We start from the raw sequence: 56,976 nt of genomic DNA on the forward strand, positions 1-56,976 counted from the left end.
ATGCGCTGGGCCATGCCGTCGACGTCGATGTTCTTGCCCTGGACGCTGAGGGCGTTGCGGGCGGCGGCGGGGCCGCAGTAGTAGAAGTTGGGCTGTGCCTCGTAGCGCACGCCGAGTTCCCGCTCGCCACCCTTGCGGTCCTGGGCGACGGTGGTGGGCTTGGCCTCGGCGGGGGCGGCGAAGGCGGCGGTGACGGGGCCGGCGACGGCGCCGCCGGTGAAGGCGAGCCCGGCAGCGGTCAGAGCGGTCTTACGCAGGATGTCGGTACGCATGATGGCAGCACCTTTCGATCGGGGGTGCGCGACACACACCGTGGGGACGGGTGCCGTCGCGGGCTGAGGGAAAGGTCGAACCAGGTACGCCCTCGACGAGGGGTGGGGCGCGTCCGGGGGATGTAACGACGCGGGCTCGACTGGCATTCCGGCCGGTCGCCCCGGCCGTCGGGGCCTCGGGGGGTCACGCGCTCACGGTTGGTTACAACGACCCGGGCCCCCGACCCATGCCCACGACTCCGGTGACGCCCGCCACCCCAAACCACCCCAAACCCGACATCGCCCCCGCCCCGCCCCGCCGCGCCGCCCGCCCGCCCCGCCTCCGCGATCTTGCACTTCCTGCCCTCGCAAATCCGACATATGACGCAGATCGTGGGCACAAAGTGCAAGATCGCGGAGGCGGGGCGGCGCGGGCTGGGGCGGGGGCGGGGGCGGTAGGGCTGAGAGCATCACCGCATGGAGATCTGGAACAACCCGTCCTGTTCGAAGTGCGCCGCCGCCCGGTCCGCGCTCGACGAGGCTGGGGTCGGCTACGCGGTGCGCCCGTACCTGGACCGGCCGCCGAGCGTGGCCGAGCTGGCCGAGGTGCTGCGCCGGCTCGGTGCGCGTCCCTGGGACGTCTGCCGGACGGGGGAGCCCGCCGCGGTGGCCCGCGGCATGGCCGAGTGGCCGCGGGACGAGGCGGCCGAGCCGCGCTGGATCGAGGCGATGGTGGCCGCCCCCGAGCTGATCCAGCGGCCCCTGCTGCTGCTCGACGACGGCAGCGCGCTCGTGGGCCGTACCGCCGGGGCGCTGGCGGAGGCGTTGCGCCGCACCGGCGTGACGCCCGGCACCGGCGCGGAGCCCGGCCCTGCGGCGACCGCGCCGCCGCACCCGGCCGGGTAGCGCGTTTCCGGACACCGACGGCGGGAATGCGCCGGCCCGGAGACGAACCGACCGGATGCCGGAAGAGGAGGGTCGGATGTCGCACCAGGGCCTGTCCACCGCGGTCCCGCAGCGGCTCACGCCGGTCGCCGGGGCGCCCCTGTGGTGTGACGCGCGGGAGTTCGGGCTGCGCGGCGACGGCGTGACGAACGACCAGCCGGCGCTGTCGGCGCTGGTGGACCGCCTCGGTGAGGGCTACGCCGCCGACGGCCGGGCCCGGGTCATCTACTGCCCGCCGGGGATCTACTCGATCCGGGACGCCGGCACGGTGTGGCGCAGCGGCGTGTCGCTGATCGGCGCGGGCCCCGGGGCGACCCGGTTCCTGCTCAGCAACGAGGGGAACCGGGCCGACCCGACGCCGCTGGCCTTCTGGACCACCGTGCAGCACGGCGCGGACCGGGACCGGCACATCGCCGACTGCACCTTCGCGGACTTCGAGATCGACGGCTCCGGGGTGGCGATGGTCGAGTACAACTACCTCGCCAAGGGCCTGGGGCTCCAGTACGTCGTGCGTGGCGTTTTCCGCAACCTCTACATCCACCACACCGGGGCGACCGGCCTCGGTTGCGACTTCCTCCAGGACAGCCTGATCGACGGGGTGGTGGTGGTCGGCTGCGGCCGGCTGGACAACGGCGAGGAGATGGGTGGCGCCGGCATCGGTGTCGGTATCGGCGGGTGGGGTGAGGTGGAACGCCTCACCATCGCCAACTGCACGACCGTCGGCAACGGCACCAACGGGATCTTCCTCGAACTGCAGAAGGACTACTGGACGCCCCCGCGCGGCTACCGCATCATCGGCTGCCACAGCCAGGCCAACCGGTTCGGCATCTCCGACTGGGGCGCGGACGGCCTGATCGTCTCCGCCTGCACCCTGACCGGCAACCTGGAGGCCGGCTTCGACGTCTCGGCCAACGGCACGGCGGGCGTCGCCGGCCGGGGCGGGATCGTCACCGACTGCGTCATCGACCGCAACGTCCGCGACGGGATCAGCATGGGCAACACGCCGGGCCCGTACCTGGTCCGCGGGAACCGGATCAGCGCCAACGGGGCCCACGGCTACCACGAGCACGACCTGGGGCACGGCTACCAGGGCCCGGCGGCGGACGTGGTCATCGACAGCAACGACTTCTGGGACAACGGCCTTGACGCGATCCGGATCGACCGGCCGATGACCGACGCGGCGGTGGTGAACAACAGGATCCGCAACAACGGCCGGCGGTGCGCCCCGGCCGCCTCCGGCGGAGGCGAGTCGGTGCGTTACCACCACCGGTCCGTCACCGACCAGTCGGCGCACTGGCCCCACGACGGGCACCGGGGGAAGCTGGTGCGGGTCGGGTCACGCACTGCGGTGGTGGTGTCCAACACCGACACCGCGCTCACCCTCGCCGAGGTGCGGGCGGACTCGCCCACGGGGTGGAACGCGGACACCCCGCCACCCGGCGCGTCGTACGAGTTGCCGGCGGCGCCACCGGTGCGGGCCGGCATCACCGTCAACGCGCCGTTCGACTCGGCGACCGTGCGGGGCAACCGGATCTGGGACCACCGCGACGAGCAGACCCAGACGTACGGGTTCTGGATCACCCGCCAGGGCAGTTGCGTGTCCTGTCGGATCGAGGACAACGACTTCGCCGGCAACGCCACCGGGCCGGTGCGGTTCGACACCCCGCCGGTCGGCGGGCGCTGGGACCGCAACCACCACGACGAGGACTGACGCCGGGGGGAGGTCAGCGCGCGTCGTCGGCGGGTGCCGTGGCCTCCGCGTGCCGGTCGCGCAGCCGGGCCCGGATCTCCTCCGGGGTGTACGCCCGGCGCCGCCGTTCCGCCCGGGCGATGACCACGCCCGACGCCGCGACGCCGGCGAGACCGGCCAGCCCGAGGACCTTCCACCACCGCATCCGTTGCCGCATCGGCCTAGGGTAGACCGTCATGAGCATCAGCCTGGACGAGGCCGTGGAGCTGACCCGTACCGGCGACGTGTGGGTGTTCCGGGGGCGCAGCGTGCCGGACCGCGCCATCCAGTTCACCACCAACAGCCCGGTCAACCACGTCGGCATGGCGGTCGTGCTGGACGACATGCCGCCCCTGATGTGGCACGCCGAGCTGGGCAGGTCGCTGCCGGACATGTGGACGGGCACCCACCAGCGTGGCGTGCAACTGCACGACCTGCGGGACGCGGTCTGCGTCTGGGCGAACCGGTATGGTCAGCGGGGCTGGCTGCGCCAGCTCGACCCGCCGGCCGACGCGGAGATGGAGAAGGCGGTGCTGCGCACCGTGGCCCGCCTCGACGGCACCCCGTTCCCCTCCACCGCCCAACTCGCCTGGCGCTGGCTGCGCGGGCGGGTCCCCGCGGTCCGGGTGCCGACCCTGGGCGGCCGGGACCGGGACCACGCGGGCCCGCCGGAGCGCGACCGCTCCGGCGCGGCCGGGCGCGACCGTGCCCTGGAGACGGCGTACTGCGCGGAGGTGGTCGCGGTGACCTACGAGGCGATGGGGCTGCTGCCGGCCGGGCGGCGTCCGAACTGGTACGACCCGGGCCGGTTCTGGAGCGGCGACGATCTGGGCCTGGCCGGGGGCGCCCGGCTCGGCGCCGAGATCGAGGTGCGTGTCCCGCCGCGCTGAGGACTGGCCGGCCGGCCCGCCGGCCCGCCCGTCCGGCGGTCGCACCATGTCGCCGCCGACCGTTACTCTGCCTCGGACGACCGCAGGAGGAGGGGCATGTCCGGCACGCGCCGAACGTCGAGCAGGTCCTACGGCACGACGGCCATCGCGTCCTCGCCGTGGATCGTGGTGTCCGTCGGGGTTCTCGTGATGGTGGTCCTGCTCGCCGTCGCCCTTGGCGCCTACCGGGGGCGTGGTCCCGCGTTCGACGCGCAGCCCGCCCCGCCGCCGACCGTCGCCCTGCCCGAGCCGCCGCCGTCGGCGACGAGCCCGGCCGCGGTGGCGCGGTCGCCGAGAGCGACGCCCACGCCGTCCGGCCGCGTCACCGGCTCGCCCGCGCCGCAGCGGCCCACGCCGAGCCGTGGCGGCCCCACGCCGACGCCGGCCCCGAGCGGGGACGACGACGCGGTGCTCGTCGCGCCGCCGCCGTCGCCCGCGTCGCCGGTGAGCGGGCGGTTCCGGGTGGTGGAGTCGTACGCCGAGGGGTTCGTCGGGGAGGTGGTGGTCAGCAACGCGTCGACCGCCGGCCGCGAGTGGACGGCACGGCTGACCTTTCCGGACGGGCGACTGGGCAGCGCCTGGATCGAGGGCGCGCCACAGGGGACGGCGCGGCGGATCGACGACGGCTTCACCTACCGCCACGACCTGGCCGGGGGCGCGTCGGTCACGCTGCGGTTCTACTTCGACGGCGCGCAGAGCCGCCCGACGAGCTGCACGGTCGACGGCGGAACCTGCCACGGGCTGTAGCGGTACCGGATCTCCTTCGCAGGGGCTCGGCGCGAGACGCGCCGAGCCCCTGCTTTGCAAGCAGGCTGCCGTGTTACGACTTGGTTTGCAAGGTATTGCAGAATGTTTCGGCAAGGGCTAGCGTGCGGGCCAATCAGCGACCAGAGGAAGGCCGTCGATGAAGCCCCCGCCGATACCGCGCAAGGCGCTGCTCGCCCTCGTCTCCCTGCTCACCCTCACCCTCGTCGGCGTCCCCGTCGCCGTGCGCCAGCTCGGCGCCGACACCCCCGACGGCACCGGGCCGCTCGCCGCCGCCGGCGCCGTCCAGTGGCGTGCCGAACCGTCGGCGGAGGCGCTGCTCGCCGCCGGCAGCAGCCAGGCCCGCGCCGAACAGTTCTACTTCGTCCTGCCGGACCGGTTCGCCAACGGCGACCGCCGCAACGACACCGGCGGCCTCACCGGCGACCGGCTCACCACCGGCCTCGACCCCAGGGACAAGGGCTTCTACCACGGTGGCGACCTCAAGGGAGTCATGGACCGGCTCGACTACATCGAGGGCCTCGGCACCACGGCCATCTGGCTAGCCCCCGTCTTCAAGAACCGCCCGGTGCAGGGCAGCGGGGCCGACGTCTCCGCCGGCTACCACGGCTACTGGATCACCGACTTCACCCAGGTCGACCCGCACTTCGGCAGCAACGAGGACCTGAAGCGGCTGGTCAAGCTCGCCCACCGGCGGGGGATCAAGGTCTACCTCGACGTCATCGTCAACCACACCGCCGACGTCATCAAGTACGCCGAGAACAAGTACGGCTACGTCGACAAGGCGACGTCGCCGTACACCGACGCGCAGGGGCGCCCCTTCGAGGACCGCAACCACGCCGACGGCACCCGCAGCTTCCCCGAGGTGGACACGACGTCCTTCCCGTACACCCCGACGTTCGAGACCCCGGCCGACGCGAAGGTCAAGGTCCCGGCGTGGCTGAACGACCCGACCATGTACCACAACCGGGGCGACTCCACCTTCGCCGGGGAGAACAGCGAGTACGGCGACTTCTTCGGCCTCGACGACCTGTGGACCGAGCGCCCCGAGGTGGTGCGCGGCCTGACCAAGGTCTACTCCGACTGGGTGGCGTCCACCGGCGTCGACGGTTTCCGGCTGGACACCGTCAAGCACGCCAACCTCGACTTCTGGCCGCAGTTCAGCCAGGGCGTCGAGCGCGCCGCCGACCGCGCCGGGAAGAAGGACTTCTTCATGTTCGGCGAGGTCTACAGCGCCGACCCGGAGATCACCTCGACGTACGTGCGGCGCGGCGGGCTGCCGGCCACCCTCGACTTCGCCTTCCAGGAGGCCGCCCGCGGCTACACCGCCGGCGACGGCTCCGCGAAGGCGCTCGCCGACGTGTACGCCCGCGACGACCTCTACCGGGCCCGGGACACCGACGCGGGCCGGCTGACCACCTTCCTCGGCAACCACGACATGGGCCGGATCGGCTCGTTCATCGCCGGCGGCGGCACCGACCCGGCCACCCACCTGCGCCGCGACCAGCTCGCCCACGAGCTGATGTTCCTCACCCGCGGCCAGCCGGTGGTCTACTCCGGCGACGAGCAGGGCTTCACCGGCCCCGGCGGCGACAAGGACGCCCGGCAGGACATGTTCGCCTCGAAGACCCCCGACTACCTCGACGACGACCTGCTCGGCACCGACCGTACGCACGCCAGCGACCAGTTCGACCCCGCGCACCCGCTCTACCGGGCCATCGCCGAGCTGGGCGCGTTGCGCCAGGCGCACCCGGCCCTGCGCGACGGTGTGCAGGTCACCCGGCACGCCGCCGACGGCCCCGGCGTGTTCGCGTTCTCCCGGGTCGACCCGAAGCAGCGCACCGAGTACGTCGTCGCGGTGAACAACGCCGCGACCGCGCAGACTGTCACCGTGGACACCTGGTCGGCCGGCAGCACGTTCACCGGCGTCTACGGCGCGACGGCCGCCCCGGTCGCCGGCGCGGACGGCAAGCTCACCCTGACCGTGCCGCCGCTGTCGGCCGTGGTGCACCGCGCCGGCACGCCGATCGCGCTGCCCGACGCCGCGCCACGGATCACGATCACCGCCCCGGCGCCCGGCGAGCCAGTCGCCACGCGGGCCGCCGTCACCGCCCAGGTCACCGGCGACCCGCTGGCCACCGTCACCGTTGCCGCCCGGGTCGACGGTGGCAGGTGGACGCTGCTCGGCAGCGCCGACCAGGCCCCCCACACCGTGCACCACGACCTGACCGGGCTGGCCGGCGGTACGAAGATCGAATACAAGGCAGTCGTCCGCGACGGGAAGGGCCGCACCGCGAGCACCCGGTCCACCGCGACCGTGGGCACCCCGGCGCAGTCCGCCTCGCGCGACTGGGCGGTGGTGCACTACCAGCGCCCGGCGGGCGGCTACGACGACTGGGGGCTGTACGCCTGGGGCGACATCGACCCCGCGTACGCCACCGAATGGCCCAAAGGGCAACCGTTCGCGGGCGAGGACTCCTACGGCCGGTTCGCCTGGGTGAAGCTCAAGCCGGGCGCCAAGTCGGTCGGTTTCCTGGTGGTCGACAGGGCCGGGAACAAGGACGTCGGGCAGGACCGGACGATCGACGTGACGCAGACCGGCGAGATCTGGGTCAAGCAGGGCGACCCGGCGGTCTACCCGACCCGGCAGGCCGCCACGGGCGAGCCCGACCCGCCTGTCGAAGACGGCACCGCCGTCGTCCACTACCGCCGGGCCGACGGCAACTACGACGGCTGGGGCCTGCACCTGTGGGACGGCGCCGCCAACCCGACGGACTGGGCCACGCCGCTGCCCCCGGCCCGCGTCGACGCCTTCGGCGCGGTGTTCCGGGTGCCGCTCGCGGCCGGGGCCACCGGGCTGAGCTACATCATCCACTCCGGAGACGAGAAGGACCTGCCGACCGACCAGCGGCTCGACTTCGCCGACGCCGGCCGCGAGGTGTGGCTGCTCGCCGCCACCCCCGGGCGGCTGCGGCCGTCCACGGCGTCCAGCACCGCCGGGAACGTCGACATCATGAAGCAGCAGGCGCACTGGATCGACCGCTCGACCGTCGCCTGGCAGGCCGGGCCCACCGACGGCAGGACGTACGCCCTGGTCGCCGCCCCAACCGGCGGGGTGACAGTCGCCGACGGGGAACTGGTCGGGACGTACACCGAACTGCCCTTGACCGCGCAGCGCAACGGGCTCACCGAGGCCCAGCGCGCGGCGTTCCCGCACCTGTGGGCTTACCACGGGTTCACGCTCGACCGGCGGGACCTGGCGAAGGTCCCGGCGGCGCTGCGCGGGCAGCTCCTGGTGACCGAGCGGGACGCCGAGGGCCCCCTGCTCGCCGCGACCGGCGTGCAGATCCCCGGCGTGCTCGACGACGTCTACGCGCCGGCCACCGACGCGCGGCTCGGGCCGACCTTCGCCGGCGGGGTGCCGACGCTGGCGGTCTGGGCGCCCACCGCCCGCACGGTCTCGCTCCAGCTCTTCGACTCGCCGACGGCGTCGCCGAGGACGGTGGCGATGCGCCGGGACGACCGCACCGGCGTCTGGTCCGTGCGCGGCGCCCGCGACTGGACCGGCCGGTACTACCGCTACCAGGTCCAGGCCTGGCAGCCGGCGGCGCAGCGTGTGGTCACGGCGGCGGTGACCGACCCGTACTCGCTGGCCCTCGCGCCGGACTCCACGCACAGCCAGATCGTGGACCTCGCCGACCCGGCGCTCGCACCGGCGGGCTGGGCGACGCTGCGCAAGCCGGCGGCGGTGCCGCCGACCAAGGTGCAGATCTCCGAACTGTCCGTGCGGGACTTCTCCGTCGCCGACAGCACCGTGCCGGCCGAGCGGCGGGGCACCTTCCTCGCCTTCACCGACCCGGGCACCGCCGGGATGAAGCACCTCAAGGCGCTCGGCGACGCCGGGGTCACCCACCTGCACCTGCTGCCCGCGTTCGACTTCGCCACGATCCCCGAGCGGCGGGCCGACCAGCGGCAGCCGGCCTGCGACCTGGCCGCGCTGCCGCCGGACTCCGCGGAACAGCAGAAGTGCGTCGCGGCCGTCGCGGACACCGACGGCTACAACTGGGGGTACGACCCGCTGCACTACACGGTGCCGGAGGGCGGTTACGCCGTCGACCCGGCCGGTGCGCGGCGCACCACGGAGTTCCGGCAGATGGTGGCCGGGGTCAACGGCGCCGGGCTGCGCGTGGTGATGGACGTCGTCTACAACCACACCTCGGCGGCGGGCACCGACCCGAAGTCGGTGCTCGACCAGGTGGTGCCCGGCTACTACCACCGGCTGCTGCCCGACGGCGCCGTGGCCAACTCCACCTGCTGCGCCAACACCGCCCCCGAGCACGCCATGATGGGCAAGCTGGTGGTGGACTCGCTGGTCACCTGGGCCAGGGCGTACAAGGTGGACGGGTTCCGGTTCGACCTGATGGGCCACCACCCGAAGGCGAACATCCTGGCCGTACGCGAGGCGCTGGACAGGCTGACGGTCGCCCGCGACGGCGTGGACGGGAAGAAGATCCTGCTCTACGGCGAGGGCTGGAACTTCGGCGAGGTCGCGGACGGCGCCCGGTTCGTGCAGGCCACCCAGGCCAACATGGCCGGCACGGGGATCGGCACGTTCAACGACCGGCTCCGCGACGCGGTCCGGGGCGGTGGGCCGTTCGACGCCAACCCCCGGGTGCAGGGCTTCGCCTCCGGCCTGTTCACCGACCCCAACGGCGACGACGTGAACGGTTCGGCGGCCGAGCAGCGGGCCCGGCTGCTGCACCAGCACGACCTGATCAAGGTGGGTCTCACCGGCAACCTGCGCGGGTACCGGTTCACCGACTCGTCGGGCCGGCAGGTCACCGGCGCGCAGGTCGACTACAACGGCTCGCCCGCCGGCTACACCGCCGCGCCGGGGGAGGCGGTCACCTACGTCGACGCGCACGACAACGAGATCCTGTACGACGCGCTGGCGTACAAGCTGCCGCAGGACACCCCGGCGGCGGACCGCGCCCGGATGCAGGTGCTCGCGCTGGGCACGGTGCTGATGGGACAGGGGACCGGGTTCGTCACCACCGGCACGGAGCGGCTGCGCTCGAAGTCGCTGGACCGCAACTCGTACAACTCCGGGGACTGGTTCAACCAGATCCGGTGGAACTGCGCCCAGGGCAACGGGTTCGGCACCGGCCTGCCGCCCGCGCAGGACAACCAGGACAAGTGGCCGTACGCCAAGCCGCTGCTGGCCGACCCGGCGCTGGTGCCGGACTGCGCCGCGATCACCATGACCGACGCCCGGTACGCCGAGCTGCTGAAGATCCGGGCCTCCTCGCCGGTCTTCGGGCTGACCACCGCCGAGCAGGTGCAGAGGCGGGTGGCGTTCCCGCTCTCCGGCACCGCCGAGACCCCCGGCGTGCTCACCATGACGCTGGACGGCCGGGGCCTCGACGGGCGGTGGAAGTCGGTGACGGTGGTCTTCAACGCCACCCCGGAACCGGCGACGCAGCGGCTGACCGGGCTGCGTGGGGCGGACGTCGCGCTGCACCCGGTGCTGCGGACCTCGGCGGACGAGACGCTGCGGGCGGCGTCCTTCGACCGGGCGAGCGGCACGTTCAGCGTGCCGGCGCGCAGCGTGGCGGTCTTCGTGCAGAGCTGACCGCGGTCGACGCGCGACGCGAACCGGCCCCCTCCCGCGTGGTGCGGGAGGGGGCCGGTTCCTGTCCGGTCGTCGTCCGGCCGGCGTCGGCCGTCCGTCGCCCGAGAGCGATCAGCCGAAGCAGTTGGGCACGTTCGACGGGCTGCCCTTGCAGTTCGTCGGGTCGTTGCCCTTGATCGCGGACTTGTCGTCGACCTCGACCTTGCCGCCGAAGTTGAACACCCCGCCCGGCTTGTGGGTGGAGGAGTTGCCGGCGACCTTCGTGTCGTGCAGGCTGACCTTGCCGAACACGTTGAAGATGCCGCCGCCGATGCCGATCAATCCGGGGGCCTGGTTCCCGACGATGTCGCTGTCGCGGAACGTGACCCGGCTGAACAGGTTGAACACGCCGCCACCGAAGAACCCGGCGACGTTCTCCTTGATCTCGCTCTTCTCGACCGTGGCGTTGGCCTGGAAGGCCAGCGCCAGGCCGCCGCCGACACCCCCGGTGACGTTCTTCGCGATGAGGACGTGCTTCAGGTAGAGCTGGCTGTCGTCCGCCGCCGCGATGCCGCCACCGGCGATCAGCGCCGTGTTGTCGGTGATCTTCGAGTGCTGGATGGTGGTGTTGCCCTCGATGTCGAGCAGACCGCCGCCGAACCCGTAGGTGTTGTTCCCGCTGATCTCGGTCTTCTCGATCGACACCGTGCCGCCGTCGACGTCGTCGCGGAAGATGCCCGGGGCGCCGTTGGAGATGCCGGCGCCGCCGATCCCGGCGTTGTTGTGCGTGACGTTCGACTCCTCGACCCGGAGCACCCCGGCGTTCAGGATGCCGCCGCCGAAGAAGAAGGCGGTGTTCTCGGCGACCGTGGTGTGGCGCAGGCTGGTCTTGCCGAAGTTGGCGATCCCGCCGCCGTTGCCGCCGGCCTGGTTCCGCACGATGTGGCTCTTCTCGATGTCGGCCGTGCCGCCGGGCTGCACCAGGATGCCGGCGCCGTCGTTGGCCTCCGGCTCCTCCAGCACGCCCGCGTCGGCCTTGGCCGCGGCCTGCGCCGCCGCCGCGCCCTTCGGCGCGGCCTGGAGCAGCGGCAGGTACGGCTTGCCGGCCTTGGCCGCCGCCGTCGCCTCGACGGAGTTGGCGTACCGGGACCACACCGCCTCCGGGGTCACCAGGGGGTCCTTCTTCCGCTCCAGGGTCTTCCCGTTCTTGATGGTCAGGCCCTTGAGCGTCAGGTGCCCGCCGCTGCCCACGTTCAGGATCCGGAAGTGGTCGGCCGTGGCGTCCCGCTCGATCTTCGTGTCGTGGCCCTTGAGCGTGATCTTCTCCTTGATCACGGGCAGGCCGTTGCCGTAGTTGTCGGACCGGGTCAGCGTGTAGGTGCAGTCCTTCGCCAGATCCAGCTCGCCACCGTGGTTGTTGTTGGCGAAGATGATCGCCTGGATCAGCTTGTCGGAGTCGCAGGGCACCTCCCTCCCGCGGTCCTTGTGGTCCCGGTTCTTGTCGTGCCGGTCCCGGCCCTCTTCGCCCTCGCGGCCCTCTTCGCCCTCGCGGCCCTCCTCGCCCTCGCGGCCCTTCTCCTCGCGGTCGGCGCCCTGCTCGCCGTCCTTGCTGACCTGCTGGGCGGTGGACCACTTCAGGCCGTCCGTGCCGACGGCACCGGCGCCGGTGGCGACACCCACGGCGGCGAGACTGACCACGCCGGTCAACCCGGCCACACCGCTGGCGAGCCAGAGCTTGCGGCGGCGTTTGGCCGCCACCGCCCGCTCGGAGTCGTTGTTCGTTAGGTAGTTGGACATCGGAGCTCTCTGCCCTCTCCTCGTACCAGACAGGGTCGCGGCGCCACAGGCGAGCGTCCCCTGCTACAAATCGGTTGTAGCTCCCGAACCAGACAGTATGAGAATGTTCCTCGCTTCGCGGTCATATCTGAAAAAGGCCCACATTCGGTGCGAGGGCCCCTCGTGCGGTGCGGACGGGCCGAGCCGGTCGATCGGCCGCAGGAGCGCCGGTAGGTGAGGCGAGCGGCTAGGCCACGTGGCCGATCCCAGGTGGCCACGATCGGCGCGGAACGGCCAGCGGGCGGGTAGGCGGTCACGGGACCATCGGCGGCCATGGGGGCGTTGGCGGCCGCGAATGGGCCGACGGCTGCGAGCGGGTCGGCGGCCGCAGGAACGGCGGACGCGAGGGCCCCTCCGGGCCGCCTGGCGGTGGCGCGGAGGAGCCCTCTTCTATGTGGTGGTGCCGTCCGGCGTTCAGCCGAAGCAGCGGTCGGGAATGACCGGGCTGCCCTCGCAGTTCGTGGGTCGGTTGTCGGTGACGGCGGACTTCCGGTCGATGAAGACCCGGTCGTTGTTGGTCCAGATGCCGCCCGGCGGCTCGGTGGCGAGGTTGTGGGCCACCTTCGTGCTGATCAGCCTGATCGTGCCGAAGTCGTTCACGAGGCCGCCGCCCACCCCGTACGGGCCGATCGCCTGGTTCGCCAGGACCTCGCTGTCCCGCAGGACGACGCTGCCCTCGTCGTTGAACAGGCCTCCGCCGGAGTCGCCCCTGGCGACGTTCTCCCTGATCACGCTGTTCTCGATCACGGCGTTGCTGCCTCCGCCGACGCCGATGCCGCCAGCCTCGTCGTCGGCGTAGTTCCTGGCGACCAGGACGTGCTCGAGGGAGAGCCTGCTGTCGCTGAAGCCGACCAGCCCGCCGACGTCCGCGCCAGCCGTGTTGTCCGTGATCTCGCTCTGGGTGATCGTGGTCTCACCCTCGTTGTCGAAGATGCCACCGCCGATGACGGAAGTCCGGTTGTGGCTGATCTTGCTCTTCCAGATCCAGACGGTGCCGCCGCCGAGCGTCGGGCCGGTCAGGGCCGCGCCGTTGGCGATGCCGCCGCCGCCCGCCCCGGCGGCGTTCTGTGCCACCTTGGACTCCTCGACCCGCAGCACCCCGGTGTTGAAGACGCCGCCGCCGAACCCGTTGGCGCTGTTCTCCTCGACCGCGGTGTGGCGCAGGCTGGTGGTGCCGAAGTTGGCGATGCCACCGCCGTTCCCGCCGGCGTTGTTCTGCACGATCTTGCTGTACTCGATGTCGGCGCGGCCGCCTTGCTGGACCAGGATGCCCGCCCCGTCGGCGCCTGCAAGCGTGGGCCCGGTCGTCGCGGCGTCATCGGGCTCGACAACCGGAGTGGCGGACGGGCCTGACGTAGCGGACGACGGCGTGGGCGCCGCCATGGCGGGCTTGCGGGCAGGAGTCTCCGCGACCTTCGTCGGGTCGGAGCGCCCGAACAGCGGGGTCGGGGGCGGGGCCATCTTCCGGGGGGCGGTCTGCCCGCCCTTGATGGTCACGTCCTTCAGCGTCAGGTGGCCGCTGCTTCCGACGTTCAGGATCCGGAACCGCTCGGTCGCTGCCGCCCTGACGATCTTGGTGTCCTCGCCCTTGAGGACGATCGACTCCTTGATCACGGGCAGGCCGTTGCCGTGCTCGCTGCGCGTCAGCTCGTAGGTGCAGTGCTTGGCGAGTTCCAGCGTCGCGCCGTCGTTCTTGTTGGCGTGTGTGATCGCCTGGATGAGCTTGTCGGTGTCGCAGGGCACCTTCTTGGTCCGGCCGTCGTGCTTCCGGTCGGCGGAGCCGCCGCTGCGGTCGCCACCGGACCACTCGCCCTCGCCCTTACCGGCCTCGTTGCCCGTACCGGTCTCCTTGCCCTTGCCAGCCTCGTCGTCGGCCGTGCCGGCGTCGCTCTTGCCGGCCTCGCTCTTGCCGGCCTCGTCGTCGGCCGCGCCGGCGTCGCTGACGTTCTGCCTAGGGGCCGACGCCTGGGCGTCGGAGAGTCGGTCGGTGTCGCCAGGCTTGTCGCGGGCGGTCAGGCCGCCCAGCGCCGCCAGGCCGACGACGCCGGTCAGCCCGGCCACGCCGGCGGCCAGCCAGAGCTTGCGCCGCCCTCGCATCGGTGTGCCCGCGGGCGGGCCACCGTCAGGTCTCGTTACGTCATCGGACATCGGAGCCTTCCGCCCTTTCGTGCTCTCAAAGGGACCGCACCAGGCAATACAGTGCGACCAGCCACAAATCGGTTGCAGCCTCCGTTGACCACGGTATGAGAAGGTTCTTCGCGATGAGGACTTATCTGAAAAAAGCCCATATTCGTCTCAGTGTGGCCGTCCGTCGGCAGCCGATCCAGCCTGAGGCGGGGTTCGTGGTGCCCACGCCATCCCGCTCCGGTCCAAGATCGCGCTGTTTCGCGGAAGTAGTGGCCTCGCCAGCTAGGGAGGCCACTACTTCCGCAAAACAGCGCGATCTTGGGAGTCGGATCCTGGGTATGCGGCTCTGTGGCGTCGGCCTGGGGCATCGGTTCTGGGGGCGGGCCTTGGATGAGGTGGCGTCCGGCATGAAGGCAACGCGAGCAGTGCACACGTCGTCGGCTGCCGAGGTGGAGCGGCCCCGCTCAGGTGCCCCGCCTGGGTCGACTCCGAATCGGAGAAGCCATCAGGCGACGACCAGCCGTCCCGGCTGCCTGGGCATTGGTGGTGTCCCACGTTCGTGGTGCCCGCGATCTTGCACTCATGGCCCACGGGACGCTGGCTTTGTGCGTTTTGTCCGGGCACAAAGTGCAAGATCGCGAAGTTTCGGGCGACATCCGGACGGGGTACCTGGCTCGGGCCGGCGACAGCGGCGCCGGGCCCGGGTCTGGACGGCGAACAGCCCGGCCGCGACGTGGGTCGCGACCGGGCCGGGGGCAGGAGGGTGGGTGGCTCAGCCGGGCAGGCGGGGGCCGGCCTCGCGCTGCTCGGCCAGCCAGGTCTCCACCTCGTCGGCGCCGCGCGGCAGCCCGGCACTGAGGTTCACCGCGCCGGTCGCGGTGACGAGGATGTCGTCCTCGATCCGGATGCCGACGCCACGCAGCTCCTCGGGGACCAGCTCGTCCTCCGGCTGGAAGTAGAGGCCGGGCTCGACGGTGAGCACGTGGCCCTCGCCCAGCGTGCCGTCCCGGTACTTCTCCTTGCGGGCGTTCGCGCAGTCGTGCACGTCGATGCCGAGCATGTGGCTGGTGCCGTGCAGCGTCCAGCGCCGGTAGACCGTCGACCGCCCGTCCATCGCCTCGTCGACGCTCACCGGCAGCAGACCCAGGTCGGACAGCGCCTGGGCGAGGACCCGCATGGCGGCCAGGTGGATCTCCCGGAACGGCACGCCGGGCCGGATGGCGTCGATGCCGGCCTGCTGCGCGGCGTGCACGGCCTCGTAGACCTGGCGCTGCAACGGGGTGAACCGGCCGTCGACCGGCAGCACCCGGGTGACGTCGGCGGTGTACAGGTTGCGGTTCTCCACGCCCATGTCCATCAGCAGCAGCTCGCCGGGCCGGGTGGCGCCGTGGTTGTGCACCCAGTGCAGGATCGTGGCGTGCTCGCCCGCGCCGACGATCGAGCCGTACCCGACGTCGTTGCCGTCGTGCCGGGCGCGCAGCGCGAAGATCCCCTCCAGCAGGCGCTCGGAGACGGCGCGGTCCGCCGGCAGCGCCCGGGCCACGTCCTCGAACCCCCGGACGGTCGCGTCGACCGCCTCCTGGAGCTGGGCGATCTCCCACTCGTCCTTGACCAGCTTCAGCTCCGAGACGGCGACTGCCAGCTCCCGGTCGCGCCCCGGCCGCCCCTCGGCGCGGCGGTCGTCGTACGGGCGCACGGCCGCGTCCACCCGTGCGTCGAAGCCGCGCAGCACCCGGGTACGACCGGGTGCCAGGTCGGCCAGCGCCGCGTCCAGCTCGGTCAGGTCCGCGGTGGGCAGCCCCAGCTCGGTCGACTTCTCGGCCAGCGTGTGCCGGCGGCCGACCCACAGCTCGCCGTTGCGGCTGCGGAAGAACTCGTCGGTCTGCCGCGACGAACGGGGCCGCATGTACAGCGTGGCGTCGTGCCCCGAGCCGTTCGGCCGGAGCACGAGCACGCCGTCCGGGTCGTGGTCCCCGGTCAGGTAGGCGAAGTCGCTGCCCGGGCGGAAGGGGTGGTTGGTGTCGTTGGCGCGTACCTTCTCGCCACCGGTCGGGATCACCAGGGTCTCGCCCGGGAACGCCGCCGAGAGCGCGGCGCGGCGCTTGGCGTGGTTCGGCATCTCCGGCCGGGGGGCGACCGGCAGCGTCGTGTCCCGCCACCCCTGCCGCATGAACGCCAGGAACGCCTCCGGGAAGTCCGGATCGTGCGACTCGGTGCCGTCCGCCGGTCTGCTGTCGGTGCGTTCCTCGGTCATGCTCCGCTCCTCCGCGTCGTTGCAGGTCAGACCGTACCGCGCGGGGCGGCGGGCGGGTCGCGCCGGGACGGGCGGTCAGCACACCGGGTGGCGGAGAATCGGTCGCTCGACGCCGCCCGCACGGGCATCCGGTCGGCGGCGACCCGGAACGCGCGGGCCGGGCAGCGTCGCGGCGCGGAGCCCAGCGGTGCCGCGACGCCCGCGCGGGCCGCGTGGAAAGATGTCCACCATGTGCGGACTCCTGGCCTTCTTCAGCGCGCGCGGCGATGCCGCCGCCCACCGCGACAACATCGCCGGGGCGTTGGAATGCCTGCACCACCGCGGCCCGGACGAGACCGGTGTCGAGGTGGTCGGCGACGCCTCCGGCCGGTACGCGGACGGGGTGTTCGCGCACAAGCGGCTCGCGATCATCGACGTGGCCTCCAGCCAAGAGCCCCTGTCCTACGCGAACGGGCGCTACCTGCTCACCTTCAACGGCGAGATCTACAACTACATCGAGCTGCGCGAGGAACTGATCCGGGACTTCGGCGCGCAGTTCGCCACCGCCGGGGACGGCGAGGTGATCGTCGCCGGCTTCCACTACTGGGGTGAGCAGGTGCTCACCCGGCTGCGCGGCATGTTCGCCTTCGTCATCTGGGACCGGCAGGCGCGCCGCGCGTTCGGTGGGCGGGACTACTTCGGCATCAAGCCGCTGCACTACCTGGAGACGGCCGACGGCCTCTACCTGGCCTCGGAGAAGAAGGCGCTGCTGCCCTTCGCGCACTCCAACTACCAGGGCGACGCCGGCATCGACACGGCCAACCTCAGCCACTACCTGACCCTCCAGTACGTGCCCGAGCCCGGCACCCTGCACAAGGGGATCAGCCGGATCGGCTCCGGGGAGTACCTCACCTGGACCCCGGGCGGGCGGATCGACGTGCGCCGGTGGTACCGGCCGGTGTTCCGGCCCACCCCGGTCGCCGACGAGCAGCGGCTCTACCACGAGATCCGGGAGACGCTGCGGGAGAGCGTCCGGATGCACATGCGCTCGGACGTGCCGGTGGGCTCGTTCCTCTCCAGCGGGATCGACTCGACCGCGGTGGTCGCGTTGGCGCGGGAGTTCAACCCGAACATCCTCACCTTCACCGTCGGCTACGACGTCCCGGGCTACTCGGAGATCGACGTCGCCCAGGACTCGGCCCGGCACCTCGACGTGACCACCATCCCGACCAAGATCGGGCCGTACGACATGATCGAGGCGCTGCCGAAGATCGTGTGGCACCTGGACGACCCGGTGGCCGACCCGGCGCTGGTGCCGTTGTACTTCGTGGCGAAGAAGGCCGCCGAGCACGTCACCGTGGTCCTCTCCGGCGAGGGCGCCGACGAGTTCTTCGGCGGCTACACCATCTACCGCGAGCCGCTGTCGCTCGGCACGGTGAACGGGCTGCCCGGCGGCGTGCAGAAGGGGCTGCGCGCGGTCTCCAAGGCGATCCCGCAGGGGGTCAAGGGCAAGAGCTTCCTGGAGCGCGGCACCACCCCGATCGAGCAGCGCTACTACGGCAACGCCCGGATGTTCACCGAGGAGGAGAAGCAGCACCTGCTGCGCCGCTACGACCCCTCCGTCCGCTACACCGACGTCACCGCGCCGATCTACGCCGAGTGCACCGAGCTCGACGACGTCACCAAGATGCAGTACGTCGACCTCTACACCTGGCTGCGCGGCGACATCCTGGTCAAGGCCGACCGGATCTCGATGGCGCACTCGCTGGAGGTGCGGGTGCCCTTCCTGGACCGGGCGGTCTTCGACGTGGCGTCGCGGATCCCGGTGGACCTCAAACTCCCGCCCCGCTCCGACGCCACCAAGTACGCGATGCGCCAGGCCCTCCAGGGCGTCGTGCCGCCGGCCATCGTCAACCGCAAGAAGCTCGGCTTCCCGACCCCCACCCGGGTCTGGCTGCGCGGCGAGATGTACGAGTGGGCCCGGCACGTGCTGTCCACCTCGGGCGCCGGTGACCTGCTCGACCTGTCGTACGCGATGCGGCTGCTGGAGGAGCACAAGCGGGAGGAGGCCGACCACTCCCGCAAGGTGTGGACGGTGCTGATCTTCTGCATCTGGCACGCCATCTTCGTCGCCAAGACCCTCGACCCGGGCATCCAGCGCAACCAGTCCGCCCTGCTCACCAAGCCGGTGGTCGGCTCCATGGTCCGCTGACCTCCGCCCCGCCGCGTCGCCCCCGCCCCCCGCCTGGCCGGCGGCCACGCCGCCGATCAAGAGGTTTGCGTCCCCGGAATCGTTCCCGGAGGACGCAAACCTCTTGATCACTTCAGGGGCCGGGCCCGGGCCCGGGGTTGGGCCCGGGTCGGGGTCTCAGCGGCCGGAGCAGGTGACCGTCGGCAGGGTGTTGGTGCCGTTGGTGGTGGCGACGAAGCCGAAGGTCGTGGTGCCCTCCGGGGCTATCGTGCCGTTGTACGGCGCGTTGGTCACGGTGACCGAGGAGCCGGATGTGCTCAGCGTGCCGCTCCACAGGCTGTTGATGGTCTGCCCGCTGGGCCACGTCCAGTTGGCCGTCCACCCCGACCAGGTCGACGAGCTGTGGTTCATGATCGTGACCTCGCCCTGGAAGCCGCCGTTCCAGGTGCCGACCACCTTGAAGACCGGCATGCAGTCCCCGCCGTGCGGCGGCGGCGTGGTCGGGTTGGGCGGGGGAGTGGTCGGGTTGGGCGGCGGGGTCGTCGGGTTGGGCGGGGGAGTGGTCGGGTTGGGCGGCGGCGTACCGCCCGGGCCGACCCCGGTGACCTCGCCGTTGCCGCCGTCGAAGGTGACGTCCGAGCAGCCGAAGAAGTTCTCCTGGCTGTCGGAGCGGACCCACCGGGAGTAGATGAGGTGCCGGCCGCTCTTGTTGGTGGGCAGGTTGCCACTGAAGTAGTAGTGCCCGTCGTTGGTGCCGCTGGAGCCGCGCTGCGGCGGGTTGGTCACCGTCAGGAACGGCTCCTCCAGGTCGCTCCACGCCAGCGGCCGGTTCGGGCTCCAGCTGTCCTTCGTGACGTAGAAGTAGAACGTGCCCGGGTGGTGGGCCCAGTTGCTGTAGCGGTACTCCATGTGGGCCCCGGCGGTCAGGTGCGTCAGCGGCCAGTCGTTGCGGGCCAGGTCGTAGCCGGCGAAGCCCGGGTTGCCGCCGCTGCACAGCTTGCCGTCGGGGATGAAGCCGACGGTCCGGCCGGCGGCGTCGGAGCGCAGCACGCTGAACCAGTTGTAGAGCGAGTTGGCCCCGCTCTGGGCCACGGCGGCGGAACAGGCGGGATTGTTGGGCTTGATCTCGCCGGTGCTGCTGAGGCCGTCCTTCCAGCAGAGGAAGGTCCGGCTGCCGGGGGCCATCGGGGTGCCGTGCGCGGCGGCGGGGTCGGGCCCCGCCGTCACGGCGATGGCGCCCATGAGAAGGGTCGCGGCCGCGGTGAGCAACGCGGCGGTGCGGGATCGATGGGACACGGGTTCTCCTCACTCGCGGGACGCGGGCGCCCCGCGGGCAACGCGTGGGGTGGCAGCGCCGGCCGCCCCGCTGCGACGTGGTCACGACGGTCGCGGCGGACGTGCCCGGCGCGGATGGCCGGCGGAACGTGCGCCGCCGGCCGGCCCGACTCGCGGGCCGGTGCCCTCGCGTGGATGTCAACCCGGCGCCGGTGGTGCGGCAGCCCCCGCACCTGCCCGGCAAGCGCCATCCCACCACGGGGACGGGACGACGCGCAATAGTTGTAGCTCGATGTGTCAATAGCGCTCGACGAGGTGTTCCCGGCCGGGCGGCGGCTCGTAGGGCTCCGGCCAGAACTCGGTGACGGCGCGGATGAGGCCGGCGTCGTCCAGGTCGAAGAAGCTCGTCGCGTCGAGCTGCGCGTCGTGGTGGACGCAGCTGATCCAGGTGGCGGCGTGCCGGCCCGAGCCCACCGCCCGGGTCACCGTCAGGTGCCAGCCGTCGGGGTACTCCTGGTTGAACCGCAGGAACCTGGCGCGGCCGGTGATCCGCTCCCTGGTCTGCGGCAGGTGGTAGACCACGTCGTCGGCGAGCAGCCGGCCGAACGCCGCCCAGTCTCTCGCCTCGCACGCCTCCCAGTAGGCCGATACGACGGCTTCAGCGTTCGTCATGGCGCCTAATGTGCCAGCCTGGTGCGACATGATTCGGTCGGCGCGGGCGTGGACGGAGGGCCGGAATGGGTTACGCGGTGGTGCTCGGCGAGGCGCTGGTCGACCTGCTGGACACCGAGTGCGGCGGTGCGCCGGTCTACCGGCAGGCCATCGGCGGCGGGCCGCTGAACGTCGCGGTCGCCGTCGCCCGGCTCGGCGGGGCGGTGCAGTTCGTCGGGTCGCTCGGCGACGACGTGCCGGCCGGCCGGATCCGCGACTTCCTGGCCGGGGCGGGCGTCGGCCTGGCCGGTGCCGTCACCGTGCCCGCCCCGACCGCCCTGGCGGTGGCCACCTTCGCCGGCCCCGAGCCCGACTTCCGGTTCTACGGCGAGCCGCCCTCCTACGGCCTGCTCGGCCCCGACGACCTGGACACCGACCTGGTCGGGGGAGCCGACGTCCTCTACTGCGGGTCGATCGTGCTGCTCCAGCCGCCGGTGCTGGCCGCCGCGCGCCGGGCCTGGGGGCTGGCGTCGGGGCTGCGGGTCTTCGATCCCAATGTCCGTCCCCGGCTGCTCGACGGGCCGGCCGCGCTGGCCGGGCTGCGCGAGGTGGTGGCCGAGTTCGCCGCCGGCGCCCACCTGGTCAAGCTGAGCGCCGCCGACGCGAAGCTGCTCTACCCCGGCGAACCCGAGGAGGGCGTGGCGGCGTACCTGCGGGAACTCGGCGCCGGCACCGTCGTGGTCACCCTGGGCGCGGCCGGCGCGGTGGTCGCCGCGGCCGGCGCCGATCCGGTACGCGTACCCGCGCCGAAGGTCGACGCGGTGGACGCCACCGGCGCGGGCGACTCGGTGATGGGCGCGCTCGTCGCGGAACTGCTCTCCGGTGGTGAACCCGCCGACCCGGCGGGCTGGCACGAGCGGGTGGCGTTCGCGCTGCGGGTCGCCGGCCTGGTCTGCGAGTCCCCCGGCGGCGCCACCGCCATGCCCACCCGCGCCGAGGTGCACACCCGCTTCCCCCGCTGACCCGCCCACCCCACCCCCGCCCGGGCTCTCCCCGCCCGGGCTCTCCCCGCCCGCGCCCCGCGCCCCGCGATCTTGCACTTTCTGCCCTCAATATGAGAGACATGCCCTTTATGTCGGGGCAGTAACTGCAAGATCGCGGGGCGCGGGGCGCGGGGCGCGGGGCGCGGGGCGCGGGGTGCGGGGTGCGGGGTGCGGGGTGCGGGGCGTGGGGTGCGGGGTGCGGGGCGTGGGGTGCGGGGTGCGGGGTGGGGTTAGGCGGTGCCGTCTAGTTCGGCGTAGCCGCGGCGGGCGGCGTGGAGGGCGGGACGGGCGCCGAAGGGGGCCTCGGCGGCGACCCGCTCGGGCGGGGCACCGCCGGTGTGTCCGGCGCGGATGAGCCAGGCCAGCTCGACGAGCTGGGCGTGCTGCGCGCGGACGAACGCGGCGTCGACCGGCTCGCCGTGCCCCGGCACGACCAGCGTGGCCGGTGTGGTCATCCGCAGCAGCTCGGCCACGGTGTCCGGCCACTGCAACGGGTACGACTCCTCGAAGGCCGGCGGGCCGCTCTGCTCCACCAGGTCACCGGCGACGAGCACGTCGGCGTCGGGCACGTGCACCACCAGGTCACCTGCGGTGTGCCCGCGACCCGGGTGGCGCAGCACCACCCGCCTGCCGCCCACGTCGAGCACGGTCTCGCCGTGCACCGTGTGCGTCGGCGCCAGCAGCTCCGTCCCGGCCACCTCCCCGGCCAGCGTCGGGTGCGTGTCGCGCAGTTCCGCGTACGCCTCCCGGCGCAGCCGGTCCGGCTCGCGCATCGCCGCGGCGGCCAGTTCGTGCGCGTACACGGGGCGGGGCGGGTCGGCGGCCAGGGTCGCGTTGCCGAAGCAGTGGTCGAAGTGGTGGTGGGTGTTCACCAGCGTCCACGGATCGGGGGTGACCGCCCGGGCGGCGGCGGCCAGCTCGGCGGCCTGCCCGGCGGTGGAGAGCGTGTCGACCAGCAGCGCGGCCCCGTCGCCGACGACGAGGGTGACGTTGACGTGCAGCAGCGGCTCGCGCAGCACGTGCACCCCGTCGGCGACCCGCGTGAAGCGGGCGGTCACGACGACCGCGCGGCGCGTTCCACGAAGCGTTGCCGGTCGACCAGCACCCGCTCCACCCGGCCCTCGGCGACCGTCTCGTCGCCGTCGCTGACGCTGACCGCGAAGTGCAGCCGCCGCCCCTCCACCGCGGTCAGCCGGGCCTGCGCCACCACCGTGCGCCCCACCGGGGTGGCCGCCCGGTGATCGAGCTCGACCCGGGTGCCGACGGTGGTCGACCCGCCGGGCATCCGGTCGGCGGTGGCCGCCACCGTGGCGGCCTCGGCGAGGGCGAGCACCCGGGGCGTACCCAGGACGGGCACGTCCCCGGAGCCGACCGCCTGGGCGGTGTCGGTGTCGGTGACGGTCAGCTCCACCCGGGCGGTGAGTCCCGGGGTCAGCCCGGGCTCCGGCTGCTCCTGCATGGCCAAAGCCTAGACGAGGCGGCGGCGGGCGGCGGCGCCTGCGCGTGGGTCGCCCCACGGCGCACCCGGAGGGCGTGGCGGGTGGTCGGCGTCGGTCGATGCCGTACGCGCCGTTAACCTTGACCGCGATGTCTGTCGCGACCGACCCCCAGCCCCCCGCCCGGACCGAGCCGCCCGCCTCGCCCGACGGCGGTCGTCGTCGCGTGGTCGCGATGACGGTCTGGGGGATCGCCTTCGTCGCCGGCTGGCTCGGCATCGGGCTGCCGACCGACCCGGCGTACGCGTTCGTGTGGATCTGGGCGGCGACGATCGCCTGGAACAGCAGCCGGCCGTGGCGCAGTCACCTGCGCTTCGCCCGGGACTGGGTGCCGGTGGTGCTGCTGCTCGCCGTCTACAACCTCTCCCGGGGCTTCGCCGACAACGGCGCGACCCCGCACGCGTACGAGCTGATCGTCGCCGACCGGGTGATGTTCGGCTGGCTGACGGGCGGCGAGGTGCCCACGGTCTGGCTCCAGGAGCACCTCTACCGGCCCGAGGTGCACTGGTGGGACGTCGCGGTCAGCTGGGTCTACTTCTCGCACTTCGTGGTGGCCCTGGCCGCCGCGGCGGTGCTCTGGCTGCGGGACCGGGGGCGCTGGGCGGCCTTCATGCGCCGCTGGGGCTTCCTGTGCGCCACCGGCCTGGTCACCTACTTCCTCTACCCGGCCGCTCCGCCCTGGTGGGCGGCGCAGAACGGCCTGCTGGAGGAGGTCGCGCGGATCTCCACGCGCGGCTGGAAGGCGTTCGGCATGCACGGCGCCGGCAACCTGCTCAACGCCGGGCAGATCGCCTCCAACCCGGTGGCCGCGATGCCGTCGCTGCACACCGCGTTCGCGCTGTTCGTGGTGCTGTTCTTCCTGCGGCAGACCCGCCGCCGCTGGTGGCCGCTGCTGCTGGCGTACCCGCTGGCGATGACGTTCACCCTGGTCTACAGCGGCGAGCACTACGTCATCGACGTCCTGGTCGGCTGGGCGTACGTCGGGATGGCCTTCCTGGTGGTCGGCCTGGCGGAGCGCTGGTGGGCGGCCCGCAAGGCCCGGCGGGCCCCGGCGGAGCCCGACGGCGAGGCCGAGCCGACCGACCCGCCGGCCGGCGCCGAGCCGCCGTCGATACCGGCGGCCCGCTGACCGGACCGCTGTCGCGGCGGGTGCCCGCCCGGCTGGGGACGGCGTCGACCGCCGCGGCTGGGGTACGGGTCAGCCGGCCCGGCGGGCGTGGTGCGCGCGGGCCGTCAGCTCCGCCGCCAGCGCCCACGCCTCGGCGAGGTCCCGGTCCCGCGCGGCCGCGCCGGCCCCGCCGGCCGTGTCGGCGTGCACCGTCGCCAGCCGCAGCCGCCGCTGCGCCGGCCCCTGCACGATCCGCACGCTCTGGATCCGGGCGTACGGCACGAGCGCGAGCTGCCGGGTGAGCAGGCCGGACCGGACGGCGAAGACCCGGGTGTCGAGCCCGGCGCCCAGCCTGCTCCGGCTGAGCGGATTGAGCCAGCGGGCCCGGGCCGGCGGCGGGGTCAACGGCAGCGTGGCCAGCCGCACCCCGGGCAGCACCTCGGCCACGATCGCCTCGCCGGTCGGCAGGTCGCCCACGGGGAGCAGCCGGTCCGGCCGGTTGCGGTCGTCGGCCTCGCCGGCGGAGTAGCCGGCCACCTCCAGCCGCAGCCGCAGCCAGCCCTTGACCCGCCACAGCAGCGGCCAGGTCACGCCGACGGTCTGCACCCGGTCCAGCGGCACGGTCTGCGCGCGGGTCTCCAGCAGCCCGTTGCGGATCCGCAACGTGCCCTCGTCCCGGGCGAGCCGGAAGTTCCAGTCGTCGAGCACCCGGCGCACCGGTTGCAGCAGCACGCCCGCCATCGCGGTGAGGGTGCTCGCCACCGCGATGAACGACCAGGAGTCCTCGGAGAGGAACTGCGCCACCACGAACGCGACGCCGAACGGGATCATGAACGCCTGCGGGGTCAGCAGCTGGCTCACCAACAGGTCGTTGTTCCGTACGGCGTGCAGCGGCCGGCCGGGCGGCGGTGCCGGTGCCCCCGCCGGACCGGTGGGAACCTCGACCGGCGACGGCGTGCCCGTCTCGGCCGCCGCCCGCCCGGCGATGGCGAGCAGCCGCTGGCGCAGCGCGGCCGCGTCGGCGACGCTCAGGTAGGCCAGCGGCGCCTCCGTCTTCCCCCCGCCCACCACCTCCAGTCGCAGCTCGGCGAGGCCGGTGAGCTGGGCGAGGAGCGGGCGGACCACCTCGACGGCCTGGAGTCGTTCCAGCGGGATCGCGCGGGTACGCCGCCAGATGAGCCCCTCGTGCACCCGCAGTTCGCGGCCGACCACGTGGTAGCCGGTGTAGTACCAGCTCACCACGGCCAGCACGGTGGCGCCCAGGGCCAGCACCGCCGCCATCAGGGCGAACCAGCCGAAGCCGACCCGCGACAGCGTCGACCAGGACAGGCCGGCGATCACCACGACCAGGGACTTGGCGCCGTGCAGGGCGGGGCTGAGCGGATGCAGCCGCTGCCGTGGCTCGGCGCCCGCCGGTGCCGTCGCCGTCGGTGCCATCCACTCGCCCGGTGTCCGCTCGGTCGGTGTTTCCCCGACCGGTGTCCGCTCGCCCGGCGTGTCGGCGGCGGGTGCTTCCTCCGGCGGAGGGCCGTCGGGTCGGGCCGTGGGCGCGGCCGGGGGCGGCGCGGGGCCGTCCGTGCCCCGGCCGGCCGGGTCGCTCACAGGCCCTCCGCCCGGTCCTCGCCCAGCGCGGTGAGCCGGTCGCGCAGCCGGGACGCCTCCGCCGGGCGCAGCCCGGGCACCCGCGCGTCGCTCGCCGCCGCAGCCGTGTGCAACTGCACGGTGGCCAGCTTGAACGCGCGCTCCAGCGGCCCGGCGCTGACGTCCACGAACTGCATCCGCGAGTACGGCACGATGGACAGCCGCCGCACCAGCAACCCGTGCCGGACCAGCAGGTCGTCCTCCCGCTCGGCGTAGCCCCAGGCGCGTACGGCGCGGGCGATCGTCACGCCGCGCAGGACGCCCAGCAGCAGCACCAGGCCGAGCGCCGAGCCGAACACCCAGCTTCCGCTGAACGCCCAGGTGATCCCCAGCCCGAGGGAGAGGACGCCCAGCAGCATCGCCAGGCGGATCAGCTCCACCCAGATCAGGTCGGACGAGATCGACTGCCAGCGGACGGTGTCCGGCCACGGTTCCAGGGGACCCGCCGTCGGTTGGGGCGCCGGCGGCGGGCCGGCGGACCCGTCACCGCTCACCGGGGAGATCCGTTGTGCGCGCTCACCCTTCGAGGGTAGGCGATCCGGGTGCCGGTACGACCTCCCGCAGGAAGCCGCGGGCGTCGAGAATATCCCCCAGGGTGGCCCGGTGCTCGGCGCACGCGAGCCAGGTCTTGCGCCGGTCGGCGTCGTGCAGCCGGGGATTGTTCCACCGCAGCGCCCACCGGGCAGGGGCACGGCAGCCACGGGACGAGCAGATCGGCGGCGCGTCGGCGGGAAGGTGGACGCTCATCGGGCCCAGTCTAGGGCGGACGCGCCGGAAGATTGAGCGCCGGGCGGCCACGGGGGGAGCCGCCCGGCGACGGGGTGAATGGTACACACGCGGGACCCATCCCTGTCCACCCACGATCGGCGATTCCACGACGTGGCACCGGCGTGGCGGGGCCGACGATCCGGCCCCGGGGGACGGCGTGGCGAAAATCGGCTTCTCCCCACCTCGGCACTCAGCCGGGCATGCGAGTCTTGATACGCACCACGCCGCGCGACAACCGATCATTGCTGTGGAGGACCGGTGGCCCAGCCGACCACGCCCGACGCCCCGACGCCGAACGGGACGGGCCCGGAGACACCCGTGCCGGTGAGCACGCCGGCCGAGGACGCGAGCCTGCTGGAGCGGGCGCTGTTCGAGATCAAACGGGTGATCGTCGGGCAGGACCGGATGGTGGAGCGGATGTTCGTCGCGCTGCTCGCCCGGGGCCACTGCCTACTGGAGGGCGTCCCCGGGGTGGCGAAGACCCTCGCGGTGGAGACCCTCGCGAAGGTGGTCGGCGGTTCGTTCGCCCGGGTGCAGTTCACCCCCGACCTGGTGCCCGCCGACATCATGGGCACCCGCATCTACCGGCAGTCGAGCGAGAAGTTCGACGTCGAGCTGGGCCCCGTGTTCGTCAACTTCCTGCTCGCCGACGAGATCAACCGCGCGCCGGCCAAGGTGCAGTCGGCGCTGCTCGAGGTGATGAGCGAGCGGCAGGTCTCCATCGGCGGCGAGAGCCACCGGGTGCCCGACCCGTTCCTGGTGATGGCGACGCAGAACCCGATCGAGCAGGAGGGCGTCTATCCGCTGCCCGAGGCCCAGCGGGACCGCTTCCTCATGAAGATCGTCGTCGGCTATCCGACCGACGCCGAGGAGCGGGAGATCGTCTATCGGATGGGGGTCGCCCCGCCGGAGCCGGCACCGGTCTTCAGCACCCCCGACCTGATCGCCCTCCAGCGCAAGGCCGACCAGGTCTTCGTGCACAACGCCCTGGTCGACTACGCGGTCCGGTTGGTGCTGGCCACCCGCGCCCCGGCGGAGCACGGCATGCCGGACGTCGCCCAGCTCATCCAGTACGGCGCCAGCCCGCGCGCCTCGCTCGGCCTGGTCCGCGCCACCCGCGCGCTCGCGCTGCTGCGCGGCCGGGACTACGCCCTGCCGCAGGACGTGCAGGACATCGCGCCGGACATCCTGCGCCACCGGCTGGTGCTCAGCTACGACGCGCTCGCCGACGACGTGCCCGCCGACCACGTCGTGCACCGGGTGATGTCGACCATTCCGCTGCCCTCGGTCGCGCCCCGGCAGCAGGCCACACCGGCTCCCATGCCGACCTCCGCGCCGCCGGGTGCCGGTTGGCCCGGGCAGCGCCCGTGACCTCACCCGCCCGTCGGCCCGCCGACGTCCCCTCCGACCGTACCGAGGCCGCCCTGTCGCGGCTGCAACTGATGGTCACCCGCAAACTCGACGGCCTGCTGCAGGGCGACTACGCCGGGCTGCTGCCCGGGCCGGGCAGCGAGGCGGGCGAGTCCCGGGAGTACCGCCCCGGCGACGACGTACGCCGGATGGACTGGCCGGTCACCGCCCGCACGACGATGCCGCACGTCCGGCGTACGGTGGCCGACCGCGAACTGGAGACGTGGCTGGCGGTGGACCTCTCGGCCAGCCTGGACTTCGGCACCGGCCGGTGGCTCAAGCGCGACGTCGTGGTGGCCGCCGCGGCCGCGCTGACCCACCTGACGGTCCGGGGCGGCAACCGGATCGGCGCGGTGATCGGCAGCGGCGGCGGCACCGTCGCGCCGTCCCGCCGGTGGCGTGCGGCGGCCCCGGTCGCCGGCCCGGACGTGTTCACCCGGCTGCCCGCGCGCTCCGGCCGCAAGGAGGCCCAGGGGCTGCTGCGGGCGATCGCCGGTACCGAGATCCGCCCCGGGCGCAGCGACCTGGGCACGCTTGTCGACATGCTCAACCGGCCGCCGCGGCGGCGCGGCGTGGCGGTGGTGATCTCCGACTTCCTCGCCCCGACCGCCGGGTGGGCCCGGCCGCTGCGTAAGCTGCGCGTCCGGCACGACGTGCTGGCGATCGAGGTGGTCGATCCCCGGGAGCTGGAGCTGCCCGACGTCGGGGTGCTGCCGGTGGTCGACCCGGAGACGGGGGAGCTGCACGAGGTGCAGACCGCCGACCCGCGGCTGCGCCACCGCTACGCCGAGGCGGCGGCCGCCCAGCGGGCGGCCATCTCCGCCGCGCTGCGTGGCGCGGGCGCGGCCCACCTGCGGCTGCGTACGGACCGAGACTGGCTGCTCGACATGGTGCGTTTCGTGGCCGCCCAGCGGCACGCCCGCACCAGGGGGACGACACGATGATCCGTTTTCTGCAACCGTGGTGGCTGCTGGCCGTGCTGCCGGTGCTCGCCCTCGCCGCGCTCTACGTCTGGCGGCAGTTGCACCGCCGGGCGTACGCGATGCGGTTCACCAACGTGGACCTGCTGCGCACCCTGGCGCCGAAGGGCCTGGGCTGGCGGCGGCACGTGCCGGCGACGGCGTTCCTGCTCTGCCTGCTGGTGCTGGCGACCGCGTTGGCCCGGCCGGCGGTCGACACCCGGGAACCGCTGGAGCGGGCCACCGTCATGCTCGCCATCGACGTGTCGCTGTCCATGCAGGCCGACGACGTGGCGCCGAACCGCCTGGAGGCGGCGCAGGAGGCGGCCAAGCAGTTCGTCGGCGAGTTGCCGGAGAGCTACAACCTGGGGCTGGTCTCGTTCGCCAAGTCGGCGAACGTGCTGGTGCCGCCGGGCAAGGACCGGGACGCGGTGACCGCCGCGATCGACGGGCTGGTGCTGGCCGAGGCCACGGCGACCGGGGAGGCGGTCTTCACCTGCCTGGAGGCGATCCGGTCGGTGCCGGCCGACGGCGCGGCGGGCATCCCGCCGGCCCGCATCGTGCTGCTCTCCGACGGGTACCGCACCTCGGGGCGCTCGGTGGAGGAGGCGGCCGCGGCGGCCCAGGCGGCGAACGTGCCGGTCTCCACCATCGCGTTCGGCACCGACTCCGGGCAGGTGGACATCGGCGGCCAGTTGCAACGGGTGCCGGTGGACCGGCTGGCCCTGGCCGACCTGGCCGAGGCCACCGAGGGCTACTTCTACGAGGCGGCCTCGGTGAGCGAGCTGAAGCAGGTCTACCAGGACATGGGCAGCTCGATCGGGTTCCGCACGGAGCCCCGCGAGATCACCCAGTGGTACGCGGGGGTGGCCCTGCTGCTGGCGCTCTGCGCCGGCGCGCTCAACCTGCTGTGGTCCTCGCGGATGCTCTGACGCGGGGGCGGCCGGCGGCGGTCAGTGGGCGCCGCCGCCGGCGAGGACGAAGACGACGACCACCCAGACGGCGGCGAGGGTGAAGCCCAGCGGGGCGACGAAGCGGCTCATGGACGGCTCCGGGTGGCGACTGGACGGTCCGCGCGGGGCGGACCGCAGGGGATGGATCAGGACGCGCACACGAAGTCGTGACCGGACGGCTCCCGGCGGCGCCGCCGGGTCGACGGGCGGCGCGGCGCGGTCACCGGGCGTGGGCCGGGTGACCGGGCGGCTGCGGGGAGCGGAGCTGGGTCAGCTCACCTGCTGAGTCGTGGCTCAGCGGGGCTGACGTTCGGCCCGGCCACGACTGGGAGGATCGCTATCTCGCACAGCGATCACCTCCTGCGGTCGGCGGGGCCCGGAACGCGGACCGGCCGGCCCGCAAACGGGGATCAGCGTACACCTGGATGATCGCGCGGCGCCGACCGGTCCGGCGGGCCCGCTGGTTGTTCGCAGGCCGTGTCCGTCGGGGTGCCGGGGGCCGCCGGCACGGGCTGATCCGGGCGTCGTACCAGGATGTGACCCGTTGCGCGTTAGCGCTTACCTGTCGGTAACGCCTAGGCTCCGACCGACTGGAGATCACTGAACAGAGGGGGAACCGTGGCCCGTACCGTCCTGGTGACCGGCGGCAACCGGGGAATCGGCCTGGCCATCGCGCAGGCCTTCGCCGCGCAGGGCGACCGGGTGGCGGTGACCTACCGCAGCGGCGAGGCCCCCGAGGGGCTGTTCGGGGTGCGCTGCGACGTGACCGACTCCGCGTCGGTCGACGCGGCGTTCACCGCGATCGAGGCCGACCTGGGGCCGGTGGAGGTGCTGGTCGCCAACGCCGGGATCACCGACGACACGCTGCTGCTGCGGATGACCGAGGACCAGTTCACCCGGGTGCTCGACACCAACCTGACCGGTGCGTTCCGGTGCGCCAAGCGGGCCTCGGGCAAGATGCTCCGCGCGAAGTGGGGCCGGATGATCTTCATCTCCTCGGTGATCGGCCTCTACGGCGGCCCCGGCCAGGTCAACTACGCGGCGAGCAAGGCCGGCCTCGTGGGCGTGGCCCGCTCGATCACCCGCGAGTTGGGCAGCCGGAACATCACGGCCAACGTGGTGGCGCCCGGCTACGTCGAGACCGACATGACCGCCGGCCTGCCCGAGGACCGCAAGACCGAGTACCGCAAGGTCATCCCCGCCGGCCGGTTCGCCCAGCCCGCCGAGATCGCGGCCGCGGTCACCTGGCTGGCCGGGGACACCGCCGGCTACATCTCCGGCGCCGTCATCCCGGTCGACGGCGGCCTCGGCATGGGTCACTGACAAGCGGTCACACAACGAGTACGGAGGAAACCCTGCATGTCCGGACTGCTCGCCGGTAAGCGGCTGCTGGTCACCGGCGTCATCACCGACGCCTCGATCGCCTTCTCCGTGGCGAAGCTCGCCCAGGAGAACGGGGCGCAGGTCGTGCTCACCGGCTACGGCCGGCTCTCCCTCGTGGAGCGGATCGCCAGGCGGCTGCCCGAGCCCGCCCCGGTGATCGAGCTGGACGTCGCCAACGCCGAACACCTCGCCGGGCTGGGCGACCGCGTGCGCGAGCACGTCGACGGCCTGGACGGCGTCGTCCACTCGATCGGCTTCGCCCCGCAGAGCTGCCTCGGCGGCGGCTTCCTCGACGCCCCCTGGGAGGACGTGGCGACGGCGCTGCACGTCTCCACGTACTCCTACAAGTCCCTCGCGATGGCGGCGCTGCCGCTGATGTCCGCCGGTGGCGCCGTGGTCGGCCTGACCTTCGACGCCACCCGGGCCTGGCCGGTCTACGACTGGATGGGCGTGGCCAAGGCCGGGCTGGAGTCCGCCTCCCGCTACCTGGCGCTGCACCTGGGCAAGCAGGGCATCCGCAGCAACCTGGTCGCCGCCGGGCCGTTGCGCACCATCGCCGCCAAGTCGATCCCCGGCTTCGAGCAGTTCGAGGAGGCCTGGGCCGAGCGCGCGCCGCTGGGCTGGAGCCTCACCGACCAGGAGCCGGCCGCGCGGGCCTGCCTGGCGCTGCTGTCCGACTGGTTCCCGGCCACCACCGGCGAGATCGTGCACGTCGACGGCGGCTACCACGCCATCGGCGCCTGAGGTGTAAGGAAGGGCACCTTGCTAACGCTATGCGTTAGCAAGGTGCCCTTCCTTACACCCGGACCGAGGGGGCCTTGCCCGGCGGGGCGGGCCGACGGGGGAGAATGAGGCCATGGCGTACGACGCGGTGGTCCTGGTGGCCTTCGGCGGGCCCGAGCGGCCCGAGGACGTGATGCCGTTCCTGCAGAACGTGACCCGGGGGCGGGGCGTGCCGCCGGAGCGGCTGGCGGAGGTCGCCGAGCACTACCTGCACTTCGGCGGCGTCTCCCCGATCAACCAGCAGTGCCGGGAGTTGCTCGCGGCGATCCGGGAGGACTTCGCCGCCAACGGGGTCGACCTGCCGGTCTACTGGGGCAACCGGAACTGGGACCCGATGCTCGCCGACACGGTGGCACGGATGCGCGACGACGGTGTCACCCACGCGCTGGCCTTCGTGACCAGCGCCTTCGGCGGCTACTCCTCCTGCCGGCAGTACCAGGAGGACATCGCCGCCGCCCGCGCGGCCGTCGGCCCGGACGCCCCGCAGATCGACAAGCTTCGCCAGTTCTGGGACCACCCCGGTTTCATCGAGCCGCACGTGGACGCGGTGCGGGCGGCGGTGGGCGCGCTCGACCCGGCGCGGCGGAACAGCACCCGGCTGGTCTTCACCGCGCACTCGATCCCGAACTCGATGGCCGCGAACGCGGGCCCGCACGGCGGCCGCTACGAGGCGCAGCTCGCCGAGGTCGCCCGGCTGGTGCACGCGGCGGCCGCCCCGGACCTGCCCTGGGACCTGGTCTGGCAGAGCCGCTCCGGCCCGCCGCACGTGCCGTGGCTGGAGCCGGACGTCAACGAGCACCTGCGCACCCTGGCGGAGGCGGGCACCACCTCGGTGGTGGTCAGCCCGATCGGGTTCGTCTCCGACCACCTGGAGGTGGTCTGGGACCTGGACACCGAGGCGCGGGAGACGGCCCGGCGGCTCGGCCTGGACTTCGTGCGCGCCGCCACCCCCGGCACCGACCCCCGGTTCGTGGCGATGGTCCGGGAGCTGGTCCGGGAGCGGACCGACCCGGACGGGGTCGACCTGCGCCGCCGCCTCGGCGAGCTGCCGATGTGGGACACCTGCCCCACGGCGTGCTGCGTCCCCGCCCGCCGACCCACCACCGCCCCGCCCGCCGCCTCCTGACCGGCGATTCGACACCGACACCCCTGGAACGAGTGAACATGCAGGACCGCAAGCCGGTGGAGAGCTGGCTGACCGACATGGACGGCGTGCTGGTGCACGAGGGCCAACCCGTGCCCGGCGCGCCGGAGTTCGTCTCCCGGCTACGCGCCTCCGGCAAGCCGTTCCTGGTGCTCACGAACAACTCGATCTACACGCCCCGGGACCTCACGGCGCGGCTGAGCCGGATGGGCCTCGACGTGCCGGAGCAGTCGATCTGGTCGTCCGCGCTGGCCACCGCCCAGTTCCTGGCCGACCAGCGGCCGGGTGGCACCGCGTACGTGATCGGGGAGGCCGGGCTGACCACGGCGCTGCACGCGGTCGGCTACGTGCTGACCGACTTCGCCCCGGACTACGTGGTGCTGGGGGAGACCCGCACCTACAGCTTCGAGGCGATCACCAAGGCGGTCCGGCTGATCAACGACGGGGCCAGGTTCATCTGCACCAACCCGGACGTGACCGGCCCGTCGGTGGAGGGCGCGTTGCCGGCCGCCGGCTCGGTCGCCGCGATGATCTCCAAGGCGACGGGGGTCGAGCCGTACTTCGTCGGCAAGCCCAACCCGATGATGATGCGCTCGGCGCTGAACACGATCAACGCGCACTCCGAGACGACCGCGATGATCGGCGACCGGATGGACACCGACATCCTCTGCGGGCTGGAGGCCGGCCTGGAGACGATCCTGGTGCTGACCGGAATCAGCAGCCGCGCCGAGGCGGAACGCTACCCGTACCGCCCGTCGCGGATCGTCAACTCCGTCGCCGACCTGGTCGACGAGATCTGATCCTGCTCGCCGCCTGCCGGTGCGGCAACCGGGAGACGGTACGCGTCGGACAGGCGTTCTGGCGACGGGCGCACTCCGACTATCGTTCCGGACGTGGTGGAGGAGCGGCGTACCCTGGCGGCCGGTCGATACGTCCTGCGGCCCGAGCCGGTAGGCAGCGGCGGCATGGGGGTGGTGTGGCGGGCTGAGGACACCCTGCTGGACCGCGAGGTGGCCGTGAAGGAGTTGCGGCTGCCCGATGGCCTGAGCGAAGCCGAACACCTGGCGCTTCGGGAGCGCGCGATCGTCGAGGCGCGGGCGGCCGGGCGGTTGAACCATCCCGGCATCGTGACCATCCACGATGTCCTTCTGGAGGATGGCCGCCCCTGGATCGTGATGGGCCTGGTCGATGGCGCATCACTGGACGCCGTGGTGGGCGAGGACGGGCCACTGGGTCCGCAGCGGACCGCGGAGATCGGCGCGGACCTGCTCGCGGCCCTGAAGGTCGCTCATGCTGCCGGCGTCCTGCATCGCGACATCAAGCCGCAGAACGTCCTGTTGGGCCGGGATGGTCGCGCCGTACTGACGGACTTCGGGATCGCTGCGCTCGTCGGTGCCACCCGGGGTCTCACCGGGACCGGATCGGTGCTGGGCACGCTGGGTTACGTGCCACCGGAGCGGCTGACCGGGCGGGGTGCCGAGCCGGCGTCGGATCTGTGGTCGCTCGGCGCGACGCTGTACTTCGCTGTCGAGGGCCGCCCCGCGTACGACACGGACGATCCGGCGGAACTGATCACCGCGGTGCTGAGCCGTGACCCCGAACCGGCTGACCGCGCCGGTGCGCTGAATCCGACGCTGCTCGGCCTGATGGCGCGCCGCCCGGACGAGCGTCCGTCCGCAGAGGTGGCCGCGGAGCGCCTGCGGGCGGTCGCCGCCGGCGACACGGCCGACGAACGGCCGACGGTTCGCCTGATCCCGCAGACCACGAGGCTGAGCGAGCCGTTGCCCATTGGGCGGGGCGGCCCGCGTCCTCGGCGGGTTTCGCGTGCGCAGGTCGCCGCACTGAGTGTCATCGCCGTGGTCCTGTCGGCCGGACTGGTGGCTACCGGCTACCTGCTCGCGCCGGACCGGGCAGGAGATGGTCAGGTCGCCGGGGGCGGCCGGCCGTCCGGCAGTTCGTCGGCAACGGTTCCCGTGTCGTCGCCCCCGTCACCGTCGGCCAGACAGTTCACGACGTCACCCAACGTGTGCCTGTATCTGGTCGAGCATCCCCAGGTCGTAGCGCGGCTGGTGCCCAAGGCCAAGCTGTCAAGTATGGACAAGTCTCGGGGTAGCTGTCGGTGGGAACCCAGCCAGGATCCCGAAGGTGAGATCACCGAGCTCAGTGTGGGGGAGGACCCGTCGGCCTGCCGCGGCGGGAGCGAACGGCTTCCGGGCATCGGCGACGGAGCCCGCATCTCTGAGGAGGCAGAACTTGACGGACTCGGCTGGTATGACCGCGAGGTGTTCGCCAGTTTCCTCGTCAGCAATCTCGATGTCTGCGTGGAGTACCGGAGGTCCTCCCGGCGGTCGATGCCGCCCTCCGCCAAGGCCGAGGTGACCACGTTCGTGGGCACTCTGGCCCTGTGGGCGGAGCAGACCCTCGACAGTCGCGAAAACTGAGTGGCCTACCTGTCAGGGCCGCAGCGGGGCGTTGCAGGCGGCCACCAGGGCCTGCCGGCAGGCGGTGGTCAGGGGGCGTAGCGCGGCGTCCCGCTGCTGGGCCTCGTAGTTGTTGACGGCGCCGCCGGGTGCGGCGTGCCCGGCCAGCGCGAGCACCCGGTCGAGCACGGCGGCCCGGGCGAACAGCCGCCGGGCCCGCGGGTCGAACCCGGGCGGCAGGTCGGTGGCGCCGTCGGGCCGGCGCAGCGCCTCCAACGCCCCGGCCAGCTCGGGCCGCCACTGCGCGACGTCGAGCCGGGTCAGCGCGGCGGTGGTGTCGTGCAGGGCGGCGGCCAGCTCCGCCTCGGCCTCGGCCGCGCCGGGCAGCGCGAGCGAGGCGGCCGGGGCGTCGGCCGGCAGCGGGTAGACCCGCCAGAGCACCGTCTCGAAGGTGTCGCCGGAGCCGGAGGTGTGCGTCCGCACGTGCGGGATCAGGCCGAGGCTCCCGGCGACGACCGCCTCACCGGCGACCAGCGCCGCGCCGGCGAAGTCGCCCGGCCCGGGCAGCCCGCGCGGGTCGCCGGGCGCGGGGAGCACCAGCCGGATCTCGTCGGGCGAGAGCTTCGCGAGGGTGGGCAGCGCCTGGGGCAGCGGGACGTCGGTCCAGGTGCCGGGCGCGTCGGCGACCAGGTGCTCCTCGTCGCCCGCGATGGCGTCGGCGAGCTCGTCGAAGGGCACGAGCCCGGCGCGCCACGCGCGCACCCAGGCCACGAACCGGCTGGACCGGCGCGGTGTGAGAGTGGCCGCGCCCGCTGCGGGGGTGGACATGCCGAAAGGGTACGTGGTCATCACCGTCCCTGTCTCGACTGCCGCTCCGACCGGCTCGCCGCCCGTCGATCATGCGGTTTCCGCTGGGATCGATCAACGAATCCTGCCGCATCGGCGATGTGCGCCGATCGCTCGATGGCCGTCGCGCGGCGGTCGGCGTGTCGGGTGCGGGGGTGCGGACGGAGGGCTAGCTTGATCGGCATGGGGCGGCGCTATGCGGACGACGTGCTGGCGGGGGACTGGCGGCGGCGAAAGGTCACACCCGAGGTGGACGCCGAGCCGGATCTCGTGGTCGAGGACGCCGACTCCGGTTTCTGCGGGGCCGTGGTCGGCTTCGAGGCCGGCGCGGTGGTGCTGGAGGACCGGCACGGCCGGCGGCGCAACTTCCCGCTGCTGCCGGCGGCGTTCCTGCTCGACGGGCAGCCGGTGACGCTGCGCCGGCCCACCCGCGGCCCGGTGCCGGCGGCCCGCAGGCGCACCGCCTCCGGCTCGATCGCCGTCGACGGGGTACGTGCCCAGGTCGCCAAGGCCAGCCGGATCTGGGTGGAGGGCATCCACGACGCCGCCCTGGTCGAGCGGATCTGGGGTGACGACCTGCGCGTCGAGGGCGTCGTGGTGGAGCCGCTGGACGGCATCGACGCCCTCGACGCCGAGGTGCGCGACTTCGCCCCCGGGCCCGGGCGCCGCCTCGGCGTGCTCGTCGACCACCTGGTCGCCGGGTCCAAGGAAAGCCGCATCGTGGCGAAGGTGACCAACCCGCACGTGCTGGTCACCGGCCACCCGTACGTCGACGTGTGGCAGGCGGTGAAGCCGGCGGCGCTGGGCATCCGGGCGTGGCCGGTGGTGCCGCCGGGACAGCCGTGGAAGGAGGGGGTCTGCGCCGCCCTCGGCGTCGCCGAGCCGGCGGAGATGTGGCGGCACATCCTGTCCCGGGTCGACAGCTTCGCCGACGTGGAGACCCCGTTGATCAACGCGATGGAACGCCTGATCGACTTCGTCACCGAACCGACCTGACCCCGCACCCCGCACCCCGCACCCCCTCTCCGCTCCCGCGATCTTGCACTTTGTGCCCCCGTATTGCGGCGAATGACCGCTTTGCCCGGGCAGGAAGTGCAAGATCGCGGGAGCGGTGGTGGGCGTGGCGCGGGAGTGGGCGTGGCGCGGGAGTGGGCGTGGGCGGTCAGGGCTCCTGGTCGGGGCTGCGGGTGAAGACGAACGTGGCGATGTCGAGAGCCGTCACCCGCCCCGCCTCGTCGCGCAGCACCGTGAGGATCTCGCCGTTCTCGGAGCCGGAGCAGCCCCGCCAGCGGTCCGGCCCGTCCGGGGCGAACCGGCTCACCCGCACGCCCCGCACGTGGGCCACCAGCTCACCCGCGACCGCGTCCCAGGTCAGGTCGAGCGGCGCGCCCATCCACCACCAACGGCCGGCCACGTCGGTGACGTCGGCGGTGGGGGCGGCGGCGGCCGGGCGCCAGGGCTGCGGGAAGGCCGGCTCGGCGTCCAGCACGGTGGTGAGGATCTGTAGCGCGAGACCGCCGATCCCGCCGGTGCGGAAGCCGTACGAGTTGGCGAAGCCGACCACGCCGGTGCGGGAGGGGCGGTGCACGGCCAGGGCGGCCACGTAGCCGGGCATCGAGCCGCCGTGCCCGACGTACACCCGCTCGCCCTGCCGGTAGAGCTCCAGCCCCAGGCCGTGCCCGCCGGTCCACGAGTCGACGTCGCTGATCGCCACCGGGGTGCACATCTCGGTCAGCGTGCCCGGGGCCAGCACCTCCGGCGTCGGGTCGGCCAGGAACGCCGCCCACCGGGCCAGATCCTCGGCGGTCGACCAGAGCTGCCCGGCCGGGGCCATCGCCCCGGTGTCGGTACGCGGCTCCTCCCGCAGGGTGTCGTGGAAGGGGTGCACCACGTAGCCGCGGGCGAACGGCTCGGTGGCCGCGTACGTCGTGCGGCCCATCCCGAGCGGCTCCAGCACGCGCTGGCGCAGCAGCTCCGCCCACGGGGTGCCGGTGATCCGCTCCAGCACCCCGCCGAGCAGCCCGTACGCCAGGTTGGAGTAGTGGTAGGACCGGTGCGGGGGATAGGCGATCTTCTCGGCGCTCACCCCGGCCAGCACCGTGGCCAGGTCCCCGACCTCGGCGCGCTCCCACCACTGCCCGTCCGGCTCGCGGCGCAGGCCGCTGGCGTGGCCGAGCAGTTGCCGCAGGGTGAGCGCGCCCACACCGGTGCCGGGCAGGTGCCGCTCCAGCGGGTCGTCCAGGCTCAGCCGGCCGGCGTCGCGCTCCTGCATGACGAGGGTCGCGGTCATCGTCTTGCTGATCGAGCCGAGGCGGTACTGGAGGTCGGCGTCGGGGCGCGGGTGCTCGCCGGCGGTGGCGAGGTGCGTCAGCGCGCCGTCCCGCACCACGCCGATCAACAACGACGGCGTGCGGCCGGCGGACTGCGCCCCGGCGACGAGGACATCGACATGGCGGGCGGTCTCGGGCAGCAGGGACACGCGCTCTCCTCGATGGATTCCGGTGCCGTCGGGGTGGGCCGCCGGCGTGCCGCCGAGCTTACTGATCTTCGCCGGTGGGCTCCACGTGCTTTGACGTGTCACGATCGGGGGGTGGACGCCGTGTTCTGGATCGTGCTGGGTGTCGTGCTGGCGGTCGCCGAGATCTTCACCACGACACTGTTCCTGGTCATGTTCGCGGTCGGGGCCCTCGCCGCAGCCGGGGCCGCGGCGCTCGGCGCGCCCGTCGGCGTGCAGGCGATCGTCTTCGCCGGTGTGTCGGCGCTGACGGTGCTGGGCGTGCGGCCCACGCTGCGCAGGCACCGCCGTTCCGCGCTGGAGAGCGGCGAGCAGCCGTTCGGTGTGGAGGCGATCGAGGGCAGCACGGCGTTGGTGCTGGAGCGGGTCGACGCCGGGCAGGGCATGGTGAAGATCGACGGTGAGTTGTGGCAGGCCCGCTCCTACGACGCGAGCCAGCACTTCGCCCCCGGCGACCGGGTACAGGTGATCCAGGTGCGGGGTGCCACCGCTCTGGTCTGGCGGGACGACGTTTCCCCTTCCGGCGAGCTACCCGAAGCGAAAAGGTGAGTACATGGAACTTGTGATCCCGGTCCTACTGATCGCCATCGCGTTGATCGGGGTGATCACCCTGGCCAAGGCGGTGCGGATCGTGCCGCAGCAGCGTCAGGACGTGGTCGAGCGGCTCGGCAAGTACAAGCGCACCCTCAACCCGGGGCTGAACATCCTGGTCCCGTTCGTCGACGCGGTGCGCACCAAGGTCGACCTGCGCGAGCAGGTGGTCAGCTTCCCGCCGCAGCCGGTGATCACCTCCGACAACCTGGTCGTCTCGATCGACACCGTGCTCTACTTCAAGGTCGTCGACTCGGTGCGGGCCACGTACGAGATCTCGAACTTCCTCCAGGCCATCGAGCAGCTCACCGTCACGACGCTGCGGAACGTGATCGGCTCGCTCGACCTGGAGCGGGCGCTGACCAGCCGCGACCAGATCAACCGGCACCTGTCCGGCGTGCTGGACGAGACCACCGGGCGGTGGGGCATCAAGGTCACCCGGGTGGAGCTCAAGGCGATCGAGCCGCCGGCGAGCATCCGCGACTCGATGGAGAAGCAGATGCGCGCCGAGCGGGACCGCCGGGCGGCGATCCTGAACGCCGAGGGGCACAAGCAGTCGCAGATCCTCACGGCCGAGGGTGAGAAGCAGTCCGCGGTGCTGCGTGCCGACGGTGACCGGCAGGCCCGGATCCTCCAGGCCGAGGGTCAGGCGAAGGCGATCAAGACGGTGTTCGACGCGATCCACCAGGCGAACCCGAGCCAGAAGGTGCTCGCCTACCAATACCTCCAGGCCCTGCCGCAGATCGCCAACGGCACCGCGAACAAGGTCTGGATCGTGCCGGCCGAGCTGACCAAGGCGCTGGAGGGCATGGGCGGCGCGCTCGGCGGGCTGAGCCGGATGGTCGGCGACGAGCCGGCGCCGGAGGCGGCCGGCAGCGCGGGCGAGGTGGAGCGCGAGGCGGCCGAGGCCGCGCAGGCTGCGGCGGCCGCCGCCCAGCAGATCCACGACGAGGTACGCGTCGCCGAGGCGCAGGCCTCCGGCGGCAAGCCGCAGGGGCTGCCGGCGCCCGAGCCGGTCTCCCCGGCGAGCCTGCTCAACGACCCGGCCGACCAGCGCGAGCGGGGCTGACCGGCCCCCGGGCAAAGATCGCCCGGGAATGCGAGAAAGACTCATGGGGCGCTCCGGCGCCTGCCACCATCGGTCCTAGGACGGGCGGTGAGCAGGCATCGGGGCGCCCCGGCGCGTCTCGCACCGCTCGTGGACGAGCGAGGTGACGCATGAAGGATCCGGCGAAGCGGGTGTGGTCCTCGACCCCCGTCCCGGGCGCCCACGACCCCACCGGACCGCTCGGGAGCCGGCGCACCGGCGGCGGGTTCGGGGTGCTGCCGTTCGTCGAGCCGACCCCGATGGGGCCGGCCACCAACGCGAGCTGGGCCTGGTCGCTGCGCCGGCTCGCCCGGGGCGCGGTGTGGCTGCTCCCCGCGTACGCCATCCTCTACGCCGCCGTGGCGATGGGCAGCGACGGCGGGGTGGGCAACGACCCGTATCCGGCCGACGGGCGTCCGCTCTACCTGGTGGGCTGGGTGGCGGCGGTGTGGCTCGGCCTGCTCGCCCTGCTGGCGCTGACCGGGTTGCTGGCGGCGGCCCGCAGCCGCCGGTCGGCCGTCGCCGGCCTGCTCGTGTCCATCGCCGGCACGGTGCTCATGCTGCCCTTCGCGGGGCTGGCGGAGCAGACCCTGGTCTTCGGCACCACGGCCCGGACGCTCGTGCTCGTCGGCGCCACCTGCTACAGCCTGGGCTGGCTGCTGACGGGCTGGTCGGTGGCCCGGTCCGGGACGTTCAGCATCGGCGACGGCGTGATGCTGATGATCGCCGCCCCGCTGCTGGGCGTCGGCGGCGCGCTGATCGGCTCGTTGCAGACCTTCGGCGCGATCTTCGTGCTGGTCGCCGGCATCGGCATCGGCTACCGCTCCGGTCGCCTGGTGCCCCGCGACATCGCCCGCGACGCCGCGAGTGCGAGCCTCGCCGCCGCGCCGGCCGCCCCCGGCCCGAACGGCCCCCTGCCCACCTGACCGTGGGTCGGGCGGCCGGGACATGTGGGGCCGGTGGTGCGGGCGGGGCGGCCGGAATGGGAAACCGCTGGTAGCGGGCGGTGAAATTGCTGACAGGAGAGCCGGAGGGCTGGTCGGTTGGCCGCTTTCGTGGCAATCCTGGGGACCATGGCCCCACCCCGCTCGCCGCTGTCGCGGCTGTTCACCGTGCTGCTCGCCGGCGTGCTCGCCGGCCTCGTCCTGGCGGTCGCCGCGCTGCCGGGAAACCTGCTGCTCGGGTTCGCCGCCAAGGCGGCGGTCGGGTCGTACGCCGCACTGCCCGAGGCGCTGCGCACCCCGGTCACGCCGCAACGTTCATACCTCTACGCCAACGACGGCAAGACGCTGATCACCACGTTCCACGACGTGAACCGCACCGACGTTCCGCTCGACGAGATCGCCCCGGTGATGCGGCAGGCGATCGTGGCGGCCGAGGACCGGCGCTTCTACGACCACGGTGGCGCGGACCTGCGGGGGCTGCTGCGGGCCGTGGTCTCCAACGTCTCCGGCGGCCAGCAGGGCGGCTCGACGCTGACCATGCAGTACGTCCGCAACGTGCTCAAGACCGATCCCGGCCGCACCGCCGAGGAGCGCGCCGCGGCGACCGAGCAGACCGTGGGGCGCAAGCTCCAGGAGATCCGGTACGCCATGGCGCTGGAGCAGCGCCTGAGCAAGGACGAGATCCTCAACCGCTACCTGAACATCGCGTACTTCGGCTCCGGCGCGTACGGCGTCGCGGCGGCCAGCCAGCGCTACTTCGCCAAGTCCCCGGCGGAGCTGACCCTCGGCGAGGCGGCCCTGCTCGCCGGCCTCGTGCAGTCGCCGGAGGCGTACAGCCCGATCAGCGGCGACCAGGACGCCGCGCTGGAGCGGCGCGGCTACGTGCTCGACTCGATGGTCGAAACCGGCGCGATCAGCGCCGAGGAGGCCGCGCGGGCCAGGACCGAGAAGCTGACGTTGCGCCCGACGGCCCAACCGAACGGCTGCACCGCCGTCGCCGAGGGCCACGACGACTGGGGCTTCTTCTGCGACTACCTGCGGCAGTGGTGGCTCGCGCAGCCGGAGTTCGGCGCGACCGTCGAGGAGCGCGAGCAGGCCCTGCGCCGCGGCGGCTACACGGTGGTGACCTCGCTGGACCCGCAGGTCCAGGCCACCGCGCAGAAGCAGGCCACCAGCGTCTACTCCTACGACAACAAGCGCGCGCTGCCGATCGCCGCCGTCGAGCCGGGCACCGGCCGGGTGCTGGCGATGGCGGTCAACCGGCACTACAGCCTCGACGCCAACCCGGACGGGCAGGCCAACCACCCGAACACGGTCAACCCGCTGATCTCCGGCGGCGACAGCGTGGACGGTTACCAGGCCGGTTCGACGTTCAAGCTCTTCACGATGCTCGCCGCGCTGGAGGCCGGCAAGCCGCTGTCCACCGGCTTCGACGCGCCCGGCCGGCTGCCGACCCGATACGCCGCCGAGGGCGAGGGCAGCTGCGACGGCACGTGGTGCCCGGCCAACGCCAACCCGGAGTGGATGGACGGCTACCGGATGATGTGGGACGGCTTCGGCCGCTCGGTGAACACCTACTTCGTCTGGCTGGCCGAGCAGGTCGGGCAGGAGAAGGTGGTCGAGATGGCACAGCGCCTCGGCATCACCTTCCGGGCCGACGCCGACGCCGCCTTCGCCGAGAACGACGCCGCCAACTGGGGGTCGTTCACCCTGGGCGTGGCCGCCACCACCCCGCTCGACCTGGCCAACGCGTACGCCACCGTGGCCGCCGAGGGGACGTACTGCACGCCGCTGCCGGTGGTCTCGGTGACCGCCGCGGACGGCGAGAAGGTGCCGGTCGGCGACCCGTCCTGCCGGCGGGCGCTCGACGCCGACGTGGCCCGGGCCGCCACCGACGCCGCGCGCTGCCCGGTCGGCCAGCAGTCCGCCTTCGCGCAGTGCAACGGGGGCACGGCCACGTCGGTGAACCGGATCCTCGACGGCCGCCCGGTGGCCGGCAAGACCGGTAGCTCCGAGCGGAACGCCACCGAGACGTTTGTCGGCTTCACCTCGCAGGTGGCGGTCGCCGGCATCGCCGCCAACCCGGACGACCCGACCGACTCGGTGGGCGCCGCCGTGCAGGCGCGGGTGATCGACGCGGTCGCCCGGATCATCGCCACCGCCGTCGACGGCGAGCCGGAAAAGGCCTTCGCGGCCCCCAGTCGCGAGCTGGTCGGCGACCCGCGCCGCCCGGTGGAGCGCCCTCCGGTCGAACAGCGCCGCCCGTCCGAGGACCGGCGCCCCTCGGACGACCAGCGCCAGTCCGACCTGCGCCGCTGGCTCCAGGGCCGCGGCTGACCCCACCCCACCCCACCCCACCCCACCCCCCGCCCCCACCCCCGCCCCCGCCCCCGCCCCGCACGGCGATCTTGCACTTTCCGCCCAGGCAAAGCCGGCATACGCCGCAAACCTTGGGCAGGAAGTGCAAGATCGCGGCGGGCGGGCGGGCGGGCGCGGGGGGCGGGGCGGGCGCGGGGGGCGGGGGCGCGGGGGTGCGGGGGCGGCGGGCTGTCTGCGCATGTGTTACTGCGGCAGCGGGGGGCGGTGGCGGGGGAGGGTGGCCCGGATCGCCCGGTCGAGGGCGGCGCCGACCTCGGCCGGGTCGCCGTCCGCGTCGACGACGGTGAACGTGTCGAACTCCGGCAGTCCCCGGTAGGCGGCGTCCAGGGCCCGCAGGTGGGCCAGTTCCTCGGTGTCGATGCCCCGGGCCAGCACCCGCTGCTGCGCCCGTTCGGGCGAGACCGCCAGGAAGCAGACCAGGCCCGGTCGCGGGAAGATCGCGTACGCCAGCCGGGCCAACCGCCCGCCCCGGTCGCCGCGGACCCGCATCACCACGTACTGGCACCAGGCCCAGCGGTCCATGACCGCCGTGCGACCGGTCAGCCGGGCGGCCAGCACCGCCCGGGCGATGGCGAGCCAGCGTACGGTCGCCTCGATGGCCACATAGCCGGTGCGGCCGAACAGGTGCGGCCCGTCGCGGCGGCCCAGCGCCTGCGCGAGCCGGTTCCAGAGGGGCCGGCCGCCAGCGTTCTCGAAGTAGCTGGCCGGCACCCCGCCCGCGCTCAGCCGGGCGGCCAGCGCCTTTGCCTGGGTGGTCTTTCCGGCCCCGTCGACGCCGATCAGGGCAATGATCATCGGACGGCGCATGAGCGGGACGGTAGTCGCCTCGGACAAGCCCCTGGAAAATTCTTGAGAAAGTTGTTCCGGGCTGTCGGATCCGGCGGCGCCGCTCCGACCACCTGGTGAAAGCGCCCGCGAGGGGGGCGTCGATGCCAGGAGGAGCAGCGCGATGCGGAAGATCATCTACGGGGTGCACCAGTCGCTCGACGGGTTCATCGAGGGCCCGAACGGCGAGTTCGACTGGCCGCAGATGGGTGGCGAACTGTCCGCGTACTCGCTGGAGCAGTGCGACCGGGTCGACGCCTTCCTCTACGGCCACCGGGTCTGGGAACTCATGGCCGGTTACTGGCCGCAGGCCGAGTCGATCTCCGACGACCCGCACGATCTGGCATTCGTGCCGATCTGGCGGCGTACGCCGAAGGTGGTGATCTCGCGGACCCTCACCGGGGCCGAGCACGGCGCCCAGGTGGTCGGCGGGGTCGACCTCGGCAAGGAGATCGCGGCGCTCAAGGAGCAGCCGGGCGGCGACCTGCTGCTCAACGGCGGTGCCGGCGCCGCCGGGGCACTGACCGACCTCGGCCTGATCGACGAGTACCAGATCTACGTCCACCCGGTGGTGCTCGGCGGCGGCAAGCCGGTCTTCTCGGTCCCCGAGCGGATCAACCTGCGGCTGGTCGAGTCGCGGACCTTCGACGACCGGACGGTGCTGCTGCGCTACCACCGGGCGGACTGAGCCTCGGCCGGGGCGCGGCTCAGTGCCGGCCGCGTCCCGACCGCAGGGTGCTGACCGCCGCGGGCAGGCCCCGCCGGAGGATGCCCGCCCAGTCGGTGTCGCCGCGCAGCACGGCCGCGGCGGTCTTGCGGGCCTGTTCGGCGGTGAAGTGCGGCGGCAGCATCAGCTCGGCCGGGTCGACCAACGCGTTGACGACCACGGGTCGGTCCGCGGTCAACGCCCGTTCCCAGACGCCCGGCACATGGTCCGGCGCGTCGACCAGCTCGCCGTGCAGGCCCAGCACCTCCGCCCAGCGGTGGTAGCCGATGTCGGGTAGCTGTTGGCTGTCGGGGAACATCGGCGTCCCCTCGGTGGAGCGCTGCTCCCAACTGACGAAGGCCAGGTCCCGGTTGTTGAGCACCAGCACCACGAACCGCGGGTCGGCCCAGCTCCGCCAGTACTTGGCCACCGTGATCAGCTCGTTGACGCCGTTCATCTGCATCGCGCCGTCGCCGATCAACGCCACCAGCGGGCGGTCCGGGTGGGCGAACTTGGCGGCCAGGGCGTACGGCATCGCGCCGCCCATCGAGAGCAGGGTGCCGGAGAGGCTGGCCAGCATGCCGGGGCGGACCTGGACGTGGCGGGCGTACCAGGCGGTGGCGGTGCCGCAGTCCACCGCGAGCATCACGTCGTCGGGCAGCCGGTCGCTGAGGGTGGCGAAGAGCAACTGCGGGTTGACCGGGTCGGCGGCCTGCCCGGCCAGCTCCCGTTGCGCCCGGCGCCAGGCCGTGGTCTCCCCGGCGATGGTGGCCCGCCAGCGGGTCGGCCCCGGCCCCGGGCCCAGCTCCCGCAGCAGGGCCCGCAGGGTGGGGCCGGCGTCCCCGGTCAGGTTCACCTCGGTCGGGTAGCGCAGCCCCAACTGCGTGCCGTCCCGGTCGATCTGCACCGCCCGGGCCCGCCCCCGGGGTGGATAGAACTCCGAGTACGGCATGTTGCTGCCCACGATCAGCAGCCGGTCGCAGTCGTTCATCAGCCGCCAGCTCGGGCGGGTGCCGAGCAGCCCGATCGCGCCGGTCACCCACGGCTCCCGGTGGTCGACGGCGGCGAAACCGAGCAGGGCGGTCGCCACTCCCGCGCCGAGCCGGTTGGCGATCTCACGCACCTCGTCCTCCGCGCCCAGCGCGCCCTGCCCGACCAGCATGGCCACCCGCTCGCCGCCGCGCAGCACCTCGGCCGCCCGGCGCAGCTCCGCCTCCGGTGGCACGGTCGGCTCGCTGCTGGGCACGTTGCTGGTGTGGTAGTAGCCGTGCGCGTGCGGCGGCTCCGGCACGGCCGGCGCGTCCTGGATGTCGGACGGCAGCACCAGTGCGGTGACGGTACGCCGGGCCAGCGCCGTGCGGCACGCCCGGTCGACCAGGTGGCGGACCTGGCTGGGATGGTCGAGCTGGGCCAGGAAGGCGGCGGCGACGTCCTTGTAGAGGGCGAGCAGGTCCACCTCCTGGTAGTAGCCGCCGCCCTCGGCGGTGAGCGCCGTGTGGCCGACCAGGGCGACCACCGGCTGGTGGTCCAGCTTGGCGTCGTACAGCCCGTTGAGCAGGTGGATGGCACCGGGTCCGCTGGTCACCAGCGCGCAGCCGAGCGGCCCGCCGCCGTACTTCACGTGCGCCGAGGCGGCGAATCCGGCGGTCTCCTCGTGCCGGACCTGGACGAACTGCGCCCGTTCCCGGGTGCGTTGCAGCGCCGAGGTCAGGCCGTTGATGCCGTCGCCCGGATAGCCGAAGTAGCGGCGGACACCCCAGCCGGCCAGCCGGTGCACGATGTGGTCCGCGACGGTGGCGTCGCGGGGCAGGGCACCCAGGTCGACGCGCCATCCGTCCGGGTGGTCGATGCTGGCCGATCCCGGCGCGCCCGTGGGGTGTGCGTTCACCTGACTTGTCCCTTCCGTCGTCTGCCGCTCCGGCCCGCCATTCCCCTTCTTACCCGGACAAAACGCCGCAGGCCGAGCCGGCGTCCGGCGGCGCGGGGCGGCTGCGTCGCGTCCGGCAGAATCGGCGGGTGCCCATCCACCAGATCACCGACCCCGACGACGACCGGATCGCCGACTACCGCGCGTTGACCGACGTCGAGCTGCGTACCCGCTGGGAGCCGCCGCACGGCCTCTTCATCGCCGAGGGGGAGTTGGTGCTGCGCCGGGCGCTGCGGGCCGGCTACCCGGCCCGGTCGTTCCTGGTGGACGCCAAGCGGGTCGACCAGCTCGCCGACCTGGACACCGGCGACGCCCCCGTCTACGCCGCCAGCCAGGAGGTGCTGCAACGGGCCACCGGCTTCCACGTGCACCGGGGCGTGCTGGCGTCGTTCCGGCGCAAGCCGCTGCCGGCCGCCGCCGAGGTGCTGGCGGACGCCCGGCGGGTGGTGATCCTCGAAGACGTGAACAACCACACCAACCTGGGCGCCATCTTCAGAGGGGCGGCGGCGCTCGGCATGGATGCTGTCCTTCTCTCGCCCACCTGCGCCGATCCGCTCTACCGGCGGAGCGTACGCGTCAGCATGGGTGAGGTCTTCGCGGTGCCGTACGCCAAGTTGGCGCAGTGGCCGGCGGGCCTGGACCAGGTCCGGGAGGCGGGTTTCAGCGTGCTCGCCATGACGCCGGCCGCGGACGCCGTGCCGATGCAGCGGCTCACCCCCGCGCAGCGGGAGCGGGCGGCGCTGCTCCTGGGCGCCGAGGGCCCCGGCCTCACGCAGGCCGCCCAGGCCGCCAGCGACGTGAAGGTGGTCATCCCGATGCGCCGGGGAGTGGACTCCCTGAACGTGGCCGCGGCCGCCGCCGTCGCCTTCTGGGAACTGGGCCGCGACGACCCGTCTTAGCGATGCCGGAACGCCGGATGGTGATCCCGGCGCGCAGTGGCGTCGACGGGCTTTGATTTGCATTGTCATGCGGTCTAGTGCATAGTCTTCCTCGTGTCCAAGGTTCTGACCTCCCTGCCCATCGGTGAACGTGTCGGCATCGCCTTCTCCGGCGGCCTCGACACCTCGGTCGCGGTCGCGTGGATGCGTGACAAGGGCGCCATCCCGTGCGCCTACACCGCCGACATCGGCCAGTACGACGAGCCCGACATCGCCTCGGTGCCCGGTCGCGCGCTCAGCTACGGCGCCGAGGTCGCCCGGCTGGTCGACTGCCGCGCCGCCCTGGTCGAGGAGGGCCTGGCGGCGTTGACCTGCGGGGCCTTCCACATCCGCTCGGGCGGGCGGGCGTACTTCAACACCACTCCGCTGGGCCGGGCCGTGACCGGGACCCTGCTGGTGCGGGCGATGATCTCCGACGACGTCCAGATCTGGGGCGACGGCTCGACGTTCAAGGGCAACGACATCGAGCGGTTCTACCGGTACGGCCTGCTGGCCAACCCGCAGCTACGCATCTACAAGCCGTGGCTCGACACCGACTTCGTCACCGAGCTGGGTGGGCGCAAGGAGATGTCGGAGTGGCTGCTCGAACGCGGCCTGCCGTACCGGGACAGCACCGAGAAGGCGTACTCCACCGACGCCAACATCTGGGGCGCCACGCACGAGGCGAAGACCCTCGAACACCTCGACACCGGCATCGAGACGGTCAACCCGATCATGGGCGTCCGGTTCTGGGACCTGTCGGTGGAGATCCCGACCGAGGACGTCACGATCGGCTTCGACCAGGGCCGCCCGGTGACGATCAACGGCAAGGAGTTCGGCAGCCCCGTCGACCTGGTGCTGGAGGCCAACGCCATCGGCGGTCGGCACGGCATGGGCATGTCGGACCAGATCGAGAACCGGATCATCGAGGCCAAGAGCCGGGGCATCTACGAGGCGCCCGGCATGGCGCTGCTGCACGCCGCGTACGAGCGGCTGGTCAACGCCATCCACAACGAGGACACCCTGGCGAACTACCACAACGAGGGCCGCCGCCTCGGTCGGCTGATGTACGAGGGCCGCTGGCTGGACCCGCAGGCGCTGATGCTGCGCGAGTCGTTGCAGCGCTGGGTCGGCACGGCGGTCACCGGCGAGGTGACGCTGCGGCTGCGCCGGGGCGAGGACTACTCGATCCTGGACACCACCGGCCCGGCGTTCAGCTACCACCCCGACAAGCTGTCGATGGAGCGTACCGAGGACTCGGCGTTCGGCCCGTCGGACCGGATCGGCCAGCTCACCATGCGCAACCTGGACATCGCCGACTCGCGGGCGAAGCTGGAGCAGTACGCCACCCTCGGCATGGTCGGCGGCCCGAACCCGCAGCGGATGGTCGGCGCCGCGCAGGCCGCCTCGACCGGGTTGATCGGCGCGATGCCGCAGGGCGGCGCGGAGGCCATCGCCTCGCGGGGCGTCTCCTCCGCCGACGACGAGGCACTGGACCGCGCCGCGATGGAGTTCGGCGTCGACTGAGCGCCATCTCTGGACGTGATCGTCACGCGGCCCGGAAGTCCCTCACGTCGAGGGGCTTCCGGGCCGCGTCGGTCAGGGAGCCCCGGGCCGTCTGTCGCGTCCTATCCGACCTTGAGGGCCAGCTTCCCGACATAGTGATCATTCAGGGCGCGGTGCGCATCCCCGGCGCGCGCCAACGGGAAGCTCCGGGCGACGTGGACCTCGAAGGAGCTCGCCTCGATGATCGCGTTCAGCCGATCGGTGGCGGTGCGGCTCCGATCCCCGTCGTAGTGCGACACCGTCGCGCCCGGCGACGCTACCGGCGCGGGCAGGACACCGTTCGGCCAGGCGATCCGTCCCGACTTCCTGATCGCGCGCAGGGATCGTTCGGCAATCTCGCCTCCTACGGTGACCAGAGCCGCATCGAGCCCGTCCGGTGCGAACTCGGACGCCGCGGCCAACACGTCGTCCCGGCGACCGTCGACGGCGTCGTCGGCGCCCAGCCGCCGGGCCAGGGCGACACCGTCGTCACCGGAGGCCACGGCCAGCACCCGGATGCCGCTGTGCCGCGCCAGCTGCACGGCCATGTGGCCGATGCCCCCGCTGGCCCCGAAGACCATGAGCGTCTCGCCCGGCCGCAGGCCGAGCAGGTCGAGGCCGCTCAGTGCGGTCAGGGCATCCCACGCCATCGCGCCGGCCTGTTCGGTCGGCAGCCGATCGGGTACGCGAGCCACGAACTCCGCCTCGACGACGCCGTACTCGGCGTAGAAGCCGCCACGCGGCACCGGCATCGTCGCGGCGTAGACCCGCTCGCCCACGTCGAACCGCGTGACGTTGCGTCCGACTGCGGCCACCGTGCCCGCCGCGTCCCAGCCGAGGACGTAGGGGAAGGTCGACGCGACACCGAAGACGCCGTCGTATTCCCCCTCCCGCTCGCCCGCGTCCCAGGATCCGACCCCCGCGAACTCCACCCGGACGAGGACGTCGTCGTCGCCGACCTGCGGGAGCGGTATCCGGCGCGACGAGAACTCGTCGACTCCGCCGAACCGGTCAAGGACGACCGCGTTCATCCGCGGCGCCCCGACATCGCCGTCCGTTGTGCGCTCGACTCTGCTCGCCATCGGCCCCCCTCGTTTACTTGAGTGCATCAAGGATCAGTGGACCACAACTATTTGAGGGAATCAACTAACTCCTTTAGGCTGGGGGCATGGCGCTGCCGAGTGGACCCGTGACCACCTCGTCCGAGGCCGAGGCCGCCTTGTTCGACCTGGTCGACGTGTACGACCGCGCCTACGAGGCGGCGGCGGCCGAGCTGTCGCTCAGCCCGGCGCAGGCATGTGTGCTTGGGCGACTCGACGAGCGACGGGGCATGGGCGCCCTGGCCGAGGAACTCGGCTGCGATGCCTCCAACATCACCCAGATCGTCGTGCGTCTCGAAGCGCTCGGCCTCGTGACGCGCGAGCCGAATCCCCGGGACCGCCGCGCACGACTCGTCGCGAGAACCCCCCGGGGAGACGAGATCAACCACCGGTTCGCCACGGCCTTCACCTTCGCCCGCACGGCGGTCGGACGACTCTCACCCGAAGAACAGGACCAGTTGACGGCGCTGCTGCGCAAGGCACTGGGCTGACCCGCACCCGCAGCCCCACCCCGTCGCGCCGGATCCGACGGCTTCAGGGGGCACTGGGGCGCGTCGGTCAGGCGCGCTTGGCGAGGCCGAGGAACGCCGTCCAGGCGGCCGGGGTGAAGGTGAGCGCCGGACCCGCCGGGTCCTTGCTGTCGCGTACGGCGACGACACCGGGCAGGTTGTCGGCGACCTCGACGCATTCGCCGCCACTCGACCCGCTGCGGGTGGACGTGCGCCACGCGGCGTCACTGAGGTTCATGGTGGGCCTGCACTTCCTTCATCAGGTCGATGGACTGCCGGCGGGGCAGGGCCTCGGTGCGGACATTCTCCCACCGGGCCAGCAGGGCGGCCACCCCGTCCTCGTCGTCGACCACGGCCCCGCCGAGCTGATGCTCCAGGTGCCCGACCCAGCCGCCGTCGGCGGAGCGGGCCAGGGCGAACGGACCCGACGACCCGATGTGCAGCCCGGTGCTCCGCGGGACGAGGTGGATGTGGACGTGCGGCAGGTCGGCCACCTCGATCAGCCGGCCGACCTGCTGCACCATGATCCCGCTCAGCCCTTCGGCCGTCCGGCTCAGCACCGACTCGTCCACGACCACCACGATCTGCGGCGGGTCCTCCCGGGCCAGGATCTCCTGCCGAGCCAGCCGGGCGGCCAGCTTCCGCTCGACCTCGGCCTCGGAGAAGGTGTCGTTGAAGCGCAGCACGGCGCGGGCGTAGTTCTCCGTCTGGAACAGGCCGGGGATCAGAGCTGGGTTGAAGTACCGGAGCTGCCTCGCGGCGCGTTCGGCCTCCAGCCACGGCCGGAACCACGAGGGCTCCCGGTCCCGCTCGGCGATCCGCAGCAGCGCCACCAGCAGGTCACCGGAGTGGAGCACCTCGTCCGCGCGGGCCAGGAACACCCGGTCGAGCGGGCGGGTGCCGGTCTCCACGGCGGACACCATCGACGCCGAATAGTGCACCAGCCGGCCGAACTCCTCCTGGCTGAGGTTGGCGTTCATCCGCATCCGCCGGAGCTGGGTGCGGATCAGGTCGGCGGTCGGCTCCTCCACAGTTCCTCCACACATCTCACCTGAGGTCCACTCGGGATTCCGGCTTGACGTACCGCTGTCGAAGCGCGGCCACGACCGGGCCGATCGCCTTCCGACGGTAGTCGCGTGCTCACCAGACTGTCACGCAGGCGGCCCCGCTCGGCGCCCGGAGGACCCGGGCGGGTCCGCCCCGGCCGTCCGCTCCCGGGCGGCCCGTCCTGCTGACGGAGGTCGACGTGTGTAATTCCAGGGGCCGACGGCGAACGCCTCTCGTGGCGACGCACGTGGCCGGCTCGCCCGACTGGCGGTGCCGGGGGTGCGGGCAGCCCTGGCCCTGCCCCGCGCTGCGGGCGATGCCGGATCCCGCGTCGCAGGACCTGCTGCCGGTGGTCTCGGCCCTGCTCACGGCCGCGATCCGCGATCTCCGGGGCCGCCCGGGCGGCCCCGACCCGATCGACGTGGTACGCCGGTTCCTGTGGTGGCTGCCGTTGAGCCACGACGAGGCACGCGCCATCGCCCTGCGGATGCGCTGATGGCGTACCGGAGGATTCCACACCTGCCGATGCGCCCGCTCTGGCGGTGCCGCAACTGCGGCGCGGAGTGGCCCTGCCCGCCGTGTCGGCTCGGCCTGCTGGCGGAGTACCGGGGTGACCGCGTCGGCCTGCTGTTGCACCTGAGCGCGCTGATGGCCGACGCCCACGCCCAGCTCGCCCAGCTCAACCCCGAGCGCCCCCTAGACCTGCGGGAACGCTTCCTCGACTGGGCACGTGCCCGGGACTGAGCGCGGAACTGCCCGCGCCCGAGCGGCACGAACCTTGGACGGGACGACTGCCCGTGCGGGAGCTATGTCACGGACGGTAGCGTGTCGCCCGTGTTCCCTACCGTCCGTGAGGTCCTCGCGCTGGACCCGGTCCGCCACGGCGCGCCGCGCCTGGTGGCCGGGGACGCCGGCCTCGACCGCCCGGTGCGCTGGGTGCACGTGACCGAGGTGCCCGACATCGCCACCCTGCTCCGTGGCGGTGAGCTGGTGCTCACCACCGGCATCGGGCTGCCCGCCGACGACGCCGGGCTGCGCGCGTTCATCGGCGACCTGGCGGACGTGGGGGTCTCCGGCCTGGTCGTCGAGTTGGGCCGCCGGTACGTCAGCGGGGTGCCCCGGGTGATGGCCGCCGCCGCCGAGCGGCGCGGGCTGCCCCTGGTCGAGCTGCGGCGGGCCACCCCGTTCGTCGGGATCACCGAGGCGGTGCACGCGCTCATCGTCGACGCCCAGTTGACCGAGCTGCGGGCGACGGAGGAGATCCACCAGCGCTTCACCGAGCTGTCGGTCGAGGGCGCCGGCCCCGGCGAGGTGGTCCGCCAGGCCGCCGAACTCTCCGGCTGCCCGGTGGTGCTGGAGAACCTCTCCCGGCAGGTGCTCGCGTACGACCCGGCGGGGGAGAGCGCCGAGCTGCTGCTGGACGGCTGGGAGCAGCACTCCCGGCGGATCCGGCCGGCCGGGCGGACCGCGTACGACGGTGACAACGGCTGGCTGGTGACCACCGTCGGCGCCCGGGGGCAGGACTGGGGCCGGCTGCTGCTGCGCTGGCCGGGCGGGGGCGACCTGGATACCGGCCGGGGCTCCTTCGACCCCGCGCCGGAGGGCGGCGCGGCCCCGGAGGGTGATGTCGGTCGACCCGCCGCCGCCCCACCCACCCGGCTGACGATCCTGGTCGAACGGGCCGCCTCGACGCTGGCCCTGGGCCGGCTGATCCGGCGCGACGCGGAGGGCCTGGAGCGGCAGCTCCACCGTACGCTGCTGACCGCCCTGCTCGACCACTCCCGGCCGGTGGACGAGGTCGCCCTGCGGGCCCGGGCGCTCGGCGTGGTGCTGGAGCGGCGGCACCTGGTCGGGGTGATGGTCCGGCACCGGACCGACGACCCGACGGGCGAGGGCGGTCCGGCCGCGGAGCCCGGGCACAACGGCGACCCGGGTGCGGGTGGCCCGGCGGCCGGCCCGGCGCGGCTGCGGGATCTCGCCGAGGCGGTCGGGCAGGCGCTGCACGAGGCGAAGCTGACCGGCCTGTCCAGCGCCGTCGACGACCACGCCGTCGGCGTGCTGCTCGCCCTGCCGGAGTCGGCGGCCGAGGAGCGTGCGCTGACCGCGTTCGCCACCGCGCTGCGCCGCGCCCGCCCGGACGGGCCCGCCCGCGACACCGGCCCGCCCCGGTCGAACGGACGGCCGGACGGCACCTCCCGGTCGAGCGGCAACCCCCGGTCGGACGGCACCGCCCGCCCGGACGGGGCTGCCCGCGACGGTGGCTCGCCCCGGCTCACCGGACGCTCGGACGGGACCGGCCGTACGCCGTCGGGTGGTGCCGTGCTCATCGCGGCCGGGTCGGGTGTGGGCAGCCTGCGTGAGGCCCGCCGGTCGCTCATCGAGGCGCGGCAGATCGCCGACGCCGCCCGGCGGGACCGGCGCGACCTGCCCGTCTTCCGGCCGCCGCACGTCGGGCTGGCGGGGATGCTGCACCTGCTGCGCGACGAGCCCCGGTTGCAGACCTTCGTCGAGCGGGAACTCGGCGCGCTGCTCACCTACGACGCGCAGCATCCCCGCGAGCAGTTGCTGGGCACCCTGCGGGCGTACCTGGACCAGGGCCGGAACAAGTCGGCGGCGGCCGGCGCGGCGCACCTGTCCCGCCCGGCCTTCTACGAGCGGCTGGCCCGCATCCGCCGGGTCCTCGACGTGGACCTCGACTCGGTCGAGGCCTGCCTCTCCCTCCACGTCGCCCTGCTGGCCCTCGACGCCATCCGCACCCCCTGACCGCCCCCCTTCTGCCGCCGTTGATCATGGCGTTGGCGGGGACGAATCGCCCGAACCACACCGCCAACGTCATGATCAACGGGGGACAGAGGGGCGCGCGGGGTGGGGGTGGGGGTTAGGGCAGGGTCTTGGTGTAGGGCGGGGGGATGTGGTTCGGGCCGCCGGGGGTGAAGACGTTTGAGGTGGCGGCCGTCGACCAGGCCGTGGCGGGGACGGCGTCGACCAGGGCGCGGACGACGGGTGCGTCGCGCCACTGGTCCTGCTCGGCGAGCAGGCTCAGCGCCACCACCGACTCCTCCACCTCGCCGACGCACTCGAACGGCTTGTGCCCGTCCACGCCCAGCAGCTCCCGGTAGCCGGGGATCTGCGCCGGGTCGGCGAGCAGGTCACCGCCGAAGATGTGGGTGATCCGCTCGCGGGACATGAACGGCGCCATGGCCAGGAAGACGAACCGGCACTTCGGGCAGTCCCGGCACCAGCGCTCACTGGCGTCGCGCAGCCTGAACGCGGCGTTGCAGCTCGTCACCACGTCGTCGTAGCGGTCGATCTCGGCGAACAGCCGGGCGATGTGCAGCTCCGACAGCGAGCGCAGCAGCGAGAAGTACGGCTCGGTGAGCCCGGCGTGCCCGGCCAGCGCGGCCCGCAGCAGCCCCTCCGCCGCCACGCCCTTGGACCACTGGTGGTTGATCTCGTGACCGTTCCAGACCAGGTTCGGGTCCGACGCCGACCGCTCGTTGGACATCACCACCGGGCCGAGGCCGTGCAGCACCGCCGTGGCGACCGCGATCAGCGAGTTGATCGCGGTGACCGGGATGTGGCCGTTGAGCGCCCCGGCGGCGTTCAGCTCGAACAGCACCGGGTCGATCCGCCGCCGGGCGGCCAGCGGGGCGAGCCCGGAGGCCTCGTTCACCGACACGATCACGTGGTTCGGGTTGACCGAGAACGGCACCGGGTCGAAGCCCGCCCGCCGCAGCGCCTCCAGGCTGACGATGGAGTCCTTGCCGCCGCCCACCGCCGAGAGCGGACGCCGGTCGGAGTTGTCGTACTCCCGGGGCGGGGACACCTCGCCCGCCGGCACCTCCGGGCGCAGCTCCAGCACGTGCGGCAGCCGGTTGCGGTACGCGTACTCCGCGAGGCCCTGGGTGTAGACGGCGGTGACCAGCTCGACGGCGGCCGCGCCCAGCGGCGCCGGCAGCACCAGGCGGTGGGGCGCGGCGGTCTTGTAGTAGCTGACCCCGGCGACCACGTGGAGCAGCTCCAGCACCCGCCCGAGGGTCGCCACGGTCTCGTCCGAGGGCGGCGCGTCCGGCAGCGGGAGCGTGATCACCTCGGTGAACCGCTGCTCGCCGTCGGGGCCGGTGAGCGCGTAGTCGAACAACGCCTCGCCGGTGGAGAGGTCGAACGAGTAGGACGGGAAGGTGAAGGCGTCCATCCGCCGGAGCTGCTCATTGGGCACACGCCATACTAGGCCCTGGTTCGTCCGGCCGTGTCCGGCTGTGCCGGACGTGCCCCTGCCCCGCCGTCGAGACCTCCTGAGGAGAACCAGTGCGCCTGTCTGACCTGCGCGGACGTACCGTCGCCGTCTGGGGGGCCGGCCGGGAGGGCCGGGCCGCGGTGATCGCGA

49 protein-coding genes (1 of these 49 only partly in view) are annotated in these 56,976 nt (G+C 73.1%); 29 read left to right on the forward strand and 20 right to left on the reverse strand.

Going from position 1 to position 56,976, the window contains the following annotated elements; all coding sequences use genetic code 11:
• Nucleotides 1-272 (reverse strand): C39 family peptidase (locus tag ABZ809_RS06860; protein WP_357561473.1); only part of this gene is annotated, 272 nt, incomplete at its 3' end.
• A gap of 456 nt (nt 273-728) precedes the next feature.
• Here ABZ809_RS06860 and ABZ809_RS06865 point away from each other — a divergent pair.
• Together ABZ809_RS06865 and ABZ809_RS06870 are read left to right on the forward strand one after the other, a co-directional pair.
• Nucleotides 729-1,157, forward strand: a complete 429-nt coding sequence (locus ABZ809_RS06865; protein WP_357561475.1) for an ArsC/Spx/MgsR family protein — start codon at nt 729-731, stop codon at nt 1,155-1,157.
• A 76-nt stretch (nt 1,158-1,233) separates the two neighbouring features.
• Nucleotides 1,234-2,907 (forward strand): right-handed parallel beta-helix repeat-containing protein, encoded by a 1,674-nt coding sequence (locus ABZ809_RS06870; RefSeq protein ID WP_357561476.1) that lies wholly within the window; start codon nt 1,234-1,236, stop codon nt 2,905-2,907.
• A 13-nt stretch (nt 2,908-2,920) separates the two neighbouring features.
• Here the strand turns inward: ABZ809_RS06870 and ABZ809_RS06875 are convergent, their stop codons facing one another.
• Nucleotides 2,921-3,103 carry a hypothetical protein gene (locus ABZ809_RS06875; RefSeq protein ID WP_091630004.1) on the reverse strand — a complete coding sequence of 61 codons (183 nt, stop codon included), beginning with the start codon at nt 3,101-3,103 and terminating at the stop codon, nt 2,921-2,923.
• A gap of 19 nt (nt 3,104-3,122) precedes the next feature.
• Between ABZ809_RS06875 and ABZ809_RS06880 the strand changes: the two genes are divergently transcribed.
• From ABZ809_RS06880 to pulA, 3 genes are all read left to right on the forward strand, one after another.
• Entirely contained in the window at nt 3,123-3,815 is a 693-nt protein-coding gene (locus ABZ809_RS06880) for a hypothetical protein (RefSeq protein ID WP_357561477.1), read from the forward strand.
• A 96-nt stretch (nt 3,816-3,911) separates the two neighbouring features.
• Nucleotides 3,912-4,601 (forward strand): cellulose binding domain-containing protein, encoded by a 690-nt coding sequence (locus ABZ809_RS06885; protein ID WP_357561478.1) that lies wholly within the window; start codon nt 3,912-3,914, stop codon nt 4,599-4,601.
• Nucleotides 4,602-4,758: 157 nt separating this feature from the next.
• A complete protein-coding gene (gene pulA / locus ABZ809_RS06890) occupies nt 4,759-10,251 on the forward strand; it encodes a pullulanase-type alpha-1,6-glucosidase (RefSeq protein ID WP_357561479.1) in 5,493 nt (1,830 codons plus the stop codon).
• A gap of 111 nt (nt 10,252-10,362) precedes the next feature.
• Here pulA and ABZ809_RS06895 read toward each other — a convergent pair whose 3' ends face one another.
• From ABZ809_RS06895 to ABZ809_RS06905, 3 genes are all read right to left on the reverse strand, one after another.
• Nucleotides 10,363-12,027, reverse strand: a complete 1,665-nt coding sequence (locus ABZ809_RS06895) for a right-handed parallel beta-helix repeat-containing protein (protein ID WP_357561480.1) — start codon at nt 12,025-12,027, stop codon at nt 10,363-10,365.
• Nucleotides 12,028-12,480: 453 nt separating this feature from the next.
• On the reverse strand, nt 12,481-14,214 hold the full coding sequence (locus tag ABZ809_RS06900; RefSeq protein ID WP_357561481.1) for a right-handed parallel beta-helix repeat-containing protein: 1,734 nt from the start codon (nt 14,212-14,214) through the stop codon (nt 12,481-12,483).
• 751 nt (nt 14,215-14,965) lie between these two features.
• Nucleotides 14,966-16,447: an aminopeptidase P family protein gene (locus ABZ809_RS06905; protein ID WP_357561482.1), complete on the reverse strand. Its 1,482-nt coding sequence runs from the start codon at nt 16,445-16,447 to the stop codon at nt 14,966-14,968.
• A gap of 229 nt (nt 16,448-16,676) precedes the next feature.
• Between ABZ809_RS06905 and asnB the strand changes: the two genes are divergently transcribed.
• A complete protein-coding gene (gene asnB, locus ABZ809_RS06910) occupies nt 16,677-18,638 on the forward strand; it encodes an asparagine synthase (glutamine-hydrolyzing) (protein ID WP_357561484.1) in 1,962 nt (653 codons plus the stop codon).
• 156 nt (nt 18,639-18,794) lie between these two features.
• Here the strand turns inward: asnB and ABZ809_RS06915 are convergent, their stop codons facing one another.
• Together ABZ809_RS06915 and ABZ809_RS06920 are read right to left on the reverse strand one after the other, a co-directional pair.
• Entirely contained in the window at nt 18,795-19,913 is a 1,119-nt protein-coding gene (locus ABZ809_RS06915; RefSeq protein WP_357561485.1) for a lytic polysaccharide monooxygenase, read from the reverse strand.
• A gap of 276 nt (nt 19,914-20,189) precedes the next feature.
• Complete coding sequence (locus tag ABZ809_RS06920) at nt 20,190-20,564, reverse strand: nuclear transport factor 2 family protein (RefSeq protein ID WP_357561492.1); 375 nt, start codon at nt 20,562-20,564, stop codon at nt 20,190-20,192.
• A gap of 65 nt (nt 20,565-20,629) precedes the next feature.
• On the opposite strand from ABZ809_RS06920, the gene ABZ809_RS06925 reads away from it, so the two are divergent.
• Complete coding sequence (locus tag ABZ809_RS06925) at nt 20,630-21,565, forward strand: PfkB family carbohydrate kinase (protein WP_357561494.1); 936 nt, start codon at nt 20,630-20,632, stop codon at nt 21,563-21,565.
• Nucleotides 21,566-21,816: 251 nt separating this feature from the next.
• Here the strand turns inward: ABZ809_RS06925 and ABZ809_RS06930 are convergent, their stop codons facing one another.
• Entirely contained in the window at nt 21,817-22,644 is an 828-nt protein-coding gene (locus ABZ809_RS06930; RefSeq protein ID WP_357561496.1) for an MBL fold metallo-hydrolase, read from the reverse strand.
• Complete coding sequence (locus ABZ809_RS06935; protein WP_357561498.1) at nt 22,641-23,045, reverse strand: hotdog domain-containing protein; 405 nt, start codon at nt 23,043-23,045, stop codon at nt 22,641-22,643. The genes ABZ809_RS06930 and ABZ809_RS06935 overlap by 4 nt, the downstream gene beginning before the upstream one ends.
• A 128-nt stretch (nt 23,046-23,173) precedes the next feature.
• Here ABZ809_RS06935 and ABZ809_RS06940 point away from each other — a divergent pair, with 128 nt between their 5' ends.
• Complete coding sequence (locus tag ABZ809_RS06940) at nt 23,174-24,211, forward strand: phosphatase PAP2 family protein (protein WP_357561500.1); 1,038 nt, start codon at nt 23,174-23,176, stop codon at nt 24,209-24,211.
• A gap of 69 nt (nt 24,212-24,280) precedes the next feature.
• Here the strand turns inward: ABZ809_RS06940 and ABZ809_RS06945 are convergent, their stop codons facing one another.
• The 3 genes from ABZ809_RS06945 to ABZ809_RS06955 form a co-directional block, all read right to left on the reverse strand.
• Nucleotides 24,281-25,627: a PH domain-containing protein gene (locus ABZ809_RS06945; protein WP_357561812.1), complete on the reverse strand. Its 1,347-nt coding sequence runs from the start codon at nt 25,625-25,627 to the stop codon at nt 24,281-24,283.
• A 161-nt stretch (nt 25,628-25,788) separates the two neighbouring features.
• Entirely contained in the window at nt 25,789-26,325 is a 537-nt protein-coding gene (locus ABZ809_RS06950; protein ID WP_357561502.1) for a PH domain-containing protein, read from the reverse strand.
• A 22-nt stretch (nt 26,326-26,347) separates the two neighbouring features.
• Nucleotides 26,348-26,578 (reverse strand): hypothetical protein, encoded by a 231-nt coding sequence (locus ABZ809_RS06955; protein WP_357561504.1) that lies wholly within the window; start codon nt 26,576-26,578, stop codon nt 26,348-26,350.
• A 279-nt stretch (nt 26,579-26,857) separates the two neighbouring features.
• Between ABZ809_RS06955 and ABZ809_RS06960 the strand changes: the two genes are divergently transcribed.
• From ABZ809_RS06960 to ABZ809_RS06995, 8 genes are all read left to right on the forward strand, one after another.
• Nucleotides 26,858-27,970, forward strand: coding sequence for a MoxR family ATPase (locus ABZ809_RS06960; protein WP_357561506.1), 1,113 nt, complete (start codon nt 26,858-26,860; stop codon nt 27,968-27,970).
• Nucleotides 27,949-28,953 (forward strand): DUF58 domain-containing protein, encoded by a 1,005-nt coding sequence (locus ABZ809_RS06965; protein ID WP_357561508.1) that lies wholly within the window; start codon nt 27,949-27,951, stop codon nt 28,951-28,953. Before ABZ809_RS06960 ends, ABZ809_RS06965 begins: the two co-directional genes overlap by 22 nt.
• On the forward strand, nt 28,950-29,900 hold the full coding sequence (locus tag ABZ809_RS06970) for a VWA domain-containing protein (protein WP_357561510.1): 951 nt from the start codon (nt 28,950-28,952) through the stop codon (nt 29,898-29,900). The genes ABZ809_RS06965 and ABZ809_RS06970 overlap by 4 nt, the downstream gene beginning before the upstream one ends.
• 639 nt (nt 29,901-30,539) lie before the next feature.
• Nucleotides 30,540-31,244 carry a 3-oxoacyl-ACP reductase FabG gene (fabG, locus tag ABZ809_RS06975; protein WP_357561511.1) on the forward strand — a complete coding sequence of 235 codons (705 nt, stop codon included), beginning with the start codon at nt 30,540-30,542 and terminating at the stop codon, nt 31,242-31,244.
• Nucleotides 31,245-31,280: 36 nt separating this feature from the next.
• Nucleotides 31,281-32,048, forward strand: coding sequence for an enoyl-ACP reductase FabI (gene fabI, locus ABZ809_RS06980; protein WP_357561513.1), 768 nt, complete (start codon nt 31,281-31,283; stop codon nt 32,046-32,048).
• Between the two features lie 112 nt (nt 32,049-32,160).
• On the forward strand, nt 32,161-33,213 hold the full coding sequence (locus ABZ809_RS06985) for a ferrochelatase (RefSeq protein ID WP_357561515.1): 1,053 nt from the start codon (nt 32,161-32,163) through the stop codon (nt 33,211-33,213).
• A complete protein-coding gene (locus ABZ809_RS06990) occupies nt 33,141-34,031 on the forward strand; it encodes an HAD-IIA family hydrolase (protein WP_357561517.1) in 891 nt (296 codons plus the stop codon). The genes ABZ809_RS06985 and ABZ809_RS06990 overlap by 73 nt, the downstream gene beginning before the upstream one ends.
• Nucleotides 34,032-34,124: 93 nt before the next feature.
• Nucleotides 34,125-35,672: a serine/threonine-protein kinase gene (locus tag ABZ809_RS06995; protein WP_357561519.1), complete on the forward strand. Its 1,548-nt coding sequence runs from the start codon at nt 34,125-34,127 to the stop codon at nt 35,670-35,672.
• A 12-nt stretch (nt 35,673-35,684) separates the two neighbouring features.
• On the opposite strand, the gene ABZ809_RS07000 is transcribed toward ABZ809_RS06995, so the two are convergent.
• Nucleotides 35,685-36,479 carry a hypothetical protein gene (locus tag ABZ809_RS07000; protein WP_357561521.1) on the reverse strand — a complete coding sequence of 265 codons (795 nt, stop codon included), beginning with the start codon at nt 36,477-36,479 and terminating at the stop codon, nt 35,685-35,687.
• Between the two features lie 201 nt (nt 36,480-36,680).
• Between ABZ809_RS07000 and ABZ809_RS07005 the strand changes: the two genes are divergently transcribed.
• A complete protein-coding gene (locus tag ABZ809_RS07005; protein WP_357561523.1) occupies nt 36,681-37,493 on the forward strand; it encodes a DUF3097 domain-containing protein in 813 nt (270 codons plus the stop codon).
• A gap of 166 nt (nt 37,494-37,659) precedes the next feature.
• On the opposite strand, the gene ABZ809_RS07010 is transcribed toward ABZ809_RS07005, so the two are convergent.
• On the reverse strand, nt 37,660-38,976 hold the full coding sequence (locus ABZ809_RS07010; protein WP_357561525.1) for a serine hydrolase domain-containing protein: 1,317 nt from the start codon (nt 38,974-38,976) through the stop codon (nt 37,660-37,662).
• 111 nt (nt 38,977-39,087) lie between these two features.
• Here ABZ809_RS07010 and ABZ809_RS07015 point away from each other — a divergent pair, with 111 nt between their 5' ends.
• The 4 genes from ABZ809_RS07015 to ABZ809_RS07030 all read left to right on the forward strand — a co-directional run bounded on the left by ABZ809_RS07015 (nt 39,088) and on the right by ABZ809_RS07030 (nt 43,971).
• Nucleotides 39,088-39,561 carry an NfeD family protein gene (locus ABZ809_RS07015; protein ID WP_357561526.1) on the forward strand — a complete coding sequence of 158 codons (474 nt, stop codon included), beginning with the start codon at nt 39,088-39,090 and terminating at the stop codon, nt 39,559-39,561.
• Between the two features lie 4 nt (nt 39,562-39,565).
• Nucleotides 39,566-40,672 carry an SPFH domain-containing protein gene (locus tag ABZ809_RS07020; protein WP_357561528.1) on the forward strand — a complete coding sequence of 369 codons (1,107 nt, stop codon included), beginning with the start codon at nt 39,566-39,568 and terminating at the stop codon, nt 40,670-40,672.
• Nucleotides 40,673-40,821: 149 nt separating this feature from the next.
• Nucleotides 40,822-41,616, forward strand: a complete 795-nt coding sequence (locus ABZ809_RS07025; RefSeq protein ID WP_357561530.1) for a hypothetical protein — start codon at nt 40,822-40,824, stop codon at nt 41,614-41,616.
• A 147-nt stretch (nt 41,617-41,763) separates the two neighbouring features.
• Entirely contained in the window at nt 41,764-43,971 is a 2,208-nt protein-coding gene (locus tag ABZ809_RS07030) for a transglycosylase domain-containing protein (RefSeq protein ID WP_357561532.1), read from the forward strand.
• A gap of 225 nt (nt 43,972-44,196) precedes the next feature.
• On the opposite strand, the gene ABZ809_RS07035 is transcribed toward ABZ809_RS07030, so the two are convergent.
• Nucleotides 44,197-44,820 (reverse strand): thymidylate kinase, encoded by a 624-nt coding sequence (locus ABZ809_RS07035; RefSeq protein WP_357561534.1) that lies wholly within the window; start codon nt 44,818-44,820, stop codon nt 44,197-44,199.
• A 142-nt stretch (nt 44,821-44,962) separates the two neighbouring features.
• Between ABZ809_RS07035 and ABZ809_RS07040 the strand changes: the two genes are divergently transcribed.
• Nucleotides 44,963-45,526: a dihydrofolate reductase family protein gene (locus ABZ809_RS07040; RefSeq protein ID WP_357561536.1), complete on the forward strand. Its 564-nt coding sequence runs from the start codon at nt 44,963-44,965 to the stop codon at nt 45,524-45,526.
• A gap of 19 nt (nt 45,527-45,545) precedes the next feature.
• On the opposite strand, the gene ABZ809_RS07045 is transcribed toward ABZ809_RS07040, so the two are convergent.
• Nucleotides 45,546-47,393 (reverse strand): thiamine pyrophosphate-requiring protein, encoded by a 1,848-nt coding sequence (locus tag ABZ809_RS07045; protein ID WP_357561813.1) that lies wholly within the window; start codon nt 47,391-47,393, stop codon nt 45,546-45,548.
• A gap of 167 nt (nt 47,394-47,560) precedes the next feature.
• On the opposite strand from ABZ809_RS07045, the gene ABZ809_RS07050 reads away from it, so the two are divergent.
• A complete protein-coding gene (locus tag ABZ809_RS07050) occupies nt 47,561-48,370 on the forward strand; it encodes an RNA methyltransferase (protein WP_357561537.1) in 810 nt (269 codons plus the stop codon).
• A gap of 93 nt (nt 48,371-48,463) precedes the next feature.
• Nucleotides 48,464-49,915 (forward strand): argininosuccinate synthase, encoded by a 1,452-nt coding sequence (argG, locus tag ABZ809_RS07055; RefSeq protein ID WP_357561538.1) that lies wholly within the window; start codon nt 48,464-48,466, stop codon nt 49,913-49,915.
• Between the two features lie 101 nt (nt 49,916-50,016).
• Here argG and ABZ809_RS07060 read toward each other — a convergent pair whose 3' ends face one another.
• Nucleotides 50,017-50,964, reverse strand: coding sequence for an NADP-dependent oxidoreductase (locus ABZ809_RS07060; RefSeq protein ID WP_357561539.1), 948 nt, complete (start codon nt 50,962-50,964; stop codon nt 50,017-50,019).
• Nucleotides 50,965-51,101: 137 nt separating this feature from the next.
• Here ABZ809_RS07060 and ABZ809_RS07065 point away from each other — a divergent pair, with 137 nt between their 5' ends.
• Complete coding sequence (locus tag ABZ809_RS07065) at nt 51,102-51,524, forward strand: MarR family transcriptional regulator (RefSeq protein WP_357561540.1); 423 nt, start codon at nt 51,102-51,104, stop codon at nt 51,522-51,524.
• A 67-nt stretch (nt 51,525-51,591) separates the two neighbouring features.
• Here the strand turns inward: ABZ809_RS07065 and ABZ809_RS07070 are convergent, their stop codons facing one another.
• Together ABZ809_RS07070 and ABZ809_RS07075 are read right to left on the reverse strand one after the other, a co-directional pair.
• Entirely contained in the window at nt 51,592-51,780 is a 189-nt protein-coding gene (locus tag ABZ809_RS07070) for a DUF397 domain-containing protein (protein WP_357561541.1), read from the reverse strand.
• Nucleotides 51,767-52,573 carry a helix-turn-helix transcriptional regulator gene (locus ABZ809_RS07075; protein ID WP_357561542.1) on the reverse strand — a complete coding sequence of 269 codons (807 nt, stop codon included), beginning with the start codon at nt 52,571-52,573 and terminating at the stop codon, nt 51,767-51,769. Before ABZ809_RS07075 ends, ABZ809_RS07070 begins: the two co-directional genes overlap by 14 nt.
• Before the next feature lie 251 nt (nt 52,574-52,824).
• On the opposite strand from ABZ809_RS07075, the gene ABZ809_RS07080 reads away from it, so the two are divergent.
• The 3 genes from ABZ809_RS07080 (at nt 52,825) to ABZ809_RS07090 (ending at nt 55,352) form a co-directional block, all read left to right on the forward strand.
• Entirely contained in the window at nt 52,825-53,085 is a 261-nt protein-coding gene (locus ABZ809_RS07080) for a hypothetical protein (RefSeq protein ID WP_357561543.1), read from the forward strand.
• Nucleotides 53,085-53,333 (forward strand): flavin reductase, encoded by a 249-nt coding sequence (locus ABZ809_RS07085; RefSeq protein WP_357561544.1) that lies wholly within the window; start codon nt 53,085-53,087, stop codon nt 53,331-53,333. The genes ABZ809_RS07080 and ABZ809_RS07085 overlap by 1 nt, the downstream gene beginning before the upstream one ends.
• A gap of 81 nt (nt 53,334-53,414) precedes the next feature.
• A complete protein-coding gene (locus tag ABZ809_RS07090) occupies nt 53,415-55,352 on the forward strand; it encodes a PucR family transcriptional regulator (protein ID WP_357561545.1) in 1,938 nt (645 codons plus the stop codon).
• Between the two features lie 115 nt (nt 55,353-55,467).
• Here the strand turns inward: ABZ809_RS07090 and ABZ809_RS07095 are convergent, their stop codons facing one another.
• Entirely contained in the window at nt 55,468-56,808 is a 1,341-nt protein-coding gene (locus ABZ809_RS07095) for a hypothetical protein (protein WP_357561546.1), read from the reverse strand.
• An 89-nt stretch (nt 56,809-56,897) separates the two neighbouring features.
• On the opposite strand from ABZ809_RS07095, the gene murD reads away from it, so the two are divergent.
• On the forward strand, nt 56,898-56,976 hold the beginning of the coding sequence (gene murD / locus ABZ809_RS07100; RefSeq protein ID WP_357561547.1) for a UDP-N-acetylmuramoyl-L-alanine--D-glutamate ligase. 1,268 nt of this gene lie beyond the right edge of the window; the window shows 79 of its 1,347 coding nt (coding positions 1-79); its start codon is at nt 56,898-56,900; its stop codon lies off the right edge, out of view.

This window comes from Micromonospora sp. NPDC047074 (assembly GCF_040643815.1).
GTDB lineage: Bacteria > Actinomycetota > Actinomycetes > Mycobacteriales > Micromonosporaceae > Micromonospora.

What these genes read in the sequence shown, in the direction of transcription:
- ABZ809_RS06865 (WP_357561475.1), top strand. Translation starts at nt 729, where the DNA reads ATGGAGATCTGGAACAACCCGTCCTGTTCGAAGTGCGCCGCCGCCCGG.
- ABZ809_RS06870 (WP_357561476.1), top strand. Translation starts at nt 1,234, where the DNA reads ATGTCGCACCAGGGCCTGTCCACCGCGGTCCCGCAGCGGCTCACGCCG.
- ABZ809_RS06875 (WP_091630004.1), bottom strand. Translation starts at nt 3,103, where the DNA reads ATGCGGCAACGGATGCGGTGGTGGAAGGTCCTCGGGCTGGCCGGTCTC.
- ABZ809_RS06880 (WP_357561477.1), top strand. Translation starts at nt 3,123, where the DNA reads ATGAGCATCAGCCTGGACGAGGCCGTGGAGCTGACCCGTACCGGCGAC.
- ABZ809_RS06885 (WP_357561478.1), top strand. Translation starts at nt 3,912, where the DNA reads ATGTCCGGCACGCGCCGAACGTCGAGCAGGTCCTACGGCACGACGGCC.
- pulA (WP_357561479.1), top strand. Translation starts at nt 4,759, where the DNA reads ATGAAGCCCCCGCCGATACCGCGCAAGGCGCTGCTCGCCCTCGTCTCC.
- ABZ809_RS06895 (WP_357561480.1), bottom strand. Translation starts at nt 12,027, where the DNA reads ATGTCCAACTACCTAACGAACAACGACTCCGAGCGGGCGGTGGCGGCC.
- ABZ809_RS06900 (WP_357561481.1), bottom strand. Translation starts at nt 14,214, where the DNA reads ATGTCCGATGACGTAACGAGACCTGACGGTGGCCCGCCCGCGGGCACA.
- ABZ809_RS06905 (WP_357561482.1), bottom strand. Translation starts at nt 16,447, where the DNA reads ATGACCGAGGAACGCACCGACAGCAGACCGGCGGACGGCACCGAGTCG.
- asnB (WP_357561484.1), top strand. Translation starts at nt 16,677, where the DNA reads ATGTGCGGACTCCTGGCCTTCTTCAGCGCGCGCGGCGATGCCGCCGCC.
- ABZ809_RS06920 (WP_357561492.1), bottom strand. Translation starts at nt 20,564, where the DNA reads ATGACGAACGCTGAAGCCGTCGTATCGGCCTACTGGGAGGCGTGCGAG.
- ABZ809_RS06925 (WP_357561494.1), top strand. Translation starts at nt 20,630, where the DNA reads ATGGGTTACGCGGTGGTGCTCGGCGAGGCGCTGGTCGACCTGCTGGAC.
- ABZ809_RS06935 (WP_357561498.1), bottom strand. Translation starts at nt 23,045, where the DNA reads ATGCAGGAGCAGCCGGAGCCCGGGCTGACCCCGGGACTCACCGCCCGG.
- ABZ809_RS06940 (WP_357561500.1), top strand. Translation starts at nt 23,174, where the DNA reads ATGTCTGTCGCGACCGACCCCCAGCCCCCCGCCCGGACCGAGCCGCCC.
- ABZ809_RS06945 (WP_357561812.1), bottom strand. Translation starts at nt 25,627, where the DNA reads ATGGCACCGACGGCGACGGCACCGGCGGGCGCCGAGCCACGGCAGCGG.
- ABZ809_RS06955 (WP_357561504.1), bottom strand. Translation starts at nt 26,578, where the DNA reads ATGAGCGTCCACCTTCCCGCCGACGCGCCGCCGATCTGCTCGTCCCGT.
- ABZ809_RS06970 (WP_357561510.1), top strand. Translation starts at nt 28,950, where the DNA reads ATGATCCGTTTTCTGCAACCGTGGTGGCTGCTGGCCGTGCTGCCGGTG.
- fabI (WP_357561513.1), top strand. Translation starts at nt 31,281, where the DNA reads ATGTCCGGACTGCTCGCCGGTAAGCGGCTGCTGGTCACCGGCGTCATC.
- ABZ809_RS06985 (WP_357561515.1), top strand. Translation starts at nt 32,161, where the DNA reads ATGGCGTACGACGCGGTGGTCCTGGTGGCCTTCGGCGGGCCCGAGCGG.
- ABZ809_RS07000 (WP_357561521.1), bottom strand. Translation starts at nt 36,479, where the DNA reads ATGTCCACCCCCGCAGCGGGCGCGGCCACTCTCACACCGCGCCGGTCC.
- ABZ809_RS07005 (WP_357561523.1), top strand. Translation starts at nt 36,681, where the DNA reads ATGGGGCGGCGCTATGCGGACGACGTGCTGGCGGGGGACTGGCGGCGG.
- ABZ809_RS07020 (WP_357561528.1), top strand. Translation starts at nt 39,566, where the DNA reads ATGGAACTTGTGATCCCGGTCCTACTGATCGCCATCGCGTTGATCGGG.
- ABZ809_RS07025 (WP_357561530.1), top strand. Translation starts at nt 40,822, where the DNA reads ATGAAGGATCCGGCGAAGCGGGTGTGGTCCTCGACCCCCGTCCCGGGC.
- ABZ809_RS07030 (WP_357561532.1), top strand. Translation starts at nt 41,764, where the DNA reads ATGGCCCCACCCCGCTCGCCGCTGTCGCGGCTGTTCACCGTGCTGCTC.
- ABZ809_RS07035 (WP_357561534.1), bottom strand. Translation starts at nt 44,820, where the DNA reads ATGCGCCGTCCGATGATCATTGCCCTGATCGGCGTCGACGGGGCCGGA.
- ABZ809_RS07040 (WP_357561536.1), top strand. Translation starts at nt 44,963, where the DNA reads ATGCGGAAGATCATCTACGGGGTGCACCAGTCGCTCGACGGGTTCATC.
- ABZ809_RS07060 (WP_357561539.1), bottom strand. Translation starts at nt 50,964, where the DNA reads ATGAACGCGGTCGTCCTTGACCGGTTCGGCGGAGTCGACGAGTTCTCG.
- ABZ809_RS07065 (WP_357561540.1), top strand. Translation starts at nt 51,102, where the DNA reads ATGGCGCTGCCGAGTGGACCCGTGACCACCTCGTCCGAGGCCGAGGCC.
- ABZ809_RS07070 (WP_357561541.1), bottom strand. Translation starts at nt 51,780, where the DNA reads ATGAACCTCAGTGACGCCGCGTGGCGCACGTCCACCCGCAGCGGGTCG.
- ABZ809_RS07085 (WP_357561544.1), top strand. Translation starts at nt 53,085, where the DNA reads ATGGCGTACCGGAGGATTCCACACCTGCCGATGCGCCCGCTCTGGCGG.